We start from the raw sequence: 55008 nt of genomic DNA, 5'->3' as shown, positions 1-55008 counted from the left end.
AGCGCGGCGCTGTTGGCCGTCATCGTCGAGGGTTACGCGTTGGTTAACGCGGAGAAGTTGCGTGGCGATGGCGCGGTCCGGGTGATGGTCATGGCCGCCCAGCTGTACTCGGCGATTGAGGATGGCGCTGGTTCTGCGCGGTGCCTCCGGCAGTCTGCAGAGTTGCAGCGCAAGCTTAACGAAGCCTTCGAGGCCGACCGAAAGAAGAAGTCATGGTGGTGAGGGGCCTGCCTGCTGCTGGCCCCCCGCTCCCTCCTCCTGGTGCTGCCAGAAGCCTTCTGTCGCCTTAGGACTCTCGGGCGGTGGTCCTGGTGCCGCCGGGCTCCCAATGGCTCCTGGCGGCCTTCCGGAGGCGCGTAGGGGGCACTCATCCCTCGGGTGCACGCCGGCCCGTCCGCCCCCCGTCGTGTCCCCTATAAGTGCGTCCCATTGGGACAGACGCCGGGCCCCTCCGCGCCTTGTCCGGCTCTCAGTAATCCGCCTCAAGGCTGCTCGCCTCGTGCTCTTCCAGCCAAGCCTCGTGCTCCTGCTGGAGCGCTTCCGGTGTCGTGCCGAGGAGGGAGGCAGCGCCGGCCCAGACCTCAAAGGCAGACTGGCGGACCACCGCGCGGGTCCGTTCGGTCGCTCGCCGCTCGACCTCCGCTCGTGTCCAGCCCTCGGTTGCGGCGTGGTGCCCGATGGCACGGACCTGCTGCTTGTGCATGGCCTGCGCTAGCCGCCCGAACGACGCCGTTATCTCGGCGAGGTGCTCCTCTTGTTCGACCGCGGAGGCGGGCAGGTCGGGCTTCCCGTCCTCGGCTTCGGGTTCCTCTCGCCCGGCCATCTCTGCGGCAAGCGAGGGGAACATCTCGTTCATCCAGCGGTGGACCGTAGAGCGGCCCCGTGTGTTCTCCAGGTCTTGAACGATGGCCCGGTATGGCTTGAGCCCTCCCGCCTCGTCGACGTTCCGGCCCGCCTCGACGTATCTCCGGAAAGCCGCTCGGTCCGTCTTGCGCCCCAGCGGGAGGCCGTGAGCTCGGTTCCCCACGACTGCCATCCACTCGGCTGTCTCCCGGTCCACTTCGACCGTCTTCGCGAGAAGCGTCCGTAAGCCGGCTCCTTGCGCGGCCGCGACCCGGTGAAACCCGTCGATGACGTAAAGCTGGCCCTCCGGCTCGTCTGTCAGTTTGGCCGCCGTGATCGGCGGGAGAGTTTTCGGGTCCGCCTTCATGTACCCCTGGTACCTGCGGACCGTCTCCCGGTCGGTGCCGGCTCGAGGTTGCATCGCCGGGTCTAGCACGAGGCTGCTCACCGCCACGCTGCGTGGCTTCACTTTGTCTAGGTCCGGTAGTGGCTTCGGCGGGGTCCGCATTGGTGTCGTATGGTCGCTCACGCCGCGACGCTCACGAAGCGGCGTAGCCCGGCGATCACGAAGTTCCGCATCCCGGTCGCGGCTTCCTCGGCCGTCGCCAAGTCCCTCACCCCGACGCTCCTAAACCCGTGGTCCGGAACAGCGAAGTAGCAGCCCCCGGTGTCCCTCCCGATGGCCCACCTGACTCTTTCCGGGTCCGTCGCTTCGATCCACGGCCCGTCCGCCGTGGGGTCTAGAACCTCCTCGACGTGCCACCCGGCTTCCGGGAGGATGCGTCGGACTGCCTCTAGGTCTTCAGGCGTGGTGCCGCCGGTCGGGCTCAGTGGGTGTCGGCTTCTGGTCATGCGGGTTGGTTCCTTGTCACGGACAGGAGTCTCAGTTCTCTCTCATAATCCAAAAAGTGGGACCGGATAGCGGGTTCCATAGTCGCTTATGTGCGTCGGCGGCTCTCGGCCCCTCCCCAGGCGTAGTCCACGGTTGTCACGCCGCCCGACGTCCAGTGGAGTCCTAGCGTGCCGTCTGTCGGGTTCACGACAACGGCCTTCAGAAAAGAGCGGAGGAGGGCGTTCACTTTGGGCCGCTCCAGGGGCCTCGCCGCGATGGCCGCCCGAAACACCGAGAGGCGTGCCTGTAGGCCCGGCCCGGCAGCGGCTCGGCGTTCCTGCGCGGCCTTCAGCTTGGCCTGAGCCCGGTCAAGCTCGGCCTCCAAACGCGTCATGCGGTCCCTCGCGGCGGTGGAGCGAGAAGCGCGCCAGTCGACTTCTGCCTCTGCCCGAAGGTCGCCGACAGCGCCGGCCGCTGCGTCCAGTTGGTCGATCTCGGCTTGTAGCTCCTCGCCCCCTACTGGTGCGGTCCCGACGATCTCTTCGGCTCGATCCTCCAGGGCGCGCTCGACGTGCTCCAAGATGACGCTCTTCCCGTCGCAAAGCTTGGCCCGCGCTCGGACGCAAACCAGGCGAGGCTTCCCGGCGCGTGCCCCGCTGCCCTTCGCCACGCGCGTCATGGTGGACCCACAGGCCGGGCACTCCGCAAGGCCTGCCACGAGGCTGGAGACTAGCGTGGCGCCTGTTCGGTTGCGCGCGGTGTGAGCTCCCAGACGTCGCGCCTGGATGGCCTGGAAGGCCTCCTCAGTGATGACTGCCGGGTAGTAGTTGGGCACTGCGTCAAGCGCGCGACGCTTCCGGGTTCCTTCAGCGTGCTCCATGACATGCGGCAAGAGCGTCCCTGTGACGGTGGGGTTAGCGACGATCTTGGCGACGTACGAGCGCTGCCAGAAGTCTGCCCGTCTCCCTGGGTGTCCAAAGGTCGGCACTCCGTCGTCATTGAGTTGCTGCGCGATGCCGTGGAGCCCGACTCCCTCGGCGGCTAGCCGAAAGATTCGCCTCACGACCTCGGCCCGTTCCTCCCTCACGGCGAAGCGCTCGGTCGCGCGGTCGAGTTCCAGCCAAGCAGGGCAGATGCTCGTCAGCGGCTTCTCGGCAGCCTTCTGGCGCTTGCCGACCCACGCCGCGCGAAGCCTCCGGGCCTTCGTCTCGGACTCCTCGTTGCCCCGGATGAACGTTAGCAGCGCCAGGAGGAGCGACATGGGGTCGTCGTCGAGGGTCCGCTTTGTGTAGGCTCGCTCGTCGTTCAAGGTTACGACTGTGACGCCCTTGTCCACGATGTCGCCCAGCACCCCCAGGGCTTTCCGGGCGGCTTGCCGAGAGATGCGGTCGAGGCTCTCGACCAGTAGTGTTGCTCCGGGCAGAACGTAGCCATCCTCAACCGCCCGGCGGAAGTCGCCTAGGCGCCCGGTCTCGGCGTTCGCTCCTCGGAGGGCCGACAAGCCAAGGTCTTGGAACGTGAGCTCTTGGTCTAGGTCTAGCCCGTGCTTCTCGGCGTACTGCTCAGCTAGGGCTGTCTGGCGCCTGAGGCTGTCCCCCTTGGCTTGCTCCGGGGTAGAGAACCTCAGGTAGCTGTAGGCTTTGGGGGGCATCAGGCGGGCGTCCGTTTCGGTCTGAGCGCCTGGAGACTACCTCAGGTGCCGGGCCTTCGTATACGACAGGATGCTCGTCGGGCCTCCGGGTGCCGGCAAATCCATGCTGGCCGAGCGCCTGCCGGGGCTGCTGCCCGACCTTCTGCCGGAACAGGCGCTGGAGGCCAGCATCGTGCATTCCGTCGCGGGCATGCTGCGCGAAGGCCGCCTGCTACGCCGCCCGCCCTTCCGCCGGCCGCATCATTCGGCGTCGATGCCGGCCCTGGCCGGGGGCGGCCCACGTGCCCGGCCGGGCGAGATCAGCCTGGCGCATCACGGCATCCTGTTCCTGGACGAATGGCCGGAATTCCCGCGCCCCGCCCTGGAAGCCCTGCGCCAGCCGATGGAATCGGGCGAGGCCGTGATCAGCCGCGCCAATGCCCGCACCGTCTGGCCCGCCCGCTTCCAACTGGTCGCGGCGATGAACCCCTGCCGCTGCGGCATGCTGGGCGATGCCTCGCGCGAATGCGCCCGCGCGCCGGGGTGCGGGGCGGAATACCAGTCGCGGCTGTCGGGGCCGTTGCTCGACCGCATGGACCTGGCCGTGGAGGTGCAACCGGTGCCGCCCGCCGACCTCGCCCGCGCGCCGGCCGGGGAGCGCAGCGGGGCGGTGGCTGGGCGGGTCGCCGCCGCGCGGGCGTTCGGCCGGGCGCGCTGGCAGGGGGCGGCGACCAACGCCACCGCCGACCATGATTCCCTGCGCGCGGATTTCGACACCCCCGCCGCCCTGCTGGTCGAACAGGCAGCCGAAAAACTGGGACTCTCCGCCCGAGGCCAGGTGCGGAACATGCGCGTCGCACGCACCATCGCCGACCTGGCCGGGGCCGCGACCGTGGGCCGTGGCCATGTGGCGGAGGCGCTGGCCTATCGGCTGCGGTCGTGGCGGCGGTAGCGGGTTGGTGCGTGATGGGGAAGTTGCGCCATGGAGAGGGCTTCGCCCCCTCCAAACCTCCCCCACCAGGGGCCGCCGCCCCTGGACCGGCAGAGTATTGGTAAAATAAAAAGAGGGGCATGGCGTGCCGTCGATCAATCGCGCCCCTGAGATGCCCCTCTCTTTATTTTACAAAATCGCGTGGGCTCCAAGGGGCCACGGCCCCTTGGTGGGGAGAGTTTGAGAGGGGCAAAGCCTCTCTCAATGCGCCCCCCCTTTCTTCACACCCTTACTTGACCACAGCCCCCATCGGCGCCGCGAAACCCGCCCCCTGATTGATCGCCGGCCCGCCTGCCGCGCGCGACAGGCGCGTCTGCTGGCCCCGGTTCACCACGACGCGGTCGCCGACCTGCAACCCGTCTTCGTTGGTCTGGACCACGGCGATGTCGCCGCCGCGGTCTTCGCGGACGACGAATTCCATGGCCGAGCCTCGGGTCACGCCGCTTTCGATGGCGTTGCCGGCCAGGCCGCCGACAATGGCGCCGCCGATGCCCATCAGCGCCTGCGACCGCCAGTCGCCGCCGATGAAGGACCCCGCGACGCCGCCGGCCGCGGCCCCCGCGACCGCGCCGACGCCCGACTGGGACCCGGCGATCTGGACCGGGCGCTGGCCGACGATGGTGCCATAGGACACATAGCTCGGCTGGCCGATGGCCGAGCGGGAATAGGTTGTCCCGGTATTGGTGGGCGCGCAGGCCGACAGGCCGATACCGGCGACAAGGACGACAACCGCGCTCTGAACCAATGCGCGGAACTTGGGATGACGGGACATGCGAACTTCCTCCGAAGGCGACGGCAGCACCTGACAGGCCGCAGTTTGCCCCGACCGCCCGGCTAATCCAAATGCAAGCCCTCGTGATGGGTCAGGATCGCGTCTCCAGCGCCAGGACCCGGGCGTAGTCCGCCGGGTAGTCGCGGGCGACGATCCGCTCCAACGCGGCCAGCACCTCCGGCTCCCGCTTGGCGCCGGCGACCAGGTGGGTGTAGCCGCGGGATTCGGCTTCGGTGCGGGCTTGCCCGGTGCCTTCGAACAGGTAGGCGATGCGCACGTCGCCATGCGGCGAATCGCGGCGTCCGGCGTGGTACTGCACACAGGCGGCCAGGAAGAGTTGTTCAAAGACAATGGCATCGCCGGCGATGCCCGCCTTTTCCCGCCAGATCGGCAGGTTCGCCGGATGGTCGATGAAGCGAAGGGCGGTCTGCGCGAAGTGGCGCAGGAAGGCCAGATCGGTGCCGCCCAGGATGCCGCAATTCGGCGCGACCAAGCGGCCGCCATGGGGCATCCAGGCCATGAATTCCTCCGGCATCCAGCCGCCGGACTGGCGCAGCGCGTGCTCCATTGCCTCGGGCCGGTAGCAACTGGCGCCCAATTCGCTGCTCTCGGGGTGTTCGGCGAAGACGGGCGCGGCCAGCAGCGTCTCGGCCAGGGGTTTCCAGAGGAAGACGTCATTGTCCAGGTGGGCGAAGGGTCCCGCCTGGGCGGCGCAGGCGTGCAGCTTGGCGATGGCCCACCATTCGGGGTCCCAGCCCGCCAGCGCCTCCAGGGAGGTGGTTACAGTGTCGAACGGCAGGCCCAGGCCATCGACCAACATCGCCGCCCCGCGCCGGTCGGTGACCAGGCAGGTCTCGGCAAAGTGTTCGCGCGCCAGGCGCACCGACAGCACCCAGGACAGCAGATGGTGCCGGGGGGTGCCCCAGCCCGGATGGGTGCCGCCCGCCAGCGGCGCCGTCCATAGCGACCAGACCGCCCTCATCCGCGCAACAACAGCCCGGCGCCGATACCCTGCCAGTCCCCGCCGTAGCCGTAGCCATAGGCGCCGGGTTCGCCGCTGAGCCAGAAGGCGGTTTCGAAATCGGCCTCCGGCACCGGCGGCGGAAAGGCGAAGGGATCGTCCAGCGCCAGCAGCGCCCGTTTCAGCACCACCCGCCCGAGCAGCCGCGGCGCGCTGCCGAGCGGGATCAGCACCTGCGACGAGCGGTCGCCATGCACCGCCACCAGGCGGTCGAAGCTCGGCTGCTGCGCCGCCAGGTTGGCCGGTCCCCGGCGGTCGGCGACCCCCAGCCGCGTATTGGGCAGGAAGGGCGTGCCGGCCAGGTCGAGTTGGCTGCGCGACACCGTCTCACCACTGCGGAAGCGGACGCTCGCCCCAAAGATGATCCCATCGGCCGAACCGCGCAGGTCCAGCGTATAGGCGGCGGGATCGGAGCCGGTGGTCGCGACGGGCACCTCACGCGGGTTGCCCGGAATGCCGGAGCGCACGTCGATGACGCCCATGGTGACGACGGACACGGCGCCGCTGAACCCGACCGGCCGCCACTGGTGCGTGCCGTAGAAGATGCTGAAGTCGCGGGGCGACTGGAAATTATACACAAGCCCGCAGGTGCGCCCGACCGGTTGGCTGACCGTGAGGTTCACGAACATCGGGGCGGACCGCATCGCCTCGCGCGCGATGGCCAGCATCGGCAGCGGCTGCTGGTTGCCGGGGGTGAAGGCGCCGCTGCCGGCCTGGACCAGCACATTGCCCACACCGACCTGCCAGCGGGCGTCCTGGCCGTTGTTGAAGGCCTCGAACGCGGTGTCGAAGCGGGCATTGCCGGGGCGGGGGACGCCGCGCGCCAGCATCTGGCCCAGGGCCTCGATGGTCTCGGCCCCCGCGCGCCAGCGCAGGCGGCCAGGTCCCGTCAGCGAGACCTCCCCCGGCAGGGTCACGGGGATGGAGCCGAGGGTCTGCGGCAGGCCATAGGTGACGATGCCGGTCTGGTAGGGCAGGTCCACGGTGACCAGCAGGCTCGCGTCATTCACGCTGGCCATGGTGACCTGCTGGCGGATCAGCACCTCGATCCCATTGCCCAGGGCGGCGAGCGGCAATTCCTCGCCCGGCACCAGCAGGGATCGGCGGCCGATGGGATCGGCGTGGACGGCTGCCGCGACCTCGATCCGCCCGATGCGCGGCAAGAGGGGCCGGCGCTGGTCGATGGCATCGCCAGGAAAGCGGATCAGCGCGAGCGGCGCGTAGTGGTGATGCGGCCCAAGCGGCGGGGCATCGTCCAGGATGTCGATCGAGGCATCGATGCTGCGCGCGGCAAAGCACCAGTATTCGCCGGGGCGGAAGACGCCGCCCGCGGCCACGAGGTCGAAGAGCACCTCGATCCCGGCTTCCAGCACCACGGCCATGCCGGACGGCGGCACGGGGATCAGCCCATCCGATCCCGGCCCGTCCAGATTGGCCAGGACCGTCCCCGCACTGTTGCGCACCTGGCCGGACTGGTCCCAGCGGCGGATGCGGCTGTTTCGGGCGGTCAGCGTGTCGGCACCGATGCCGCTCGGCAGCAGCGCCGATGGCAGGGGCGCGGTCAGCACGATGCGGCGGCTGTCGTGGTCCACGCTGCGGATCTGGCGCATCAGTCCCGATTGCTGGCCGAGGTCGCGGCGGTCGTCGGTGACCTCGATCCAATCGCCGGCGTTGAAGCGCAGCAGCGCATCGCGGCCGGTGCTGGACAGGGTCAGGACATCGGGGGCGATCACCTCCTCGATCCGCGCGGCGACGGTGGCATTGTCGCGCGACCAGGCGAAGCGGGCGGTGCCGACGGGGCCGCCGGTGATGATCTCGATGCGGTAGAGCTGGTTCTCCAGCCCGCCGTAGCCGCCGCTGGCCGGGATCAGGCAGTGGTTGGTGACCGCCGGTTCGGCGGCCAGTCGCGTGGTCAGCCGCCCGGCCGCGGGCGCCGTGCGCGCGGCCCAGCCGGGGATGGACGCGGGCGGGGTCGCGGCGGTCACATCCTCGCCCACGTTGGCCAGCACGCGGACCTGCCAGGCGAGTTGCTGGCGCGTCGTGGTATCGACGCCGCCGAGCGCCTTTTCCAGCAGCGACGGGTCCTCGACCGCCGTAACCTCCCGCAGCCAGACATCGAGGTAGGCCAGGTGCGGCCCGTCGCCGGCGGGCAGCGCATCGGGCACTGGCCAGAAGGGTTGGGCGGCATAGTTCGTGGTCGTGGTCGCGGTGGGTTCGGCCAGCGGGCCGAGGGTGGTGCCGTTGGCGGGGAAATTCTCGACCAGCAAGCCGTCCAAATACAGGCGGCCCGTGCCGATGGTCAGCCGGCGCGGCGCGGACAGGACGCCGATGCGAAACGCCCAGGGCGTTTCCATCGGCACGCCACTGCGACCGGTCGTGTCCAGCGTCTCCGCGCGTTGCCGGCGGGCCAGGATGGCGGATTGCGCGTTCCAATCGGAATCCAGCGCGACGCGGCCTTGCTGCATGCGCAGGGCGGCATGGCCGCGGCGTGGGTCGTAACGGGTCTGGCTATAGTCTCCGGTCACAAGTGCCTCCCCCCGGCAGCCCTTGCGGGCGCACCAGTCACGTTTCGTAGAAAATCCCGGCCGCGAGGCCGAGCTTCAGATATTCGCCAAGCCGCAGCCGCAGGTTCGCTTCCCGCTGCGTCGCGAACTGGTTGTGGAAGGCGCCCTGCTCGCCCTCATCCGCCGCGCCGGTGCGGATCGCCGCCGGGCAGGCGCGGGACAACTGGGCATAGCCCGGCAGCCCGTATCGCCGCGCGGTGAAGACCGGCTGCAACGAGGCCTCGATGCGCGCGCGGATGGCCAGCGGATCGCCATCGGGGCCGAGGCGTTCGATCTCGGCGGCGATGGCAGCTTCCGGCAGGCAGCGGTAGCGCGCCGGCAGCAAGGTGCCGGGCGGCAACCAGGAAAACCGCACGCAGCCGCTTTGCACGCGCGCGGCGCGGACGCGGGGATTTGCGCCTTCGGCATGCAGGATGCTGTCGGTGATCAGCGTGACTTCGGCGGCGGCGACGCGACCGATCACCGTCACCGCCTCCAGGCTCAGGATGCCGCCGGTGATGGCGGAGATTGCGGGGGAGGTCGCGTCCAGGATCGTGTCGCGCGCTTCCAGCCGCGCGCGGGCCGACAGGATGACGGGGCCGGAGATCACCGCCTGCATGACAATGCGCGCGCGGGTATCGGCGGCCTGCACGGATGGCGCGCCGGGGGTTAGCGGCGTGCCGTCGGGACCGAGGGCGAGGCCAGGCACCAGGGTGGCGTGGCGCAGGGTCAGCAGGCGCAACCCGGTGGCGGTGCCGGCACCGAGGCGCAGCGCGCCGCCGGCCAGCACCAGCCCCTCGACGGTGACACTCGCTTCCTCGCCCGTGCCGGTGACCTCCACGACGAGGTCGCCGGCCAGTTGCAACAGGGGCCGCGCGCCATTGGCGGCGCGCAGGAGGAGCGCGCGACCAGCGGGGACGCGCAGCAGCGGTGTTTCGGCATAGGTGCGACTGTCGCCCACCTCCACCACGCCGCCGCTGCCGGCCAGGGCCGCCAGAGCGGCCGAGATCGTCGGGTGGTCGCCCGGCACGCGCAGCAGCGGCATATCCGGCGGCGGCGAAAACTCGCCGCGCTCATAGGTGCCGCCGCCCATCGGGCCGGCGAAACCGTAGTGGAAGCCGACCCGCAGGCTGCCTGGCGCCTGGGCGTCGCGAAACAGCAGGCGGCCGCTTTCGGGGTCGATGGCGACGACCGCCGTGGGCGCCGCTGCCGCCCAGGCGCCGCCCGTCCGGTCGGACAGGTCGCAGACCACGACATCGGCGGCCGGCACGGGGACGAAGCGCCCGTTGGCGGCCAACCGGTCCAATTGCATTGCCCGCCCCGGGCCGAACCAGGCGGCGGGGTCCCGCGCCATCGCCAGGCGGCCGATCGGCGCGGGCACATCCAGCGGGGTGGCGATCTGGGTGACGGAACCCTCGGCCAGGCGCTGCGAGAACAGCGGCAAATCGGCGCCCAGCGGGTTCATCCGCCAGCGGAACGCATCCAGTGCCACGGGCGTCGCGCCGGGCAGCGGAAAGCCGCCCAGGCGCCAGAGGTGGATCGCGACATGGCCGATATTGTGCCGCCCGCGCCCCAATTCGATCGAGCGCACGTCGATGGTGGATTGGCTGCTGTCAAAAGCACCGCCCAGGCGGTGGAGCGCCAACCCGTCGCGCAGGCCCTGGGTCCAGGGCGCCTGCGGGCGGGGGTGGTTCAGGTATTGGGTGGTGGCCAGGCGCTGGAACATCTCGACGCAGCGGGCGGGCCAGCCGGTCACGTCGGCGGCCATCTGTTCCAGCATCGCCGCGGTGCCCTTGCGGCGGCGATAGGCGATGGTGTTGGCGACCTCCGCCCGCGGGCTGCTGACGGCGGCGGCGGCGCCATGCAGGGCGCGATAGCCGACCAGCGCGCCGATATAGGGCGCGACCCAATCGGCGCAGGTTTCGATGAACTGGTCGTCGTAGAGTTGGTCCAGATCCTCCTCGATCACCGCGATCTGTTCGGCGATGACGCCCAGCAGGTCGGCCAGCGGGCCGCCCTGTTCGGCGTCGCGCATCTGGTGGATCGCCGGCAGCAGGTGCAGCAGCGCGCGGGCATCCCAGGTCATGGCACCACCGCGATGTCGGGGTTGGCTTCCAGCAGCAGCAATTCGGCGCCGCGCAAGGTGCCATCGGCGCCAGGGCCGGCACCGGCGGCGCGCAGGCGGGGATGCGCGATCAAGGCGTTGTCGGGCGGCACGTCGCGGGCAAAATGCTGGGCCTGGGCGCCCAGCACGCCGGGCACCGCGACCACCGCCGCGATGACGGCGCTGAGCGCCATGGGTTCGGCAAAAGCGCGGGCGGAAAAACCGAAGCGGCGGGCCAGGATCGCCGCAACGGCCGCGCGCACCGGCTCCGGTTCCCACTGCGGCACCAGTTGCAGCCGCAGGCGCAGCCGGGCGCGGACCGGGCGCGCGGGACCAAGCGCCAGCAGCAACCCGGGTTCGGCGGCGCGGCCGAGGGCGGCGCGCAGCGCGTCCAGCGTCTCATCGCCCACCGTGGCGCCATCCGGCCCCGCGACGGTGACAAAGATGCGCCGCGCGGCGCCGGCCCAGACGAGATCGGCCCGCGCCTTGGCGATGCCGGCGAACCCGGCGGCGAAATCCGCGACATCGCCGTGCGACACCACACGGCCCAGGGTCAGCACGCTGGCGGGGGCGTTGCGGCGCAGGTCTTCAGGGCCTTCGGGGTTTTGGGCGCCTTCGGCGGGCATCGGGTTTTCGGCCGCCTTCAGCCCGAGCGGCCGGGCTGTCAGCAGGCTGACCGCGCCCGCCGGTGCCAGTCCCGCCAGGCCCGTGCCGCGACGATAGCGCGCGTGGATGTTGTTCTGCCCCGCGGGCAGGCGGGCGCCTTCGCGCCCATCGCCGAAGCGCAGGGTCAGCTTGCCGTCGGCGCCGAGGCTGGTCGAAAAAACCCGGTCGCGGGGGCCTTGGTCCAGCAGGGTCGGGACTTCCTGCCAGCGGATGCCGCCGGCGTCGATGGTCAGGCTGCTGGCGGCACCCCGGCCTTCGCGCGTGCGGGTATAGGTCAGCGGCGCCTGGGCCAGGGTGAAGGATTGCGACCCCCGCCCCGGATAGCCACCGCCGAGGATCTCCGACACCGCCTCCCCATGCGTCGCGCGGGCGATGTTGCCGAGGATGGTGAGGGAGGCGCGGTCGAAGGCGGCGGCCAGGGGCTGGGTCAAGCGCAGCGCGGCATGGGCGGGGTCGGCCGCTTCCTGGCGCAGCAGGGTCACGACCTCGGTGATCTGGGGCGCTTCGGTTCCGGCGATGGCGAAGAGCGGGTCGTCGGACAGGGTCAGCGCGCCCAGAAATCCATCGGCGTCGCGCAGCAGCCAGCGGGCCTGGCCGTTGCCGAGGTCGCGGGGCGCGGCGGCCAAGACCAGGCGCGCGCCCTCGGCCACCGCGCGGGTGCTGCCATCGGCGCCGGTCAGGGTGGCGGAAGCGGGGGCGAGAACCACGGCGGCGCGGCCACGCAGGATCAGCCGGCGCCCTTCCGGCAGGGTCGGCACCGGGCGGTCCAGCACGATCAGGTCGCCCAGCACCGGGTCGATCAGCGGCGCTTCTGCCAGCGGCAGGGGCTCGCTGCCAGCATAGGCCGCGGTGCCGCGATAGGCGGCGGCGTCGAACTGGCTGAGCCCCGCGGCGGTGTCCGGCACCACCTCCGTGGCGCGGCCGGACAGGCCGTAGGCGGCGAGCGCCGTCTCCTTCGCGCGGTTGATGCGGAACAGCGCGCGGGCCGTGGCGGTGGCCAGCACCAGCCAGCCGCCGGCGACGACCGATGGCAGCGCCTGGTCCAGCAGCACGACCCCATCGGTGAAGGCGAAGGCCCAGTCGGTGGCCGTGCCGCCCAGGGCCGTGCGCACCGCGGCGGTCAGTGCCGCCGGGTTGGGGGCGGACGCGCCGAACAGCGCGGTGCGCGCGCGCAGGGCGAAGACGCGCGGCGGGCCGGCGGCATTGGCGGCCCCGGCGTCGATGGTGCCGTCCAGGGTCACGCCCTGGCGGTTCGCCGCCGCATCGGGTTCCACCGACACGACGAAACGCAGCGACCAACCGGCGCCGCCCGCCGTGCGGTTGCGCGTGACGAAGAGCAGCGCATCGCCGGGCCGCAGCGCGACCCCCGCGCCGATCCAGGCGACCCGGTCGCCCGCGCGCGGCAGGAAGGGCACCGTCCGGCGCGGCGCGAAACTGTTCCAGGCGACCCGGGCCTCGATGGGTTCGATGGTTTCGTAGGCCTGGCTGGTCTGGCCGGGGCCGGGGATGCTCTGCACGCGCAGGCCGGGGGACAGGTTGGTGCCCGCCAGCGCCTGTTCCGGCGCGCCGGGCGCGGGTTCCAGGGTCAGCGCGAGGTCGACCGAGGCCGCGACCCCGGCGCCCGGCGCGTAGCCGACGAGGCCGGCCAGGGCGGACAGCGCCTCCGGCTCCGTCGCCGTCGGTAGATATGATTCCTGGATGATGCGTTCCTGGTAGAAGGTCAGGATATCGGCGGTGGCGGCAAAGGCATCCAGCAGCGCGATGGCGGGATCATCGTCTTCCCGCGTGCGCAGCCCGGCGAGGGCCGGGAATTCCGGCGCCGAGAGCCGCGCCAGCATCGCCTGCTTGAAACTGCCATGGGTGCCGGCGCGATAGGCGACGGTGGTCAGCCCCGGCGGGTTGTCGTGGGCGACGGTCCCTGCCCGCCCGGTGCAGCAGGCGCAGCCGGGGGCGTGGCCGGCGATGGGTGCGGCGGTGCCCGGGATGATCATTTGCCGCCCCCCAGGGTCAGGCGCAGCACGCCGTTTTCCGGTCGGTCGCGGTCGTTGTCGAGCCGCGCGATCTCAAGCCGCCCCAAGTCCAACTGCCCGGTTTCCAGCACCCGCCGGTCGGGGCGGCCGAGGCGCTGCAGCCGCGTCACCTCGACCGACATGACCCCCGCCACCGCCTGGGCCGCGGCCAGGATGGCGCTGATGCGGACGGGTTCGGCAAAACTCAGCCGGTCGGGGTCGAACAACTGGCGCGGCCCGAGTGCTGCGAGCAGCCCCTGGCGGACCTGGGCGCGGAAGTATCCAGGGTCGACGCAGACCATCAGGTCCAGTTCCAGCGGCACGAAGCGCGGCGCGTCGATGGCCAGGTCCGTCCCGGCTAGGCGGCAGGGTTCCAGCCCTGCCCGCAGGTCGGCGACCATGGCGGGGTCCGCGGCGCCGCCGAGCGCATCAACGGTGACGAAGGCGGTGCGCCAACTGCCGGTCCAGCGGAAGGTCGCGGCGGCGCGCTGCACGCGCGGTTGGCGGGCGGCCAGGGTGGCGTAATCGGCCTCGGTCACCGCGCGGGCCAGGCTGCGCCAGGCGTGTGGCACGCGGCGGCGTGCGGTTTCCATCGGCTCGGGATCGGTGCCGCCGGTCGCGGCCAGCGGGTTGCGGGCGCCCAGGATGCGGGCGTCGTCGCTGACCACATGGGTCAGCGCATCGGCGCCAAGGTTGCCGGCACTGCCATTGCCCACGCGGTAGGTCGCGACGAAGCGCGTGCCGGCCTGCGGCCGCATGCCCTGGCGGTCGTCGCCGAAACGCAGGCGCAGGCTGCCGTCCTCCTCGGCCTCCGGCACGAATTCGCGGGCGCTGGCGGGGCTGCCCAGCAGGTCGGCGGCGGCGGTCCAGAGGTTAGGGATGCCGGCTTCCTCGGCGGCCAGGGTGATTCGTGGCCGGGCGTCCCCTGGCCGCGCGGCCAGGGCGGCGCGGGCCGAAGGCGCGGGATGGGTGTAGGGCACGGCAAAGGTCAGCCCGGCCTGGCGCAGCAGCGGCAGGTAGCGCGGCGGGACCAGGCTGCCATCGGGGCGGGCCAGGCGGGGCATGGGGACCGGTGGCAGATCCTCGGCCGGCACGGCCAGGCCGTGGTCGGCCAGCACGATATTGCCGCGCGCCAGGCTGACATCGCCGATCGGCACATCCCGTTCCGTGCGGGTGGACAGGCAGAAGGCGAAGGGCAGCGCGTCGTCGGCGGCCCATTCGATCTCGGTGATCTCGGCGTTCAGGATGGCGTCGCGCAGGGGCGAGTTATCGGCCTCGCGGGCCAGGACCTGGGTCAGGCGGACGGGCCAGCGATGCGCGGGGTCGGCGTCCTCCGGCCGGCCGGTGCGGGGGCCGAGGACTTCCTCGAAGACCAGCACATCGCCGGCGGCCAGCCCGGGGAAATGCCCGGCCAGGGTCGCGCGCACCGCACCCGCCGGCAGGCCGCAGGCGGCATCGCCCCAGGTGTGGAACAGCATGCGATCATGCGTGGGGAACAGGCGCTGGGGGTGCAGCGTGCCAAAAACCTCGCCGCCCAGGGCCAGGGCCGCATCGGTCACCGCCGAAGGAATGCGGCCGCTCAGGTTTGGCCGTTCGGTCAGCAGCATCGCGCCCTGGTCCAGCAGGATCGGCACCACGCTGTCATCGGCCAGCGGATCGACGCGGATCTGCACATGGGCGCGGGCGTTGCAGCCCTCGCCCAGCCGGTAATCCACCAGCCGCGCGTGGCGTCGGACGGAAACGCGGCGGCGGGCCGTCGCGAGATGCGCTTCCGTCGCCACCGCATCCTGCCGGTAGGCGAGTTGGTCGGCGACATAGGCCAGGAGTTCGACCAAGGTGACCCCGACATCGGCCGGGTTGCGGTCGGCCCAGGCGGGGGCGATCAGCGACAGCCGGTCCAGCATGACGCGGCGGAAACTGGCGTAGTCGCGCGCCAGGTAATCGATGTCGGGCGGATCGGGCAGCGCTGGCGGTGGTGCATCGGGCGCGATGCAATCGAACTCCGACGGGCATTCGACGCGGAAGGAAAATCCGACGCGCGATAGCGGCGGGTCGATGTTGTCGGGCGGCCGGTCGTCCAGCGGCCCGCGACGCAGCCGCAGCGTATAGGTTGAGAAATCGCCTGCGAGATCGGTGCGCACCACCAGGATGTTCGCGGCATCCGGCAGGGCGGTGAAGAAGCCGGGCATTTCCTCCGGCACCAGCGCCGCGTCGATGGCATCCGCGGACCGCGCCCAGAGCACCCGCACGGGCGCGATGCGCACGCCGCCCTCGATCACCACCTGGTCGGCGGCGAGCCCGGCCGCCGGGCGCAGCAGGTGCAGCAGCAAGGTGCGCTGGCGCGGCGTGCCGGGCGGGGCGGCGTTGTCCAGCACCTCCAGGTGGTCGATGCCGTTCCAGGTGGTGGCCGCCACCAATTCCCGCCGGCGCGGATCGTCGCAGGTGTAGATCACGGCAGCCCCCGGGAGAAATCGGCGGTGGCACGGGTCTGCTCGCTGCGGTCGAGGTAGGCGATGCGCACGCGCAGGGTGGAATCCTCGGCCTCGATCTCCACGGCTTCGACGAGGATGAGGTCGCCGAGCCATTGCTGCAGCGCGCCCTGCACCAGGAATTGTGCGGTCGCGGCGATCTCCGGCGCATTCGGTGAAAAGACGAGTTGCAGGATGCCGCTGCCGAAATCGGGGCGGTTCACCCGCTCACCCGGCTGGGTGAAGAGCACCTGCGCGATCAGCCCGCGCAAGTAGGAGGCGCGATCGGCCTCCGCCGTGCGGGCGCGGGCGTCGAAGCGGAAGGGGAAGGCGACGTGCATGGGCCTACATGCCCGTGACGCGGGTTTGCGCCATGACCGGGATCAGCGGCGTGCCGGTCGGGACGCAGACGGATTGGCTGTCCATCAGCAACACCGGTTGGCCCATCACCTGCACGCGCGTGGCGGCGGTGACGAATTGCGCGGTGACGCAGGGGCCGGTGCCGGCGGCGGGCGGCGGCATGGTGCAACCGGCGACGGTCCAGGGCGCGGCGATGGTGACGACCGGCTGGCCGCTGACGGTGACGCGCGGCTGCGGCGCGGTCGGCTGCGCCTGGCCCGCGTGCGAGCAGATCACGGTCGCGCCCATATGCAGCAGGAAACCGGGCATCGCGTCGTCTCCCTCAGATCACGGTCAAGGCGCCGTTGTTGATGGTCACGGTGGGGCCGATCAGCGTGATGCTGGCGCCCTTGCCGTTCATGATCGTGATGCCCGTGTCGTTGACGACCAGCATCGCCCCGAGCGCCGTCTTGATCATGATGCCGCCGGTCGGCCCTGGCACGTCGTTGATGGTAATGCCGTTCTGCAACGGCGTCTGGAAGGTCAGCCCAGGCACGCCAGGCGGCACGGTCTGCGCCAGCACGGGGACTTCGGCGGCAGACCCCCAAAAGCCGCCGACCCAGATCGGGTAGTCGGGATCGCCCCGTTCGAACTCGACCCAGACGCCAGCGCCGATGGGGGGGACGGTGACGACACCGCTCTGGATACCCACCGCCGGCAGGCAGGGCATCGCCCAGGACGACGGCAGCACCGAGGACACATCCGGCACGATCACCTGGATGCGCCCGATCATCATCGGATCGACATTGTTGAGGCAGGTGCCGCGATATTTGCCGAGATAGGTGCTCATGCCGGCACCACCGGAACGGTCGGCATGATGCCGTTGCGGGCGAGTTCGAAACCCTGCGCGTAGCTGCCGCGCTTGATTTCATGCGTAACGCGCTTGACGAACCACAGCCCGTCGAAGGCCAGCCCCGCGCCGCGCAAGCCGACCAGCTTGCGCGCCCGCAGCACGCGGCCATAGCGCAACACGTTCAGCCGCCCCGTCGCGAAAACACTGTCATTGTGCTGCGCCGCATAGGCGATGCCGGACATCAGCGCCTGGCCTGGCGACAGCCGCGCCGTGTCCTCCAGCCGCGTGATCTTTGGCGGCAGCGGCGGCAGCAGGCCAAGGGGCGGGTTCAGTGGCGTGATGTCGGGGATGGGGATGGGGATCGGCGCCTTGGAGGTCTTTTCGTGGATCATCACGATCGGCATTTCCTTGGCCTCGCGATCCATCCGGAAGCTCAGTTGCTCGACATTGGTATGGGCATCCATGTCGATCGACAGCGCCGGCTGCACCGGACCCACGCGCAATTCCGGCCCCCAATAGGCGACGGCCATGCCCGGCTGCGGCCCGGGATCGACGTGGAAGATGTAGCCCGCCTGGCGCGCCAGGCGCTTCACGTAGTCCAGGTCCTTGCCCTGCTGGCGCGGGATCTGTTCGATCGGCAGGGGCAGGTCCTCGACCAGCCCCGGGATCACCATCGGCACCATCCCGAGCCAGGCGTACTTTGCAAGGATCAGCAGCACCCGCGCGGCGGGCGGCATGGCGGGATAAGGCAGCCCCGAGAAATCGAGGTAGCCCATCACCTGGCTCAAATCCTTGCCCTGGATTTTCAGCGTGGCGGGCGATCCCGGTTCGATCTGGTGCTGGGTGACGACGCCATCCATCAGCACGACCGTGGTGCCGCCGACCGTCGCCGACAGCACCACGCGCAGCAGCGGGATCGAGCCGCCGCCGGCGATCAGGAACAGCGTCGTCAGCGGCGAACGGCGGTCGATTTCGAAGGTGAGGTCGAAGCCGCTTTCCTCCTCGCCCGAGGCTTCGGTCACCTGGACGGAGACCAGCGCGTCGATCACCTCCTTCGGCGCCGGAATGGCGATGCCGGGGCCGATGCGCAGGCCAAGCTGGATGCCGCCGAGGAGCATGGTCAGCCGCCCCCCATGCCGGCGGCGAGGGTGATGCGCAGGCGGCGCCCGGGGGTCGCGGTCAGTTCCTCCGGCGCCAGCGCGCCATTGGCGTCGCAGAGGCGCCAGAATTGTTCGGCATCGCCGATGGTGGCGGCGGCGATGCGGTCCAGCCGGTCGCCCTGCACGACCAGATGTTCGCCGATGGCGGTGAAGGCGGCGGTGGGTGGGATCACCCGGCGCGGCAGGTGGGCCACGGTGGTGCCATCGGGCCGCACGAACTGGCGCAGCGGCAGCCCGTGGTAGCGGCTGTTCGGCGGGAAGGGCGAATGCGTCAGCGCCCCCGCCTGGAACAGCGCCTGGACCGGATCGGTGAAGCCGCTCATGGCAAGCCACTCAGGCCGAGGGCGGCGAGGCCGGGCTGCGATGCGAGCCCCGCGAGGCGTTCCTTGTTCTGCAGATAGCCCATGAACAGGCCGGAGCCGCGATGGGCGAAGCCGAGGTCGTCGACCGTCAGCACACGCATCGCCAGGGTCACCTTGGCGCGAATGGGGTTCAGTGAGGAATCGAAGGCTTCCTCGGTGACGCTGAATTCGGTCAGCCGCACCGGCACGACGCGATTGCGCGACCAGATGAAGAGGCAGAGTGGCGCCTCCATCGGCGCGATTTCCAGATTGCCCTGCGCGGCCTGCGCGGCATTGGACTGCAAGTGGCTGCTTTCGGGATAGGCCAGGATTTCCATCGCCGCGAGATCGGGGAAGAGCCCATGCGCGACGGCCGCGGCGTTGCGGTCGGGGTCGTGCAGGCGGTCCGTGGCGTCCAGTTCCACTTCGACGCGCAGGGTTTCGACGGCCGGGCCGCGCAGGCGCAGTGCCTCGGCGCGTGACTGGCCCTGCGCTTCGGGTGTCTGCGCGGTCAGGGTCCGGGTCAGGTTGTCGGGGTTGTATTGCAGCGCGATCACCCGCCGCACCGCCGCCGTCGCGGGGTCGAGCAGGACCAGCCCGCCCTTGATGACGCGGGGCGAGGCGGTGAGGCCGGTCATGCCTCGATCACCTCGACGCCCGCTTCGCGCAGGATGACGATGATGACCAGCGCGGTCGCGGCACCACAGGCCACGACGAGTGCAGCGGCTTCGCAGACGCCGGAGGCGAAGCAGGCGATGATGAGCGCGAGGGCCGCGACGCTGATCACCGCGATGATCCAGGCCGGCAGGATTTCACGGACCCGCTCTTCGGCGGCCTTGGGGTCGAAGACGCTGCATTTGCAGACCTTCCCGCCTTCCTTCCCCGCGAAGATGTTGCATATGCCGTTCTTGTCGTTCTCTTTGCAGGGGAAGCCCTTGCACTTGTTCCAGGGGCGCGATTCACAGGTGCGCAAGGCCCGCATCAGGGTCACGGGCGCCATTGTCGGTGCCTGCGTGGCGAACCGTTCGGCCTGGGCTTCGAAGGGCGAGTCAGGGGCACCGATGACCAGATTGGCGGGGACAGGGGCCGCGCCCTGCTGCGCGACATGGACGAGTTCATGCGCGAGGAGATGATCGCCCTCCGCCGTGCCGGGGGCGAAGCGGCCCGGGCCAAAGACGATATGCGCGCCAACGGTATAGGCCAGCGCATCGACCGCCGTGGCGGATTCGGCGGCGCGTGAATCGCTGTGGATGCGCACCTGGGAAAACGCCGGGCCGAGGATGCGTTCGGCCAGCGGGCGCGACCGGTCGTCCAGCGCGGTGCCGGGCGCGCGCAGCACGGCATGCACGATCGGCGGCGCGAAGCCTGACGCGGTCGCCCCCGACCGGGTGCTGCGTTGCAGCTTGCGGTCGTCTTTCTTGCCGCAGCCGCAGGCGCGTTGCAGGAGGGCGGGGGTCATGCCTCGTTCACCGTGACGCCGTTGTCGCGCAGGATCGCGATGACCACGGCGGCGGCGGCGGCACCGCAAGCACCGATCAGGGCCGCGGCCTCACACACACCCGTCGCGAAGCACGCGATGATGGCGGCGATGGCGGCGGCACTCAGGATGGCGAGCAGCCAGCCCGGCAGCAGTTCCATCACCCGGTTGGGCGTGGGTGCGTCGCCCGATTGGTCGCGGCAGCGGCAGCCGTAGGTGATGCCGCCCCATTGGCACACGCCGCCGCGCCCGCTGGCCGCGGTGCAGGGGGTGCCGGCGCAGTTGCGGACGGTGCGGCCTTCGCAGGACGCGCGCATCAGCATGGCCGGGGCAGCGGCGCGGGGGGCCGCCTGGACCTGTGTCGCGACTCTTTCGGCCTGCGCTTCGAAGGCACTGTCCGGCGCACCGATCGCGAGGCTGGCCGGGACAGGCGCGGCCCCTTGCTGCGCCACATGCGCGAGTTCATGGGCGAGGAGGTGATCGCCCTCCGCCGTGCCGGGGGCGAAGCGGCCCGGGCCGAACACGATGTGCGGCCCGACGGTATAGGCCAGCGCGCCGACCGCCGTCGCGGAATCCGCCGCGCGTGAATCGGTGTGGATGCGCACCTGGGGAAAATCGGGACCAAGAATGCGTTCCGCCAGCGGACGGCTCCGTTCATCCAATACAGTGCCGGCGTCGCGCAGGACGGCGTGCACGATCGGCGGCGCGAAGCCCGATGTGGCCGCCCCCGCCTGGGCGCGGCGTAGCAGCTTGCGCTCGTCCTTCTTGCCGCAGGCGCAGGCGCGTTGCAGGAGGGCGGCGCTCATCGCCCCACCCTCCGCGCGACATGCGCCGCGAGGGCTGTGGCAAAGCCGGGTTCGCCTGGCCGAGCCGGCAATGCCGCCGTGTCCGGCCCGCGTGGTGCCGTGTCCGCCAGGCGTTGGGCGAGTGCGCGCTCCACTTGCCGCCGCAGGGCCGCCGCATCGACCGGGCCCTCCACGGACAGCGTGCCGATGCGCAAGGTCACCGTCATGGCCATCCCTCCAATTCGCTGCTTGTCAGGGGTTGTTCCAGCTTGGCGTATTCGGCCAGGGCCGCCTGCTTCAGTTGCGCCATCCCGACCGGCGTGCCCGCCGCCATCGCCAGATGCGCGGCGCTGAGCGCCAGGTTGCGGATATGCCCGCCCGCCAGGGTCAGTTGCGCCAGGCGCGGGTAATCCAGGTCCGCGACGGGTGTCGCTGCCGGGAAGGCGCCGCGCCACAGCGCCTCACGCAGCACCGCATCCGGAAAGGGAAAGCCCAGCACGAAGCGCAGCCGGCGCCGGAAGGCGGGGTCGAGGGCGGCACGCTGATTGGTCGTCAGGATGGCGAGGCCGGCATAGGCCTCCATCCGCTGCAACAGGTAGCTGACCTCGATATTGGCGTAGCGGTCGTGGCTGTCCTTGACCTCCGACCGCTTGCCAAACAGCGCATCGGCCTCGTCGAACAGCAGGATCGCGCCGCTGGCCTCGCCGGCATCGAAGATGCGCTTGAGGTTCTTCTCGGTCTCACCAATGAATTTGCTGACCGTCTGCGACAGGTCGATGCGATAGAGGTCGAGGTCCAGGCTGCGCGCCAGCACCTCGGCCGCCATGGTCTTGCCCGTGCCGCTCGGGCCGGCGAAGAGGGCGGCCAGCCCCATCGCCCGGCCCCGTGCGGCAAAGCCCCAGGTGCCGTGCAGCCGCGCGGCTTGCGCGACATGCAGGCGGATTTCCTCCAGCCCCTGGCGCACCGGGGCGGGCACCACGAGGTCGTCCCATTCCGCACGGGGATCCAGGCGCTCGGCCAGCGCGTCCAGGGGCTGGCGCGCAAGGGCGCGTGCCTCCGGCCACAGGCGCCGCGCGGCTTCGGCGGGGGGCAGGATCGCGAGGTTGCCGGCGATCGTCGCGACCGCGGCGCCGTCCAGTGCGAAACGCTCCGCGACGGCGGCGAGTTCGGGTGCCATGCGATCGGCGGCGGGGCCGAGAGCCAGGCGCCATAGCGCCTCGCGCTCCGACGCATCGGCCGGTGGTGGGGTGAGCGGCAGGCGTGGACGTGAGGGCAGCGGCAAGGGCGCTTCCAGCCCCAGTAGCAGGGGGGAGGCCATCTCCTCCGCGAAAAGTGCCAGGCGGCGCGGTGCTGGCCCTTCGGCGACCACCAAAAGCGCGGCGCCGGCCAGGGCCAGTTCGCGTTCGCAAAGCCGCGCGAGGGCGACGCGTTCGGCCGCGGGTTCGGGAATGTCGGCCGCGTCCAGCGCCAGCAGGCGCAGCCTTGCGAGCGAGGCCATGGCCGCCGCCAGCCGTTCGGCGGGGCCGGTGATCTCCACGACGGGCGGGACAGCGCCGCCGGAACTGAGCCAGCGGGCACCGACGAGGGACACAGCCTCGGCCTCGCGCTGGGTCAGCCGGGTCGGTTCCGGGATGGTGCGCAGCAGCCCGGCCAGGCGGGGGTCCTCGGCCTCGACACCCAGCAGGTAGAACAGGATGCGCTGGTCCAGGCGCAGTGCGGCCGTGGTCAGCGGTTCGCCGGGCGTGGGTTCCAGCAGCAGCCAGCGACGCAGCGGGCGGGCGGGGGAAAGGGCGCTCCAATGCGGCGCCTCCAGCACCGCCAGCCCCAGGGCGAAGGTGACGGCGGCGCGGCCGTCCGGATGCTGGGCCGCGACCCGTTGCGCGAGTGCTGCGTCCAACTCAACCCCGGCGGCCAGCAGGATCAGATCGCGTTCGAAGGGTGTCAGCCCAAAAGCCTGTTCCAGCGCGATGGCCGTATCCGGCAGCGGCGCGTCGTGTGGTGCGTCACCGCCATCCAGCCGGGCGCGGAGGCGTTCGAACACGGCCGCCAGGGCGCGTTGCTGAGGTTCGGCCTGGTCGCGGATTGCGTTCATGGCAGCGCCACCTGCTGCGTCGGGTCGAAGCGCGGCGGGCGTTGGCTGCGGTCGACCAGCAGGCTTTCGGCGCCATCGACCCGCAGCCGCACGGGAACCGTGACCCCCGTGGGCAGGCCGGTCGCGCGGAAGACCAGTGCTGAGCCGGTGCCGCCACCCGGCACGGCGCGGCTGCCGACGACGAGCCCCGCGACCTGCCCCGGCCGCAGGGGCGGGCTGGCGGTGACATCCAAGCGCACGACGCCGCCGGGTTCGGCGACCGCGGCGATGGCGCGCAGGCGGGGGGCCAGCAGCAGCGGCAGGGCATTGGTTTCGATCACCCGCGCACCGCGCGTGACGCGCAGCGAGACCATGTAGAGCCCGGCGCGCCAGGCGTTGGGGTCCTCCGGCGATCCGGGCGTGGGCGCGGCGGCGGGTGGGTCCGGCGGCAGGGCGATGCTGACCTCGGCCGCCGTGCCCGGGGCCGGCAGCACTAGCACCTGGCCGGAGACGGGGTCGCGCAGCAGGGCCTGGACCGCATCGCCCTCCAGCGCCGCGCCACGTAGGACCACAGTTTCGCCGAGGCGTGCGGCGGGCTGGCCGATTTCGAACAGCGACGGCACGGCGGTGGCGAGCGAGGCCAGGGCGATGACGCCCTGGTCGCGGCCGGTCGTCGGATCGCCCTCACCCCGCGTCAGCACCGGCAGGGCGGCGCGGACGGGGCGGCGGCGTTCCAGCAACAGGACCGAGACCTGGTAGGCGGCGGAGGGACGGTAGGTGCTCTGGAACGAGGTCCAGAGTTTCGACAGCCCATCCAGCCCGAGTTCATGCGGCGTGACGCGGATCAATTCCGCCTGGTCGGCCAGATCGCTGCCGATCAGCGCCTGCCAGGCAGCGGGGGCGGTGCCGCCGCCGGGTGGGTTGGCCAGGATGGTGCGGATGCGGTCGCGCGCCAGCACGGCGTTTTCGTGCAGCAGTTGCATGGCGTGGCCGAGCAGGATTTCGCCCTGCAATTCGGCCGAGGAATAGGCGCTGAGCAGGTAGCCAAGGGTCAGCCCCATCAGCGGTTCCGCGATCCGCCCGCCACGGCTGTCGCGTTCCGGCAGGTTGCCCCCGGCCCAGGCGGCGTTGGGCGCGATCTGGTGGAGGAAGAGGTTGAGCTGCGTCACCTCGGCCGCGTTGGAATCCGGCCGCACCCGATCGGGCGGCAGGGCGGAAACCAGGATGCTGCCGCCCACCGCCGCCGACAGGCCGCTGCCGGTCAGCCCGGTTTGCAACAGGTCCTGCAAGACCCGGGTGACCGAGGCGATGGCGAAGCCGTTGCTCATCGCGGCGGATCGCGGCGCAGGTAGCGGTCGAGCGACATGAGGGTGCTGGCCCGGGGCGCTGGGGCGACGGGGGCGGGTGGGCTGCGGACCTCGATGCGGCCGATCTCGATGCGGACATCGGGGGGTGGTGCTGCGTCGCGGGTGGCTTGGGCGAAAACGGCGCGGGGACGTGGTGGGCTGGGCTGCGCCAGCAGGGTGCGGGGTGGCGGCGCGGCTTCGGCAAAGGCAGGGCGCGCGGGCGCGGGGATGGCGCCGGGTGGCATCGGTGGCGGGCTGGCCGTGATCGGGATCGGCGGGGCCTGGCGCGGCGCGGGGTCGGCCAGCGCGGCAGCGGGTGCGGTGACGGTCTGCGGTGGTAGGAACGGTGCGGCCACGGGCGTCGCCGCCTGCACGGGAAGCGGCACGGCGACGGGCGGCGGCGTGAGCGCCCCCGGCGCCATGCGGCGCGCGAGGACGGGCGTCGCCATGCTGCTGACCCTGCTGGGGGCGGCCTGTGCCGGGGACAGGTGGGCGGTGACCGCTGGCTGTGCCGGGGCTGGGACACGGGGCGGCATCCGGCGTGGCGCAGACGCTTCCGGCACGGCCGTCGGCGCCATCGCCGCATCCGGCGGGGCGGTTTCTTCCAGTGGAGAAGGCGCCGGGCCGTCCTCAAAAATCCCGCGCGGGCGGACGCGCAGCAGTTGCCCCTGCCCCGTGGCCCGCGCCATCAGCAGGGCGAACAGGTCCGCCATCAGCCGGCCAGGTCCAGATAGGCGCGGCGCCGGGCGGCCGGCAGCGCCAGGATCTCGGCCTCGGCCCAGCCATAGGCGCGGGCCAGGGCGGCGACTTCCGCCAGCAGGCGGGGCGCGGCGGCGGCGATGTCCTGGGCGAGCAAGGCTTCGGCATCGAGCCCGGCCAAGGCCACGGCGCCGCAATCCGGGCAGGTCAGCGACACCGTCACCTCGATCAGTGGATCGCGCGCGCCCAAAACCTCGGTCGCGGCGATGCGCAGGCTGTCGGGCAAGGTTTTGGGCGGGACTGGGGTGTCGCCATGCGTGGCGTCCAGGATGCAGGCCTCGAACAGCGCGCGGGCCGGATCGGGGGCAAGGGCCGCCGCGTGCAGGTCCGCCGCCGTGGGGGCGCGAACCCGTGCGTAAAAACCTTCGGCGGCGATGTGGCAGGGCGCATCGTCGGGCGGCGGGTCGCGCAGCAGGTCGCGCAGGTCCAGCGCCACGTCCAGAGCCGCACCGCAGTCCGGGCAATCGGCCACCGCGTCCAGCACCGGGCCGAAACTGGCGATGCGGATGCCCAGCACGTCGCGCATGCGCATGCCCAGGGGCTGGTCCGGGTGCAGCCCGAACATGGCGGGGTCGGGCCCAGCCTCCCAGGCGGCAATCACCCCCGCGGCGTCCAGGCCACGCGGTGTGGGGCTGGGGTCAGCCCGCATCACCCAGCTGCGGTTCGGACGGTTCGACGACCGCTTCGTCGCGTTCCCAGCCCTCGTTCTCCAGTTTCAGCGACTGGATCGCCACGGCGTTGGCATTGGCATCCAGGTCGGGCAGCGCCTGGTATTCCGACACCCAGGCGCGGAACACCTTGTAGGCCAGGGCCAGTTGCCCGGCCTCGTTATACAATTCGATGATGATGTCCTTGCGGAAATCCTTCAGCGAGGCTTCCGATCCCAGCCCCGCGCCAAAATTCCAGACCTTGGAGGCCCAGGCTTCGAAAGCCGCGTCGTGGGTCACGCCGCGTTCCAGGGTGATCGGTTCGAATTTCGATCGGCCGGGGGATTTGCGGCTGGTGCTGGGGTCGCCGCCCTCGCGGTGTTCCACCACCTCGGTCGTGCGCTTCAGCGCGCTGACCTTGCTGACGCCGGCGACGAAGCGGCCGTCCCACCGAACCCGGAACTTGAAGTTCTTGTATGGGTCGAACCGCGTGGCGTTGACGCTGAACTGGGCCATGCCGGACCCCTCCCCTGGTTTGTCAGACCTGACCCTGGCCGGCCATCTGCTGCAGTTTCACGATGACGAATTCGGCCGGCTTCAGCGGTGCGAAGCCGACGATGATGTTGACGATGCCAAGGTCGATGTCGGCCTGCGTCGTTGTGCTGCTGTCGCAGCGCACGAAATACGCCTCACGCGGGGATCGCCCCTGGAAAGCGCCCTGGCGGAACAGTGTGTTCATGAAGGCGCCGATGTTCAGCCGGATCTGCGCCCAGAGCGGTTCGTCGTTCGGTTCGAACACCACCCATTGCGTGCCGCGATAGAGCGATTCCTCCAGGAACAGCGCCAGCCTGCGGATCGGGACGTATTTCCATTCCGACGCCGCCTGGTCGCTGCCGTTCAAGGTGCGCGCGCCCCAGGCGATCGGGCCGAAGGCAGGGAAGTTGCGCAGGCAATTGAGGCCGAGTGGGTTCAGCACGCCGTTCTCGCCATCGGTCAGTTGCAGGTCCAGCGCCTGCACCCCGCGCAGCACGGCCTCGGTCCCCGCCGGCGCCTTCCAGACGCCGCGCGCGGCATCGGTGCGCGCATAGAGCCCGGCGATCGCGCCGGAATTGGCGAAGGAGCGTTGGCGATTGTTGTCCAGCGGATCGGCCGCCCGGATGCGCGGGAAATAGGCGGCGGCATTGGGGCTGCGCAGCGAGCCATGGGCGGCGAGCCAGGCACGCGCCTCGGCCAGCGTGTCCACGGCGGCGGGCATGTCCATGATGAAGAAGGCGCGGCGTTCGGTGGCATAGGCCAGCGCCTGCGCCAGCAAGCCATCATCCGACTGGTCGGGCAGGACCAGCAGGTTGAACAGGTCGGCATCCTCCAGCGCGAAAAGTCCCCGCCGGTCGGCCCTGCTGCCGATCAGCCCCGTGGGATTGGGCGGATCGCCATCGGCCCCCGGCACCGCCGCGCGCTGCGCCTGGACGGTCGCGCCGATCCCCAGCGCATAGGCCGCGACATTGGGGCTGACCGAGGCCCCGGTCAGGCCCATGGAGGTCGCGGTGACATCCGCCCCCGCATCGGCGAAGACCAGGCGCGCGCCCGGATTGCCCCCGCCCGCCGTGATCAGCAGCCGCCCATCCGAAAGCCGTACGCCGGCGCCGCGCAGCGCGGTGACGCTGGAGGCGCCAAGGGCCGCCTGCACCACATCCACCAGCGCCTGCACGCTGGCCGGCCGCGCGCCGGTCCCCCAAAGTGGCAGGTCCACCGGCCCCACATCCGCCTGGCCCGGCGCCTGCACCGTGACCCGGACGGAGGCCACGGCCGCCATGCTGTTCACATCCTGGATCGTCGTACCCAGCGTGCCGGTCTGGACCGGCCGGATGCGGGCAGCGCCCTCGACCTCCCGCCCGCCATTGGCCGGGCCGAAGCGTAGCGCGACCGCCGCGTTGCGCTGGCTGGCATTGCCGAGCCGCACCGACGATCCCTCCCCCTGTCCCGGCGGCGTGCCGGCGGTCCCGAGCAGCCGGTTGGTCGACACCGTGCAGGTGAAGTTCGCGAATCCCGGCAGGCCGGGGCGCAGCGCGCGCACCCGGGTCTCGATCCGTTGCGCCAGGGTCGCCAGCCGGGTTGCCAGGTCGGGACCGGCCAAGCTCGTCTCACCAGCGTCCAGCACGTCGAATTCGAAGGGGCCGTCGCCATCGATGCTGACCGAGATCCGCCGCCGGTCAGCGTTCAGTTGATCGATGTTCGCCACCGCCAAGGTGCCGCTGATCGCGGTCGCATCGAGATTGGCCACCACTGTGAGCGCCGTCGGCGGCCGTGCGAGGATGACGAGGTTGGAGCCGGCGTTGACCACGCTCGGCGCGTAATTCGGTGCCCGGCTGTTCATGCTGAGGTTGCGGAATTGTTCGACACGGGCGGGTTGCGGCCCCACGCCATTGTCGACCATCTCGGTCACCGTCAGGTTGAACAGGCTGCCCGGGCTGCTGCTGTCGTAGTTCACATCCAGCCGGAGCCCATTGCCCCAGGCCCCATCGGATGCGGCGGTCGCGGTCAGCACCACCGGGTCGCCGCCGGCCAGCCCATTGGCGAGGCCGACCGAGGCGGCCTGCGCACCCTGCGCCACCCGCACGATGATGCCGCGCGCCCCGCCGTTCAGGAAGAATTGCTGCACCGCATAGGACAGCGGCGCATCGGCCGTGAGCCCGCCGAAGCCGCGTTCGAAATCGGCGAAACTGAAGATCGGCACCGGGCGATTGACCGCGCCGCGCGCGGTATAGCCGACAAAGGCGGTGACCGATGTGGCAACACCGGCGATGGCGCGCACGCCGCTCGGCAATTCTTCAATATAGACACCCGGATAGCTGACGGATGTAGCCATCAGACGCCCCCCTTTTCCCCAAGACGACCGGCAGGGCGGATCGCTTTACGGGCGATACCGACCTGGCTGGCGTCAAGCGGCCCGTATTTTAGCGTCAGCCAAGTATCGGGGCTGCGACGGGGCGTTCGTTCTTTTCGCCATCCGCGCGGAGCCTAGGAGCCGTGTAACGGCTGACGCAAGCGGAAAATCCCCGCCGGCCGAGGCCCAGTCGCACAGGATTGTGATGTCGATTTTCCAAAATTTCGACAGTTGCTACCGTGCATCCAAAGTGATCGTCAGGACCTGCGACATGTGGCGCAAAAACGAACGGCGCCGTGAAAGGCTCGGCCGCACGGGCGTGATGCGCGCGTACCGGATCAGCGGATACAACCGGTTCAGGCGGTCGGCCGCGCCAGCAAGGCCGCGTAGTCGGGCGGTGGAAACGGCACGGGTTCGACCCGGCACCGGGCGGGATCACCGGCGATCTGCCGCAGCGAAGCGGCGGCGGCGTCGAGGTCCGGATCGGCCCATTCCATATCCGGGAAGTCATAGGTCGCCTGGGGGTCACGCGCGGGAACCAGGGCGAAGGGCACCGGGTAGACGCCGGGTCCGGTCATGAAATCCATGTTGCCCGACCAGCCGGTCGCGACCACGGGCAGGCCCAGCGCCATGGCTTCCGCCACGGCGAAGCCAAACCCCTCGGCCCGGTGCAGCGAGATCATGGCATCCGCGGCGGCCATCAGCGCCGAGAGGTCGGCGCCGCCCATGTCCCGGTCCAGCACGATGACATTGGGTCGCGCGGCGGCCGCGCGTGCGACGCCCTGCCAGGCTTCGCCGGCATGGGCGGTGCCATGCGTCTTCAGGACCAGCACGCGGTCGGGGCGGTCGCCAAAGGCCCGGGCATGCGCCTCGATCGCCCCCAGCGGATTTTTTCGCGCGACGGAGGAGCCTGCGTCGAACATGCACAGGGTGACGAAGGCATCGGCCGGCAGGCCGAAGCCGGCCCGGTCGATCGGCGATGGCGCCGGCATCGGGACGGGGTGCGGGACGATGGTGACAGGCGGCCCGCCGGGCGCACGCATCGCCGCCGCGCAGAATTCCGACGGAGTCCATATTTCATGGACGAAGCGCCGCCCCGGTTCCCAATCCGCCGGCAGGCGCGGCAGTTCCCAGGCCCAGTAGCCGATGATCCGCTTGCCACGCACGGCGCGCCGGCCAAGGACGTGCAGCGCCCAGGGCAGCATGGGTCCGTTCACATGCAGGACCAGTGTGCCCGGCCCGTCGGCGAGCTCGGCCGGCGGGTGCCAGGCGCCTTGCTTGTGCGGGTGGGTGATGTCGGCGCCATGGGCATCGATGCCGGCGGCGCGCATGGCGCCAAGCATGCGCCGGGCGCCCGAACCGAGCCCGGTAGAGGCGGTCAGGTAGCCCACCACTGTGACGGGGCCGCCGGGGGGCGGCTCGGGGCGGGTCGGACGCGGGGCGACCAGGGCCATGCCACGGAACAGCAGCGCCCGGCGCGGCCCGCGTGGCAGCATTTGCCAGAGCCGATGAAGCGGGTTCATCCGCGCCCGATCCCGATGGCGCGCAGTCCGGCGACGAGGTCGGCCGCCTGGGCATCCCAATCCGCCAGCCGGGCGGCAGCCGCCTGTCCGGCCGCGATGATGTCTTTGCGCGCGTCCGGGTCCATCAGGCGGGAGATCGCATCGGCGAGGGAGGCGGCGTCGACATCGGCCAGGATGCCGCCCTCGCCGTCGATCATCTGTTCGGACAGGCCGCCGACGCGGGTGGCCACGACCGGCACGCCGGCGGCGATGGCCAGCGGCAGGACGCCGGATTGGCTGGCCTCACGATACGGCAGGACGACGATGCCGGCGGAGGCGATCAGGCCGGGCATCTCAGCCTCCGGCACCCAGCGGGCGTCGGCGGTCACGCCCGGCAGGGTGGTGAGCCCGGGGGCGAGGGAGTCGGGATCGCCTTCGCCGACCAGGCGCAGGCGGGCATCGGGGTGGCGCCGCAGGACCAGGGGCCAGGCGTCGCGCAGCAGGTCCAGGCCCTTGTAGGCGCGCATCCGGCCGAAGAAGACGACATCGGCGGTGCGTTCGGCCGGTGCGGCGGGCTGGGTGACATGGGCGCCAAGAAACCCGCGGATCAGCGGCAGGTCGGGCACCTCGGCCGCGACCACCCGGCCCACGGCATCGGACAGCACCACGGCGGCGCCGGCCGCGCGCAATTCCCGCCGCAGCCGCCAGTGCCACAACAGAGCCGGGTCACCCGGATGCGGCAGGGCGTCATGGATGATCGGCACGAAGACCGCGCCGGTTCCGGCGATCGATGGCGCGACGATGGGCGTCCAGACGTGGCTCATCACCGAGATGACCACATCCGCGCGAAAATCCCGCACCTGGCGCCGAAAGGCGCCGATGATGGCGGGAAGCCGAAATGTCGAAGCGATAAAACCGGCGGGGCCGCGAAAGGTCGAAACCTGTTCGCAGGGCACGCCCACGGAGGCAAAGCCTTCCGCCAATTCACCCTGGGCCGAGACCGAGAGCGCCAGCGCCACATCGGGCCGCTTGGCCAAGGCACGGGCCAGGCACAGCGCATGCTGTGCCCCCCCGCCACGACGCCCCCAGTACCAAAGCAGGATGCGCATCGGTGCCGGGCCGCCCGGCGCCTCGGCGCCGGGCCCCATAATCGACCTTAGGCCGACTTCGCCATGATCTCGTCGGCGATGTTGCGCGGCACGGGATCGTAGTGATGGAACTGCATCGAGAAGGACGCGCGCCCCTTGGTCATGCCCCGCAGGTTGGAGATGTAGCCGAACATCTCCTTCAGCGGCACATGCGCCCGGACGATGACCGACGTGCCGGCCATGTCCTGCGACTGGATCACGCCGCGGCGACGGTTGAGGTCACCGACCACGTCACCGACGTGATCCTGCGGCGTGGTCACTTCCACGTCCATGATCGGCTCCAGGATCACCGGGCCGGCCTTCTTCATGCCTTCGCGGAAGCAGGCCTTGGCGGCGATTTCGAACGCCAGGGCGCTCGAGTCGACGTCGTGGTACTTGCCGTCCACCAGGCTGTACTTGAAGTCCACGGTCGGGAAGCCGGCCATGACACCGGTCTCGGCCTGGACCTTGATGCCCTTTTCCACCGCCGGGATGTATTCCTTCGGCACCGAACCGCCGACCACCGAGTTCGAGAACTCGATGCCCGTGTTTCGCTCCTTCGGCTCGAAGATGACCTTCACCTCGGCGTACTGGCCCGAACCGCCCGACTGCTTCTTGTGGGTATAGGTTTCGGTATGCGCCTTGGTGATCGTCTCACGATAGGCGACCTGCGGGGCGCCGATGTTGCAGTCGACGCCGTATTCGCGGCGCAGACGGTCGACGATGATCTCCAGGTGCAACTCGCCCATGCCGGACAGGATGACCTGGCCGGTCTCCTGGTCGGTCTTGACGCGCAGGCTGGGATCCTCGCCGGCCAGCTTGCCCAGGCCGAGGGACATCTTCTCGACGGCGTCCTTGGTCTTCGGCTCCACCGAGATGTCGATGACCGGGACCGGGAAGGCCATGCGCTCCAGCACCACCGGGTCGGAGGCATCGGCCAGGGTGTCGCCCGTGCCAGTGTCCTTCAGGCCCACGAAGGCGGCGATGTCGCCGGCCGTCACTTCCTTGATTTCCTCACGCTTGTCGGCATGCATCTGGAACATGCGGCCGATGCGCTCCTTGTGCTCCTTGGTCGTGTTCAGGACGGTGTCGCCGACCTTCAGCACGCCCGAGTAGACCCGCACGAAGGTCAGGTTGCCGTACTTGTCGTTGATGATCTTGAAGGCGAGGCCGGAGAAGGGCGCATCGACATTGGCCGGGATCACGCGGCGGTCGTCGTTGACCGATTCCTCGACGCCTTCCTCACCGGCGACCTTGATGCCGGGGACGTCGATCGGGCTCGGCAGGTAGTCCAGCACGCCGTCCAGCAGCGGCTGCACGCCCTTGTTCTTGAAGGCGGTGCCGCACATCACGGGGCGGAAGGTGCCATCGATCGTGCCGCGCTTGATGCAGCGCTTCAGCGTCTCGACCGAGACGTCGCCCTTGTCGAAATACTCTTCCATCGCCTCGTTATCGACCGAAAGGGCCGTATCGAGCAGGATCTGGCGGTATTCGGCGGCCTTTTCCTTCAGGTCGTCCGGGATCGGCGCGTCGTGGTAGGCAGCGCCCAGCTCGTCGCCTTCCCAGATGATCGCCTTCATCTCGACCAGGTCGACGACGCCGAGGAAGGTGTCCTCGATGCCGATCGGCAGTTGCAGGGTCACCCAGTTGATGCCGAGCTTTTCCGTCAGGGTCGCCGCGGCCTTGTAGAAATCGGCGCCGGTGCGGTCGAGCTTGTTGATGAAGATCAGGCGGGGAACGTTGTAGCGGTCGGCCAGGCGCCAGTTCGTCTCGGACTGCGGCTGCACGCCGGCCACGCCCTCGATGATGAACACGGCGCCGTCGAGCACGCGCAGCGACCGGTTGACTTCGATGTTGAAGTCGATGTGGCCGGGGGTGTCGATGATGTTGATCCGGTGGTCCTTCCACACGGCGGTCACGGCGGCCGAGGTGATGGTGATCCCCCGCTCGCGCTCCTGCTCCATGTAGTCGGTCGTCGTGTTGCCGTCATGGACTTCGCCGATGCGGTGCGACTTGCCTGTGTAATACAGAATCCGCTCGGTCGTGGTCGTCTTGCCGGCGTCGATGTGCGCCGTGATGCCGATATTGCGGATCAGGTCGAGCGAAATGCGCGCCACGGGGGGCCTCCATGCAAATGCGCGGGCGCGTGGCGGCAACCTGCCGCCGGCCCGGTTCAGAATCTGGTTTGGTCGTTATGACGGGCGCCTTCTGCGCCGTCGGGGGCCGGATTGCAAGTGATCCAGGCCCGGAAAGGGCCGGGAAGACGAACAGTCTAGCCGATCAATCGTCGCGGTGCACGCGTTCCATGCGTTCGTGGCGTTCCTGCGCCTCGATCGACAGGGTGGCGATGGGGCGGGCTTCCAGCCGGCGCAGGCCAATCGGCTCGCCGGTTTCCTCGCAATAGCCGTAGGTGCCGTTCTCGACCCGGTCCAAGGCCTGGTCGATCTTGCTGATCAGCTTGCGGGCCCGGTCGCGGGTGCGGAGTTCAAGGGCGCGGTCGGTTTCGACGCTGGCGCGGTCGGTCAGGTCGGCTTCGACAATGCCGCCCTGGCCCATGGAGGACAGGGTTTCCCCCGCTTCCCTGACCAGGTCGCTGCGCCAGCGCAGCAGCTTCTGGCGGAAATAGGCCAGGTGCTGGCCGCTCATGTATTCTTCATCAGCGGAGGGGCGGTAGTCCGGCGGCAGCGTGATCAGCATCGCGTCGATCCCCGATTTATTTGTTGGCCCCCGCGACCAACACCCCTTTGGGCGCCGGAGCCTTATCGTGCGGCGCGCCCGGTGCCAAGGGGGTTCGATTCGGGAACCAAGGCCCCAAACGGTTGATGCAGCGCGATTTTCATGGATTTGCAGCTTTTGCTGCCGCTTCCCGCGCCAGTTCTATGCGCGCCCGGGTCCGAATCCCTTTCAAAATGACCTCAAGGGCCGGATCGGCGGCCGGTGGGAGGGCCGCCGCGGCGTGCAACGCGGCCGCGGCCGTGCGGTCGCCGCCCAGCAAGGCCCCCTGCAGCCCGCGGAACGCATCCAGTGCCGACCCCGCCTGGTCCTCAAGCGATCGCCGCGGCGTGTCACGCTCCGCGTAGTCCTGTTGCAGCACGACCGCGCGGGCGACGGGGGCCGCCCCGCTCAGGTCGCGGACGCGGTCATCCGGCTCCGGCAGGGCGAAGCCCGACCCGTGGCGGATGCCGCGCCGGGCGGCCGCGGCCAGGGGCGCGTTTGGCCGGACTACACCGCTTGCCAGCATGACCACCCTCCTTGCCTCGGCAGCCCTTGCCGCCGGGCCAGCCGTTTCTTGATCCGGCCCGGCAAGGCTTGCCGGGTTTTCGCCTCCCCCGGCTGGCACGCCTCTCGCCAAGGGTCGTCCGAACCCCCGCTTATCAACCGGGGTTCCGGAGATGCATTTTGCGCAGCAATCCTTTCGCAAGGATCAAGGTCGCAGCACTTGTCCTCGCGTTCCTGCTCGCCTTCGGGGCGGCCGCCACGGCGCAGGTGCGGATCAAGGACATCGCCGACATCGAAGGGGTCCGCGACAACCAGTTGGTCGGCTATGGGCTGGTCGTCGGCCTGCCGGGCACGGGCGACCGGCTGCGTTCGTCGATCTTCACCCGCCAGTCGCTGGTCGGCATGCTGGAACGGCTGGGCGTGAACACGCGCGATTTCGAACGCCAGTTGGATACGCGCAACGTCGCGGCGGTCATGGTGACCACCAATCTGCCCGCCTTCTCCCGGCCGGGCAGCCGGATCGATGTCGCGATCTCCTCGCTCGGCGATGCGACGAACCTGACGGGCGGCACCTTGCTCGTCACCCCGCTGCTGGGGGCGGATGGGGAGGTCTATGCCGTCGCCCAGGGTGCCGTCGCCACGGGCGCCATCGCCGCGCGCGGGGCGGGTGCCAGCGTCATGCGCGGGGTGCCGACCTCGGCCCGCATCTCCTCGGGCGCCATCGTGGAGCGCGAGGTGCCCTTCACTCTGCCGAACCAGCAGGCGCTGCGCCTGGCCTTGCGCAACCCGGACCTGACGACCGCGCGGCGCATCGCCGCGGCGATCAACCGGGTGTCGGGCGGCCATGTCGCGACCGCGACCGATCCGCGCACCGTGACGCTGGCCCTTGGCGGGCGGGATCCGGTCAGTTTCCTGGGCGATATCGAACAGTTGCGCGTGCTGCCCGACCAGGCGGCGCGGGTGGTGATCGAGGAAGCCTCCGGCACCATCGTCATGGGCGCCAATGTGCGGATCAGCACGGTCGCCATCGCCCAGGGCAACCTGACCATCCGCATCACCGAAACGCCGCAGGTCAGCCAGCCCAATGCCCTGGGCGCCGGGCAGACGGTCGTGACGCCGCAGACCCAGATCGAAGTGGACGACCAGCGCGAACGGCGCATGGGAATCCTGCCCGGCTCGGTCACGTTGCAGGACCTGGTGCGCGGGCTGAACAGCCTGGGCGTCGGCCCGCGGGACCTGATCACCATCCTGCAAACCATCAAGGCCGCCGGCGCGCTGCAGGCCGATCTGGAGGTGAGGTAATGACCAGCCCCATCAGCACCATCCGCCCGGGTGCCGCAGCCCCCGCCCCGGCGATCGTTGCCCGGACGGCCCAGGCGTTCGAGGCGCAGACGCTCGGCGCCCTGCTGCAACCGATCTTCGCGACGGCGGAGGCAGCGACATCCAGTTTCGGCGGCGGCTCGGCCGAGGCCGCCTGGCGCCCGATGCTCGTCGATGCGATCGCGACCCGCATGGCCGCCGCGGGCGGGATCGGGCTTGCCGCGTCGGTCCAGGCGGAAATGCTGCGCATGCAGGCGGCGAACCAGGGCACCACACCCACCACCGAAGGAACCCCGCCATGATGCAGTCCCTGCTGAGCTGCGGCATACGCTTGGCCGAAGCGCTGCGTGCCGAGAACGAAGCCCTGGCCGCGATGGACCTGGCGCAGGCGGCGACGATGACAGATGCCAAGATGGCGGCGACGGATGCCTTCGCCGCGGCCTGGAATTCGGCCAGGCACGCTGGCCCCCAGGCCGCATCGACCCCCGCCCAGGCGGCGGCGGCGGCCCTTGCCGACAGGCTTGCGCATCTGTCGGCGGAGAACCGCCGCCTGCTGGAACACGCGATCGCCTTGCAGGCGCGGGTGATCGAGACGATCGCCGGGGCGGCGATGCCGCGCGGGGCGCCACCGACCTATGGCCAGTCCGGCGCGCGGGCCACGATGCGCGCGACATCGCCGGTGGCGCTGTCGTCACGAGTCTGAAGGAGGGGCCTGAAGGGCCGCGCCCTTCCGGCGGCGCGGCCGATGGGCCATACAACGCGGTGAATGACAGACGCAGCGACAGATGCCGCCTGGGCAGCGCTCAGCGCGAGGGCGTGGGGCGAGGATGACCTGGCCGCCTTGCCGGACCATCCCCTGTCGCGGCTTTTCGCGCCCGTCCTCGACGCGCCCAACCGTCTGCGCGCCTGCATGGTGGTGGGCCGGCTGGCGCAATCGCTCGATGGGCGGATCGCGACCGCGAATGGCGCGTCGCAATGGATCGGCGGGGCCGAGGACATCCTGCATACGCATCGGCTGCGCGCGCTGTGCCATGTCGTGCTGGTGGGCGCCGGCACGATCGCGGCGGATGATCCGCAACTGACCACGCGGCTGGTGCCGGGGCCGCATCCGCTGCGGGTCGTGCTGGACCCGGCGCGCCGGCTCGGCGCCGCGTATCGCGTTTTCCAGGAAGGTCCGCCGAGCATGCTGGTCACGACCACGGCCGGCCCCGATACCCATGGCCAGGCCGAGGTGCTGCGCGTGCCGCCCGACGTCAGGACAGGCTGCGATCTCGCCGCCCTGCTGGCGGTGCTGGCCGGGCGCGGGCTGACGCGGGTTTTTGTGGAAGGCGGCGGCGTGACCGTGTCGCGTTTCCTCATGGCAGGGCTGCTGGACCGGCTGCATGTCACGATCGCGCCGCTGATCCTGGGTTCGGGCCGGGCGTCGTTTGTCCTGCCGGAGGTGCAGTGCATCGCCGACGGGCTGCGCTGCCCCTGGGCGGTCTATCCGCTTGGCTGCGACATCCTGGTGGACATGCAGTTGGACGGCGCCCGCCCAAGGCAGCCGGCGGCATGATGGCGCGGGCCTTCTGGACCGTCGCGCCCGGCCAGGGCGTGCTGCGCGACGAAGTCCTGCCCCCGCGCGCGCCCGACCAGGCGCTGGTGCGGTGCCTGGCGACGGCGATTTCGCGCGGGACTGAACGGCTGGTCTTCACCGGCCGCGTGCCGGAATCGCAATGGGCGGCGATGGCCTGCCCGATGATGCAGGGCGCCTTCCCCTTCCCCGTCAAATACGGCTACGCGGCCGTGGGGCTGGTCGAGGATGGGCCGGAAGCACTGCTTGGCCGGCGCGTCTTCGTGCTGCACCCGCACCAGGACCGTTTCCTGGCACCGGCCGGCATGTGCGCGCTGGTGCCCGATGGCGTGCCCGATGCCCGCGCGACCTTGGCGGCCAATATGGAAACCGCGCTGAACATCGTCTGGGACGCGCGGCCGGTGCCGGGGGAACGGGTGCTGGTCATCGGCGCCGGGGTCGTCGGCCTGCTGGCGGCCTATCTGTTGTCGCGATTTCCCGGCATCGACCTGGTGTTATGCGACAGCGATCCGGGCCGTGCCGCCCTGGCGGCGTCGCTCGGCCTGCGCTTCTGCCTGCCGGATGCGGCGACGCAGGCGCATGAGTTGATCGTGCATGCCAGCGCCAACCCCGAGGGGTTGCGCCTGGCGCTGCGGTCCGCGGCGTTTGAGGCGCGTATCCTCGAAGCCTCCTGGTTCGGCGACACCGTCTGCAACCTGCCGCTGGGCGAGGCGTTCCATTCGCGCCGCCTGTCCCTGATCAGCACCCAGGTCGGCGCGGTCAGCCCGGTGATGCGCGGCCGGCGCAGCTATGCCGAACGGCTGGGCCTGGCGCTGTCGCTGCTTGACGACCCGCGGCTGGATGCGTTGATCGGTACGCCGACCGCCTTTGCCGATCTGCCCGCCCGCATGGCGGGGCTGCTGGGGCTGGACGGCGGCCCCGCCGGTGCCCCCTGCCCCGTCGTCACCTACGCCTGAAGGAATTCGCGCATGTTCAGCCTGACCGTCGCCGACCACGTGATGATCGCCCATTCCTTTCGCGGCGAGGAATTCGGCCCGGCGCAGCGCGTGCATGGCGCGACCTTCGTGGTGGAGGCGGAATTCCGCGCGCCGGCCCTGGATGCCGCCAACCTGCTGGTCGATATCGCGGCGGCCCGGGTGGAATTGCGAAAGATCCTGGACGGGTTCGACTACAACAACCTCGACACGCTGCCGGTGTTTGCCGGAAAAAACACGACGACGGAGTTCCTCTGCCTGCATGTGCATGGCGAGCTATGCGCGGCGCTGAAGGATGGGCGGCTTGGCGATGGTGGCAAGAAGGTGGAGGCGGTGAAGGTGCTGCTGCGCGAAAGCCCGCTCGCCTGGGCGGCCTATGAGGCGGCCGTCGGCTGATGACCCCTGTCGCGCTGCCCCCCATTGCGTTGCTGGTGCCCGGGAGCATCGACACGATCAGCGGCGGCTACGGCTACGACCGCCGCCTGATCGCGGGGCTGCGCGAGGCGGGGCGGCCGGTGACGGTGGTCGAATTGCCAGGGCGCCACCCGCTGCCGGATGCCGTGGCCGAGGCCGCGGCGCGCGCGGCGCTGGAGACGATCCCGCATACCTCGCGCATCGTCGTGGATGGGCTGTGCCTGCCCGCCTTCGCCGGGCTTGAAGGCAGTCTGCGGGCGCGGCGGGCGGTCGGGCTGATCCATCACCCGACGTCGCTGGAAACCGGGCTGTCGGCGGCGGACCGCGCCGAGTTGCTGGCGCGGGAGTCCGCCCTTTTCCCCGCCATGGCGCATCTGGTCGCGACGTCGCGGCTGACCGCCGAACGGCTGGCGCCGGATTTTGCCGTGGACGCCGGCCGCATCGCCGTTGTCGAACCGGGCACCGACCCCGCCCCCCGCAGCGGCGGCAGCGGCGGGCCGGGCTGTGTGATCCTGTCGGTCGGCACGCTGCTGCCGCGCAAGGGGCATGACGTGCTGTTGCACGCACTCGGCCGCCTCATCGACCTCGATTGGTCGCTGACCATCGTCGGCGCCAACCGCGACCCCGCCCATGCCGAGGCGCTGCGAGGCCTGGCGCGCGACCTCGGCATCGCCGATCGCGTGGTGTTCGGGGGGGAAATGGCCGGCGACGCGCTGGAAGCGCTTTACGCGCGGTCGGACCTGTTTGCCCTGGCGACGCATTGGGAAGGCTATGGCATGGCGGCGGCCGAGGCGCTGGCGCGCGGCCTGCCGCTGGCGATCACCGCGGGCGGGGCGATCGGCGACCTCGCCAGCCCCGGCACCGCGATCGTGGCGGCACCCGGCGATGCCGTCAGCCTGTCGCGCGGCATGCGCCGGCCGATGTACGACCGCGCGATCCGCGCCCAGATGGCCGATGCCGCCTGGGCCGCCGGCCAATTGCTGCCACGGTGGCACGACCAGGCGGCCCGCTTCGCCGCCATCCTGGATGATCCCGCATGACCGAGGCGTTTGACGGCGACTGGCTGGACCAGCGCGAGCCCTTCGATGCCATGGCCCGCGACATCGACCTGGCGGTGCGGCTGGCCGACGCGCTGCCCGCGCGCCCGCGCATCCTGGACCTCGGCGCCGGCACCGGCAGCCTGTTCCGCTGGCTGGCGCCGCTGATCGGGCGCGCCCAGGCCTGGACGCTGGTCGATGCGGATATCCGGCTGATCGAGCGTGCCTTCGACACCATCGCCGACCGGGCCGACGAGATCGGGCTGACCGTCACCATGCCGGGCCGGCGCACCATGCTGGTGCATGCCCCCGGCGGCGCCTGGCGGATCGAGGGGCTGATCGCCGACCTGAATGGCGCGCCGGGCAACTTGCCGCTGGTGAACGCCGATGCGGTGGTGAATTCGGCGCTCTGCGACCTTGTGTCGGAGGATTGGGTGCAGCGGATGGCGGCGGGCCTCGCTGTGCGGCGTATCCCCTTCTACGCGGCGCTGAATGTCAGCGGGCGCGACGTGTTCACGCCGCCGCACCGGGCCGATGCCCTGGTCGCCCGAGGTTTTCGGCGCGACCAGTTGCGCGACAAGGGGTTTAGCGGGCGGGCGCTGGGGCCGGCGGCGCCGGCGGCCATCGCCGCGGCCTTTGCCGCGCGGGGTTTTGCGGTGGCCACGGCGCCGTCCGACTGGCGCATTCCGCGCCAGGCATCGGCCATGGCCGCCGATCTTGCGACCGGGCACACCGATGCCGCCATGCAGCAGGAACACCGCCACCGCGCCGCGATCGGCGCGTGGGAGGCCGCGCGCCTGCGCCAGGCGATGGAGGGGCGCCTGTCCGTCCGCGTCGGCCATCGCGACGTGCTGGCCCTGCCTGGTTGACGGGGCCCGCTTGACGTCGATGCACGACTGCCGCCCCATCCCCCGCCACGCGCGATAGGACACGACCATGCCGTTGCTCGGCTGCATCGCCGATGATTTCACCGGGGCCACCGACCTGGCCGCCATGCTGGTGCAGAACGGCATGACCGCCGTGCAGGTCATCGGCGTCCCGGACGGCCCGCTGCCGGAGGCCGATGCGATCGTCGTCGCGCTGAAATCCCGCACCGCGCCGGTCGGCGAGGCGGTGGCGCAATCCCTGGCCGCGCTGGACGCCCTGCTGGCCGGTGGCGCCACCCAGATCCTGCAGAAGGTGTGCAGCACCTTCGACAGCACGGCGGAGGGCAACATCGGCCCCGTCGCCGATGCCCTGATGAAGCGGCTTGGCGCTTCCATCGCCTTGGTCTGCCCCGCCTTCCCGACGAATGGGCGGACCGTCTACCAGGGGCATCTGTTCGTGGGCGACCACCTGCTGAACGAAAGCGGGATGCAGAACCACCCGCTGACGCCGATGACCGATGCCAACCTGGTGCGCGTCATGGCGGCGCAGACGCCGCATGGCGTGGGGCTGATCCCCTTCGCGACGGTGGAGCAGGGTGCCAGTGCCATCCGCCGCGACATCACCGCGCTGACCGAACGCGACCGGCGCTATGCCATCGTCGATGCGGTGACCGATGCGCATCTGATGGCGATGGGTGAGGCCGCGGCGCGGCATCCGCTGCTGATCGGCGGGTCGGGCATCGCCATGGGCCTGCCGGAGAATTTTCGCGGGTCGAAGCACCTGCCACCGCGCCGCGACGCGGCATCCCTGCCCGAGGCGCGCGGTTTTTGTGCCGTCGTGGCGGGGTCCTGTTCGCGCGCCACGCTGGCGCAGATCGGCTTCGCGCGGGACCAGGTGCCGACCCTGGAACTGGACGCGCTGGCGACGCCGGATGCCGAAGCGCTGGCGCAACAGGCCATCGCCTGGAGTGCAGGCAAACTCGAACAGGGCCGCCCCATCGTCATCGCGGCCTCGGCCCCCCCTGAAAAAGTCGCGGCCTTGCAGGCGAGCCTTGGGCGCGACGCCGCCGGCGCGCTGGTGGAGGATGCCATGGCGCGCATCGCCCAAGCGCTGGTCGCGGCCGGCGTCGGCCGGCTGGTGGTCGCGGGCGGCGAAACCTCGGGCGCCGTGGTGCAGGCGCTGGGCGTGCGCGCCTTGCGCATCGGCCGCACCATCGACCCCGGCGTGCCCTGGACCTTTGCCGAACCGACCGGGCTGCACCTGGCGCTCAAGAGCGGCAATTTCGGCGGGCGCGACTTCTTCCTCAAGGCCTTCGCGTGATGACCGAGGCGCGGATCCGCGATGATCTGTGCCGCTTCGGCGCCAGCCTGTTCGCGCGCGGCTATTCGGTGGGGAGTGCGGGCAATATCTCCGTGCGGCTGGATGATGGCTACCTGATGACGCCGACGAACAGCAGCCTGGGCAGCCTGGACCCCGCGCGGCTGTCGAAACTGGCGCCGGACTGGTCGCATGTGTCGGGCGACAAGCCGACCAAGGAAGTCTTCCTGCATCGCGCGGTGCTGAATGCGCGCCCTTCGGCCGGGGCCGTCGTGCACCTGCATTCGACCTATGCGACCGCCATCGCCTGCCTGGCGAGCCCGGGCGATGCCGCGCCCATTCCGCCGCTGACACCCTATTTCGTCATGCGCGTCGGGCGCAGCCTGCCGGTGGTGCCGTATTGGCGGCCGGGCGATGCCGCGATGGAACCGGCGGTGCATGCGGCGGCGCTTGGCGCGCGTGCCTTGTTGTTGGCGAACCACGGCCCGGTGGTGTCCGGTGCGACCTTGACCGACGCCGTCTATGCGGCGGAGGAGCTTGAGGAATCCGCGCGCCTGGCGCTTCTGCTGCGCGACCTGCCGGCGCGTTCGCTGACGCCGGCGCAGGTGGATGACCTGCTTTCGACCTTCGGCTGATACCCTTCATGGAAAGACCAGACCACGCATGACCGACCGCACCGCCCCCGCCGATCATTCCATTCCGCCGCTGCTTGCGTCCCGCTGGTCGCCCCGTGCCTATGAAGACCGCGCGCCGGATGACGCGACCCTGGCCCGGGTGCTTGAGGGCGCGCGTTGGGCCGCGTCCTGCTTCAACGACCAGCCCTGGTCCTTCCTGGTGACGCGGCGTGGCGGGGATGGACATGCCGCCATGCTCGGCTGCCTGGGTGCCTTCAACCAGGCCTGGGCCGGCCGCGCGCCGGTGCTGATCATCTCCTTCGCGCGCAAGAGCTTCGCCCATAATGGCGAGCCCAATCGCCATGCCTGGTACGATGTCGGCCAGGCCACGGCGAACATGGCGCTGGCCGCGGCGGCGGAGGGCATGCAGTTGCACCAGATGGCCGGCTTCGACGCGGCCGCTGCCCGCACGGCCTTCCAGGTGCCCGACACGCATGACGCCGTGGCCGCCATTACCATGGGCTGGGCCGGCGATCCCGCCATCCTGTCGGAGTCCCAGGCCGCGAAGGAGGTCGCACCCCGGACGCGCCACGCGATCGGCGCCTTTACCCACCTGGGTGCCTGGGGCGGCACAGGCCGGGTCTGACCTACAGCGACGCGCCGGGGTCCAGGCGGATGACGTAGGAGCGCCAGTCGGCGCGTTCGGCGATGCGTTCGTAGAGTGCGATCGCATCGCCATCCGCCTCCGGCACGATCCAGCGCAGGTGCGACCAGCCGCGGCTGCGGCCAAGGGCGACGGTCGCGGCGATCAGCGCCCGCGCGATGCCGCGGCCGCGCTGGTCGGGGGTGACGAACAGGTCGTCCAGCGCGCCGCAGGCGCGGCAAAACACCGCCTCGGTCAATTCGAAGATGATGGCGAAGCCGATCGGCGCCGCGCCGTCCCAGGCGACCAGCACCTGGGTGCGTGGGTCGGCGTCCAGCATGGCGGCGATGGCCGGCCCGCTGGCCGGGGCCTCCCCCGCCAGGTGCCGCGCCATATCGGCCGCGTAGGCGCCCAGCAGAGGCGCCAGCAGCGCCCTGTGGCCTGCAGGCAGGGGGCGGATGTCGGGCATGGCGCGATGCCTTCCACAAAGCGAAAGGGCGCCACCCGCCTGCGCGGGTGACGCCCTTCGGTTCAGGCCGGGCGCAAGGGCGCCCGCCCCAGGATCAGGTCGTCGGTTCGGCGGTGTCCACCACCGGCATGACGACGGCGGCGGCGGCCTTCTTCGCGGCGCGCGTGGCGGCGGCCTTCTTCGCGGCCTCGCTGCGGGCGGGCGACGGGGCCTTCTTGGCGGGCGGCGCGACGGGCTTGGGGGCCGCGGCCTTCCGCGGAGCGGCCTTCTTGGCGACGGCCTTCTTCGGGGCTGCAGCCTTCTTCGGCGCGGCCTTCTTCGGGGCTGCGGTCTTCTTGGCGGCGGCCTTCTTCGGTGCGGCCTTCTTCGGGGCTGCCGTCTTCTTGGCGGCGGCCTTCTTCGGCGCGGCCTTCTTCACGGTCGCCTTCTTCGCGGCGGCCTTCTTCGGCGCGGCCTTCTTCGGGGCAGCGGCCTTCTTGGCGGCGGCCTTCTTCGGCGCGGCCTTCTTCACGGTCGCCTTCTTGGCGGCGGCCTTCTTCGGGGCAGCGGCTTTCTTCGGTGCTGCCTTCTTCGCGGCGGCGGCCTTCTTCGGGGCGGCCTTCTTGGCAGCGGCTTTCTTCGGCGCTGCCTTCTTCGGCGCGGCGGCCTTCTTCGGGGCGGCCTTCTTCACGGCCGGCTTGCGGGCCGTCGCGGCCTTGCGCGCGCCGCCACCGCGACGGGTGGTCGCCATCGCCATGGCCTGTGCCCGGGGGGTCTCTTCGGTCTCGATGATCTCAACGGTCGTGTCGGTCACTGGTAATCTCTCCTTGCCTGGTGCTGACGTGGGTGGCGCGTTCGGCATAAGACCGGCGCGTCGCGTGGGGTTGCGGTCGGGACGGGCATGACGCGACATTTTCCGAGCCCGAAGCGGCACGGGCAAAACGCGTCAAGCCTGAGGGCGCCAACGGCCCGATGCGGTCCAGCGACATGCTGGCCCGATCGTGCCGGTGTTGTTCGGTCAGGATTGAGCGGCGAGCGGTCACCACCCCATCCCAGATCCGGCTTGCGGTCCCCGGCATTCGGTCCATCGACCGTCCTTCCCTGCTGCGGCGCCATGATCTTCTGCGGTTTTGACACCACGCCGGGGCATCCGCTTTTTTCGCCTTGCCCGGCCCGTCGCCGTTTTTTCCGGGACACCGAGTGCGATCGAAGCTTCTTCACCGACGCGTCATTTCCGAATCGCAGTTAGCTTCGGTGCGCGCATCAGCACGCTATCTGCACGCACGATGGTGTTGTCAACGAATTCCACATCACGACGCGCGCATTTTTGCGCGCGCGTCGCGTCTGCATCATCGACTTAACGGCCAGGTCTTGATGGAAAGCCTGATGACCGCGCGTTGATTGCCGCGCGGCGCATCGGCAACCGCGCGTCAGCCCCGCGCGTTGATCGGCACGATGCTGCGTTGCGCTGGGCCGACATAGTGCGACAGCGGCCGGATCAGACGGTTGTCCGCACCCTGTTCGAAGACATGCGCGGCCCAGCCGGTGATGCGCGAACACACGAAGATCGGCGTGAACAGCGGGATGTCGAAACCCATCAGGTAGTAGGCGGGGCCTGCCGGGAAATCGAGGTTCGGGTGGATGTTCTTGGCTTCGAGCATCACCCGGGCGAGCACCCGCGACGTCTCCATCCAGCGCCGGTCGCCGACGACCTCTGCCATCTTCTCGGCGTATTTGGTCATCGTCGGGACGCGGCTGTCGCCGGTCTTGTAGACGCGGTGGCCGAAGCCCATCACCAGCGCCTTGTGGTCGAAGCGGCTGCGCAGCCATTCATCCGCGGCGTTCGGGCCGGGGATTTCCTTCAGCATGTGCATCACGGCCTCGTTCGCGCCGCCGTGCAGCGGGCCCTTCAGGGCCGCGATGCCAGCCGCGATCGCGCCATGGATGTCCGCGCCCGTGCTCGTCACCGTCCGCGCCACGAAGGTCGAGGCGTTGAAGGTATGCTCGGCGTAGAGGATCATCGACACGTCGAAGGACTTGATCACCTCCGGCGCCGGGACCTTGCCGAAGACCACGTGGAAGAAGTTCTCGCTGAAGGGCAGCGAGGGGTCCGGCGCGATCGGCTCAAGCCCCTTCGACAGCCGGTTCGCGGCGGCGACGGCGGTCGGCAACTTGGCCAGCAGCCGCATCGCCTTGCGCCGTTGCGCGGCGTCGGAGACATCCGCGGCCTCCGGATCCTCCATGCCCATGAAGGACACGGCGGTCCGCACCGCGTCCATCGGATGCGCATTGGCCGGGAATTCCCGGATCACCCGCAGCAGTGCCGGAGAGAGCGCGCGATTGGCACGCTCCTCCGCCTGGAAGGCGGCGAGCTGCGCCGCGGTCGGCAATTCGCCGTGCCAGAGCAGGTAGGCGACCTGTTCGAAGTCGGCTTCCTCGCACAGATCCTGCACGGCATAGCCGCCGTAGGTCAGGCTGTTGGTCTCCGGCATGACCTTGGAGACGGCGGAGACGTCGGCATAGACGCCGACCAGGCCCTTGCGGATTTCGGGGGTTTCATCGGTCATGGCGCGGTCCTCTCAAAAGATGCCGGGCTTGCCGTCGAGCAGCCCGCCCTTCGGCAGCGCCACGTTCAATGCGCCCAGTTCACCCGCCGGGAGTTTCGCCAGGTTCTGCACCGCTTCCAGGAAGCGGTCGGCTTCCTTGGCCGCGATGATCCCATCGGTCAGCAGTCGGAACTTGCCGATGTAGTCCTCCCGCCCAAACGGCCGCGCGCCATTCGGATGCGCGTTGGCGACGCCGAGTTCATCGACCAGCACCTGCCCATCCTTCAGGGTGATCTCCACGCGGCCGCCGAAGGAGAGTTCCTGGGGGTCACGCGAGTGATAGCGGCGGGTCCATTCCGGATCCTCCGTCGTCTCGATCTTGTGCCAGAGCCGCACGGTGTCGGCGCGACCGGCACGCTTCGGCGCATAGCTGTCGACGTGGTGCCAACGGCCGTCCTGCAGGGCGACGGCAAAAATGTACATGATGGAGTGGTCCAGGGTCTCGCGGCTGGCCTTGGGGTCCATCTTCTGCGGATCGTTGGCGCCGGTGCCGATCACGTAATGGGTGTGATGGCTGGTGTGGATGACGATCTTCTCGATCGCATCCGTGTCGGGAATGCTCTCCCGCATGCGGAAGGCCAGGTCGATCAGCGCCTGGGACTGGTATTCCGCCGAGTGTTCCTTGGTGAAGCTGGACAGGATGGCGCGCTTGGCCTCGCCGGCTTCCGGCAGGGGCACGCTGTAGTAGGTCGGATCGTAGACGGTGTTGCGACCCTTGCTGTCGGCCTGCGTGCGGCCCGAGAGCACCCAGGCGATCACGCTGTCCTCGCCCTCATATATAGGTGAAGGCGCGCCTTCGCCGCGCATCGCGCGGTCGGCGGCTTCGATGGCGAGCTTGCCGGCATGCGCCGGGGCAAACGCCTTCCAGCTGCTGATCTCACCCTTGCGGCTCTGGCGGAAGGAGATGGTGGTGTGCAGCGCCTGCTGCACGGCCTGGAAGATCACCTCCTGCTTCAGCCCCAGCAGCGTGCCGATGCCGGCCGCGGCAGAGGGCCCGAGGTGCGCGATATGGTCTACGCGATGTTCGTGCAGGCAGATGGCGCGCACCAGGTCGATCTGGATCTCGTAGCCCGTCGCCAGGCCGCGGATCAGATCCTTGCCGGATTTGCCCATGGTCTGCGCGACCGCGAGGATCGGCGGGATGTTGTCGCCGGGATGCGAATAATCCGCAGCCAGGAAGGTGTCGTGCATGTCGAGTTCGCGCACGGCGGTGCCATTCGCCCAGGCGGCCCATTCGGGGCTGAAGGTCTTTCCGGCGGGCATGCCGAAGATCGTGGCGCCACCCTTGCGTGGATGACCCAGGCTCATCGCCCGCGCCGAGACGACGGGGCGGCGGTTGATCGCGGCGATGGCGACCGAGGCGTTGTCGATGATCCGGTTGATGATCATCGCGGCGACGTCCTTCTCAACCGGCACGCGGTCGGTGGCGACGCCGGCGATCTTCCAGGCGAGTTGATCCTCGCGCTTCAGCAGGGCCTTGGACGGGTGAACTTTCACATCATGCAGCTTCATCGCGTTGCCTCCGGTGGATGGCGGGTTTTCTGCGCCCGTGTTGCACGATCGTCCATTCCGAATGGCACGTCACCGCGATAGGATTTCTGTATCGCAGGGCAGGAACGCGCATGGATTTCCGTCTGGTCCGACGCCTTGGGCATTTTTTGGCCGTGGCGGAGGAAGGGCATTTTGGTCGCGCCGCCGCGCGCCTGGGTATTTCGCAGCCGCCGCTGACGGCGCAGATCCAGGCGCTGGAACGCGAATTGGGCGTGCGGCTGCTGGAGCGCACGGGCAAGGGCGCGCATCCGACGAGGGAGGGCGAGGCGCTGTTGCCGCTCGCGCGCCGCATCGCCGAAAGCGCCGGCGCGCTGGAGGATCTGGCGCGCGACCTGCGCGCCGGGCGCCACACCCCCGTCTCGCTCGCATGCGTGACCTCGGCCCTGTTCGATTATCTGCCGCCGCTGGTGCGCGCGCTGCAGGCGACGCGGCCAGATTCGGCGGTGGCGGTGCGCGAGTTGGACACCGCCGATGCGGTGGAGGCGCTGCGGCGCGGCGAGGTGGACCTGGCGCTGGTGCGGCTGGATCGCGACCGCCACCCGATCCATCTGCGGCCCCTGGGGCAGGATGTGCTGGCGGTGGCGCTGCCGCTCGGCCATCCGCTGCTGGCGATCGACGGTCCGCTGCCGCTGGCGCTGCTGGCCGATGCGCCGATGCTGATGCTGCCGCGCGCGATCAGCCCGGCCTATTCCGACGCGATGGTCGCCGCCTGCCGCGACGCCGGATTTGCGCCACGCGTGGTGCGGGAAGTGGGGTCCGCCATGGCGCAGCTGGGCTTCGTCGCGGCGGGCCTGGGCGTCGCGCTGGTTTCGGCCGGCATGGCGCGGCTGCGCCCGCCTGGTGTCGGTTTTCGCCCGCTGGCCGGGCCGATCCACGCCGTCGGCGTGGCCCTGGCCTGGAATGCGGAGCGGGAGAGCGAGGTCGTCCGCTTCGCCATTTCGCTCGCGGATGAGATTTTTGGGCCGGAGGCTTCTGACCTGGCCGCGGTTGGCGAAGCCATCGCCGCGAAGTAATCTGCGCCCATCGCCCCAAACCATCCGGATACGCGCATGACCCCCCCCTTCGACCTGATTCTGCGAGGCACGCTGGTGCTGCCGGACGCGCTTTTGCCGGGTGGCTATGTCGCCATTCGCGGCCAGACCATCGCCGCCATCGGCCAGGGCGAGCCGCCGCCGGCGCTGAAGACGGTGGACCATGGCACGAAGCTGATCCTGCCCGGGCTGGTCGATGGCCACATGCACACTGGCAGCGCACTGGGCTGGCCGGGGATCGAGGGCGCCACCATGACGGCCGCCGCCGGCGGCGTGACCACCGTCTGCGACATGCCCTACGACGTGCCGCGCGCGACCACCGACGCCAGCATCTTCCGTGAGAAGGTGGAACAGGTCGAACGCCTGTCGCATGTGGACATGGCGCTCTACGCGACGATCAAGAAGACCGGCGGCGTCGGCGCCATTCCGGAACTGGCGGCGGCCGGGGCGTCGTCGTTCAAACTCTCCACCTATGAATACGATGCGGTGCGGTTCCCGCGCATCGACCACCCGACGATGGTCGAGGCCTTCCGCGAGATCGCCAAGACCGGGCTGATGGTCGCGGTGCACAATGAGGACGAGGAACTCGTCGTTCGGCTGACCGCCGAGGCGCGTGCCGCCGGCCGCACCGACCCGATCATGCATTGCCGCACCCGCCCGCCGCTGGCCGAGACCATGGCCGACCTGGAGATCTTCGAGATCGGGTTGGAGGTGGGCGCGCATGTGCACATCGCCCATTCGTCCGTCGCCCGCGGCTTCGACATCGCCGAGATGTTCCGCCACCAGGGCGGCCTGGCGAGCGGCGAGGCCTGCATCCAATACCTCTGCATGACCGAGGAGGACATGGTCCGGCTTGAGGGCTTCGGGAAATGCAACCCTCCGTTCCGCACCGCCGAGGAGGTGGAACGCATGTGGGCGGCGCTGGCGGCGGGCAAGATCGCCTATGTCTCGACCGACCACGCGCCCTGGCCGCGCCAGAAGAAGATTTACGAAGGCGACATTTTTGCGGTTGGCGCCGGGCTGACGGGGATGCAGTCCTTCGCACCGCTGATGTTCACCTTGCTGGCCGATCGTGGCCTGCCGCCGAGCCTGATGGCCCGGCTGTGCAGCGAACGCCCTGCCCGCTTCCATGGGCTCTTCCCGAAAAAGGGCGCCATCGCGATCGGATCGGACGCCGATTTCTGCGTGCTGGAGGAAGGCCAGTTCGTCTACGACGCGGCCAATATCCGCGACCGCGAGGATGCCCGATGGTCGCCCTGGCATGGCGTGCCGATGCGCGCCCGCGTCGCCGCCACTTGGCTGCGCGGCCAGCAGATCTGGGACGGCGAGCAGGTCCTGGCCAAGCCCGGCACCGGCAGCTTCGTGCCGCGCCAGCACCGGCTGTCGGCGCTGGATGACGCGGCCCCGGGCGGAGCGGCGCATTCATGAGCCGTATCCTTCGCGTCGCCGGCGCGCAGATGGGCCCGACCCAGCGCGCCGATAGCCGTCCCGCGACCCTGGCGCGGCTGGAGGCGCTGCTGGACAGCGCCGCCAGCCAGGGCGCGCGGTTCGTGGTCTTCCCCGAACTCGCCTTCACCACCTTCTTCCCGCGCTGGCTGTATGAGAATGACGCGGCGTTGCTGGAAAACTACGAACGCGGAATGCCGAACCCGGCCGTGCAGCCGCTGTTCGACCGGGCGAAGGCGCTGGGGGTCGGGTTTTCCATCGGCTATGCGGAACTGACCGAGGATGGCCGGCGCTTCAACACCGCCGTGCTGGTCGGGCCAGATGGCAAGATCATGCTGAAGTATCGCAAGGTACATCTGCCCGGTTCGGTCGAACCCAGGCCAGAAAATCGCTACCAGCAGTTGGAAAAGCGGTATTTCGAATATGGCGACATGGGCTTCCCGGTCGCGCGTGGGCCGGCGGAATGGGGCGGGCCGGTGCTCGGCAGCCTGATCTGCAATGACCGCCGCTGGCCGGAAGGCTGGCGCTGCCTGGGGCTGCAAGGCGTGGAACTGGTGGCCATCGGCTACAACTCCGCCGCCTACGACCCTAATGGCGGCGACGGCGAGGACGCCGAGCGGCGGACCTTCCACTCCACCCTGGCGGTGCAGGCCAATGCCTATTTCAACGCGACCTGGGCCGTCAGCGTCGCCAAGGCGGGGGTCGAGGATGGCGCCGGCCTGATCGGCGGCAGCGTGATCGTCAGCCCGAACGGGATCGTGGTGGCGGAAGCCAAGACGCTGGGCGACGAGGTCATCGTGGCCGACTGCGATTTTGACGCCTGCCTGCAAGGGCGCGGCCCGGGCAAGATCTTCGACTTCGGCTTCCATCGCCGCCCGGACCAATACCGCCGCATCGTCGAACAGACCGGCATGGAGCCGCCCGTATGAGCCGCAAACTCGTCCTCGCCGCCGCGCAGCTTGGCCCGATCCAGAAGGCCGAGGGGCGCGATGTCGCGGTCGGCCGCATGGTGCGGCTGATGGAAACCGCGCACCGCCGTGGCGCCGAAGTGGTGGTGTTTCCCGAACTCGCGCTGACCACCTTCTTCCCGCGCTGGTACGAGGAAGACCTGACCAACGCCGACCACTGGTACGAACACAGCCTGCCATCCAACGCGACCGCCTCGCTGTTCGAGGCCGCGCGCAAATTCAACATCGGCTTCCACCTGGGCTACGCGGAAAAGACGCCGGATGGGCGGCGCTTCAACACCGCCGTCTATGTGCATCCGACGGGCGAGGTCGTGCTGAAGTACCGCAAGATACACCTGCCCGGTCACAGCGAATACGATCCGCAGCGCACGGTGCAGCACCTGGAAAAGCGCTACTTCGAAGTGGGCAACCTGGGCTTTCCCGTGGTGCGCGCGCCGATCGGCGATGTCGGGCCGGTCAACATCGGCATGATGATCTGCAACGACCGCCGTTGGCCGGAAGCCTGGCGTTCGCTTGGCATGCAGCAGGTCGAACTCGTCATGCTCGGCTACAACACACCAAGCCTGAACATGGAAAACCGCGGCTTCGAGGCGCATCACCTGCGCGTCTTCCACAGCCACCTGTCGATCCAGGCCGGCTGCTACCAGAACGCCTGCTTCGCCGCCGGCGTCGCCAAGGCAGGCACCGAAGATGGCCATGAACTCTTCGGCCATTCGATCATCGTGAACCCGTCCGGCGAAATCATGGCCCAGGCCACATCATGGGACGACGAACTGATCGTCGCCGAATGCGACCTGGACATGTGCACCCTGGGCCGCACCACGATCTTCAACTTCGCCAACCACCGCCGCCCGGAAGCCTACGGCCGCATCCTGGCCAGCGCCGGCAGCGAAGCCCCGGCGGCGTGGACGCCGAAGGGGTAGTGGAAGGGATTGGGGAGGGTGGCGCTTTGAAAGGGGCTTTGCCCCTCTCAAACTCTCCCCACCAAGGGGCCGTGGCCCCTTGGAACCCACGACGTTTGGTAAAATGAAGAGAGGGGCGTCGAGGGCGCTTCATCGGCCGTGGCGGACCATGCCCCTCTCTTCAGTTTACCAATGACTCCGCCGGTCCAGGGGCGGCGGCCCCTGGCGGGGGTGGTGTGGAGGGGGCGGAGCCCCTTCCACGGCGCAACCTCCCCAACCCCTCCCTACCCCACCACCGGCCGACGTCCGCGCCAGGGGCTCGCGGTCTCGTAGGCTTGGCCCGCGCGCAGGACGGTCGCGTCTTCGAAGGGGCGGCCGATGAGTTGTGCGCCGACGGGCATGCCGCCTTCGCCCAAGCCGGAGCAGACGGTCAGTGCGGGTTGGCCGGTCAGGTTGAAGGGGATGGTGAAGTTCGGTGCTTCGAAGGAGGCCCATTTGCCGACTTGTTCGATGGGCTTGGCTTCGCTGGGCTGGGCGGCGGTCAGCAGCAGGTCGCAGCCGCGCATGGTGGCGGCCACCGCATCGCAGAGTTCCCGCCGGCGGCGTTGCGCGTTTAGGTAGTCGGCGGCGGTGATTGTGGCGGCAAGGGCCAGGCGGTCGCGCAGGATTTCGCCGTAGTCGCGCAGTTTGGTGCGCATCCAGGGCTCGTGCACGGCAAAAGCATCGGCGGCCAGGATCAGCCAGCCGGCGGCGTTGAAATCGGCCAGCGGCGGCAGAGTGACCTCCTGGATTTCGGCACCCAGGCTGCGCAGTGTCTCGGCGACATGGGCGATGCCTGTGGCAGTCGCGGGGCTGACCGCGAAATCATCCTCGTGGAAGTGGCGAATGACGCCGATCCGCAGGCCTTTGACGCCGTTGTTCAGCCCGGACAGCAGATCGGGCTTGGGGCGGTTGGCGGAGGATGGGTCGGTCGGGTCGTGCCCGGTCATCGCATCCAGCAGCAGCGCGCAGTCTTCGACCGTCCAGGCCAGGGGGCCGGTGGTGTCCAGGCTCTGCGACAGCGGCAGCACGCCGGTGCGCGAACACAGCCCGTAGGTCGGCTTGATCCCGGCGATGCCGCAGAGCGCTGCCGGCCCGCGGATCGACCCGCCGGTGTCCGACCCCGTGCCGCCGAGGATCGAGCCGGAGGCAACGGCGGCGCCGGTGCCTGACGATGACCCTCCGGTGAACCGCGACACGTCCCACGGGTTGCGCGCGGGCGGCCAGGGCAGGTCGAAGGACGGCCCGCCCCAGGCGAATTCATGCGTGGCGAGCTTGCCCAGCGTGACCGCGCCGGCGTCGCTCCACATCCGCACCACGGCGGCATCGGCGGTGGGCACATGGTCGATCAGCACGCGCGAATGGCCCGTCGTGGGCACGCCGGCGGTTTCGTAGATGTCCTTATGCGCGATCGGGATGCCGTCGAGCGGCCCGCGCAGCGTGCCGGCCATCTGCCGCGCCTCGGCCGCCTGGGCCTGAGCGAGCGCGATCTCCGGCGTAAAGCGGATGAAGGCGTGCAGGATGGGGTTTTCGGCCTCGGCCTTGGCGAGACAGGTCTTGGTCAGTTCGACTGGCGAGATCTTTTTGGCGGCGATCTGCTGCGCCGCTTGCGCGATGGTGTGCATCAGCCGGCTGCCCGCGGGGCGAAGGTGGTCGCCATTTCGACCGAGACCTCACGCGGCGGTCGAACACGGGCGGCGGCGGCCACGAGGTGATGGGATGCGGCGCGGATGGCCTCGCGCTCGGCCTCCGTCAGGTCGATCCCGGCCCGTGCCATCAGGGCATCGAACTGCGGCTTGTCGAGGGGTTCGGCCATGGGTCGCGTCTCTCAGTTCTGGGATGGGACGACGGCCGCCAGGGCCTGTGCCGCCGCGGCCTGGATGGGTTCGATGACCGGCAGACCGCAGGCGTCTTCCAGGAAGGCGCGATGGGCGGCCATGCCGGCGCAGCCCATGACGATGGCCTCGGCGCCCATGCCCGCCAGGGCGCGGGCGGCGTCGCGCAGGCCGATGCGCGGGGCGTCGGGGTCCAGCAGCGATGCCATGGACAGGTTCAGCGGCACGATGCCGGCGCAGCGCGCCTCCATCCCCATCGCCTGCAGCACGCGGCGCTGGCGGGCGCGGCTGGCATCGACGAAGGCGATCAGCCCGAAGCGGTCGGCCCGTGCCGCGGCGGCGGCCACCCCGCAACGCAGGGGGCCGAAGACCGGGCGTGGCGTGGTCGATCGCAGCAGGTCGATGCCGGGGTCGCTGACGCAGGCGATGATGATCGCATCCGCGTCCTGCCCGGCCACCAGGCGTTCCAGGGGTTGTGCGACGCCGAACCAATCGTCCCACGACACGATGGCCGGCGGCCCACCTGGCAGGCTGATCGTATCGAAGACCACGCCTGGGCGGGCAAAGGGCGCGACGGCCGTGGCGATGCCGGCGGTGCAGCCCGCGTCGCTATTCGGATTGATGACCAGAATTCTGCGATCCATGCGTGGATCGTCGGTCGGCCACCCGCGCAGCGCAAGGTGTTGGCCCATTCATTGTGCGTCATGCCTTGAACAGAGGCGTCCGAAGGCCGATGATGCGCTGCACAAAGAAAAAAAGTTCGGGGCGATCCTGCCCCTGAGGAAAGCAGACATGCGTTGGGAACCCGACCGGACTCCGCCCGCCATTGGCTACACCCCCCCGTCCTCTTTCTGGACGGCTGTACGCCGCGGCGCGATGAACCGCTGTCCCGTCTGCGGCGAAGGCCGCGTGTTCAACGGCTACCTGACCCTGGTCACCGAGTGTTCGCATTGCCACGCGCCGATCGGCCGGCTGCGGGCCGATGATGCGCCGCCGTATTTCACGATCCTGCTGGCCGGGCATGTGCTGGTGCC

Annotated in this window: 53 protein-coding genes and 1 pseudogene (2 of these 54 running past the window's edge); 18 read left to right on the top strand and 36 right to left on the bottom strand. The window is 70.2% G+C overall.

Annotation, left to right across the window (positions count from 1 at the left end; translation table 11 throughout):
* Nucleotides 1–222: the 3' portion of a hypothetical protein gene (locus ACQW02_RS05175; protein WP_431284204.1), read on the top strand. 45 nt of this gene lie to the left of the window's left edge; only the last 222 of its 267 coding nucleotides appear in the window; its start codon lies beyond the left edge, outside the window; its stop codon occupies nucleotides 220–222.
* A gap of 247 nt (nucleotides 223–469) precedes the next feature.
* Here the strand turns inward: ACQW02_RS05175 and ACQW02_RS05170 are convergent, their stop codons facing one another.
* The 3 genes from ACQW02_RS05170 to ACQW02_RS05160 all read right to left on the bottom strand — a co-directional run bounded on the left by ACQW02_RS05170 (nucleotide 470) and on the right by ACQW02_RS05160 (nucleotide 3326).
* Nucleotides 470–1372, bottom strand: a complete 903-nt coding sequence (locus ACQW02_RS05170) for a ParB N-terminal domain-containing protein (RefSeq protein WP_431284203.1) — start codon at nucleotides 1370–1372, stop codon at nucleotides 470–472.
* Nucleotides 1369–1695 carry a hypothetical protein gene (locus ACQW02_RS05165; protein ID WP_431284202.1) on the bottom strand — a complete coding sequence of 109 codons (327 nt, stop codon included), beginning with the start codon at nucleotides 1693–1695 and terminating at the stop codon, nucleotides 1369–1371. Before ACQW02_RS05165 ends, ACQW02_RS05170 begins: the two co-directional genes overlap by 4 nt.
* A gap of 86 nt (nucleotides 1696–1781) precedes the next feature.
* The gene (locus ACQW02_RS05160) at nucleotides 1782–3326 is read right to left on the bottom strand and encodes a recombinase family protein (RefSeq protein ID WP_431284201.1); all 1545 of its coding nucleotides are present in this window, start codon (nucleotides 3324–3326) and stop codon (nucleotides 1782–1784) included.
* Nucleotides 3327–3396: 70 nt separating this feature from the next.
* On the opposite strand from ACQW02_RS05160, the pseudogene ACQW02_RS05155 reads away from it, so the two are divergent.
* A pseudogene (locus ACQW02_RS05155) lies at nucleotides 3397–4257 on the top strand (ATP-binding protein); the annotation flags it as partial.
* 268 nt (nucleotides 4258–4525) lie between these two features.
* Here ACQW02_RS05155 and ACQW02_RS05150 read toward each other — a convergent pair.
* The 26 genes from ACQW02_RS05150 to ACQW02_RS05025 all read right to left on the bottom strand — a co-directional run bounded on the left by ACQW02_RS05150 (nucleotide 4526) and on the right by ACQW02_RS05025 (nucleotide 34411).
* Nucleotides 4526–5068 carry a glycine zipper 2TM domain-containing protein gene (locus tag ACQW02_RS05150; protein ID WP_431284200.1) on the bottom strand — a complete coding sequence of 181 codons (543 nt, stop codon included), beginning with the start codon at nucleotides 5066–5068 and terminating at the stop codon, nucleotides 4526–4528.
* A gap of 91 nt (nucleotides 5069–5159) precedes the next feature.
* Nucleotides 5160–6050, bottom strand: coding sequence for a DUF6734 family protein (locus ACQW02_RS05145; RefSeq protein ID WP_431284199.1), 891 nt, complete (start codon nucleotides 6048–6050; stop codon nucleotides 5160–5162).
* Nucleotides 6047–8614, bottom strand: a complete 2568-nt coding sequence (locus ACQW02_RS05140; RefSeq protein ID WP_431284198.1) for a DUF6519 domain-containing protein — start codon at nucleotides 8612–8614, stop codon at nucleotides 6047–6049. The genes ACQW02_RS05145 and ACQW02_RS05140 overlap by 4 nt, the downstream gene beginning before the upstream one ends.
* Nucleotides 8615–8651: 37 nt before the next feature.
* Nucleotides 8652–10718 (bottom strand): hypothetical protein, encoded by a 2067-nt coding sequence (locus ACQW02_RS05135; protein WP_431284197.1) that lies wholly within the window; start codon nucleotides 10716–10718, stop codon nucleotides 8652–8654.
* Complete coding sequence (locus ACQW02_RS05130) at nucleotides 10715–13393, bottom strand: putative baseplate assembly protein (RefSeq protein ID WP_431284196.1); 2679 nt, start codon at nucleotides 13391–13393, stop codon at nucleotides 10715–10717. The genes ACQW02_RS05135 and ACQW02_RS05130 overlap by 4 nt, the downstream gene beginning before the upstream one ends.
* Nucleotides 13390–15864: a putative baseplate assembly protein gene (locus ACQW02_RS05125; protein WP_431284195.1), complete on the bottom strand. Its 2475-nt coding sequence runs from the start codon at nucleotides 15862–15864 to the stop codon at nucleotides 13390–13392. The genes ACQW02_RS05130 and ACQW02_RS05125 overlap by 4 nt, the downstream gene beginning before the upstream one ends.
* On the bottom strand, nucleotides 15861–16220 hold the full coding sequence (locus ACQW02_RS05120; protein WP_431284194.1) for a GPW/gp25 family protein: 360 nt from the start codon (nucleotides 16218–16220) through the stop codon (nucleotides 15861–15863). Before ACQW02_RS05120 ends, ACQW02_RS05125 begins: the two co-directional genes overlap by 4 nt.
* Nucleotides 16221–16224: 4 nt before the next feature.
* Nucleotides 16225–16548, bottom strand: coding sequence for a hypothetical protein (locus ACQW02_RS05115; protein WP_431284193.1), 324 nt, complete (start codon nucleotides 16546–16548; stop codon nucleotides 16225–16227).
* 13 nt (nucleotides 16549–16561) lie between these two features.
* Nucleotides 16562–17068: a phage baseplate assembly protein V gene (locus ACQW02_RS05110; protein ID WP_431284192.1), complete on the bottom strand. Its 507-nt coding sequence runs from the start codon at nucleotides 17066–17068 to the stop codon at nucleotides 16562–16564.
* Entirely contained in the window at nucleotides 17065–18189 is a 1125-nt protein-coding gene (locus ACQW02_RS05105; RefSeq protein WP_431284191.1) for a hypothetical protein, read from the bottom strand. The genes ACQW02_RS05110 and ACQW02_RS05105 overlap by 4 nt, the downstream gene beginning before the upstream one ends.
* 2 nt (nucleotides 18190–18191) lie before the next feature.
* Nucleotides 18192–18554 (bottom strand): hypothetical protein, encoded by a 363-nt coding sequence (locus tag ACQW02_RS05100; protein ID WP_431284190.1) that lies wholly within the window; start codon nucleotides 18552–18554, stop codon nucleotides 18192–18194.
* On the bottom strand, nucleotides 18551–19210 hold the full coding sequence (locus ACQW02_RS05095; RefSeq protein WP_431284189.1) for a hypothetical protein: 660 nt from the start codon (nucleotides 19208–19210) through the stop codon (nucleotides 18551–18553). Before ACQW02_RS05095 ends, ACQW02_RS05100 begins: the two co-directional genes overlap by 4 nt.
* Nucleotides 19207–20031 carry a DUF4157 domain-containing protein gene (locus ACQW02_RS05090; RefSeq protein WP_431284188.1) on the bottom strand — a complete coding sequence of 275 codons (825 nt, stop codon included), beginning with the start codon at nucleotides 20029–20031 and terminating at the stop codon, nucleotides 19207–19209. The genes ACQW02_RS05095 and ACQW02_RS05090 overlap by 4 nt, the downstream gene beginning before the upstream one ends.
* Nucleotides 20028–20855, bottom strand: coding sequence for a DUF4157 domain-containing protein (locus ACQW02_RS05085; RefSeq protein WP_431284187.1), 828 nt, complete (start codon nucleotides 20853–20855; stop codon nucleotides 20028–20030). Before ACQW02_RS05085 ends, ACQW02_RS05090 begins: the two co-directional genes overlap by 4 nt.
* A complete protein-coding gene (locus tag ACQW02_RS05080) occupies nucleotides 20852–21061 on the bottom strand; it encodes a hypothetical protein (RefSeq protein WP_431284186.1) in 210 nt (69 codons plus the stop codon). Before ACQW02_RS05080 ends, ACQW02_RS05085 begins: the two co-directional genes overlap by 4 nt.
* A complete protein-coding gene (locus ACQW02_RS05075; protein ID WP_431284185.1) occupies nucleotides 21058–22926 on the bottom strand; it encodes an ATP-binding protein in 1869 nt (622 codons plus the stop codon). Before ACQW02_RS05075 ends, ACQW02_RS05080 begins: the two co-directional genes overlap by 4 nt.
* Nucleotides 22923–24233 (bottom strand): DUF4255 domain-containing protein, encoded by a 1311-nt coding sequence (locus ACQW02_RS05070; protein ID WP_431284184.1) that lies wholly within the window; start codon nucleotides 24231–24233, stop codon nucleotides 22923–22925. Before ACQW02_RS05070 ends, ACQW02_RS05075 begins: the two co-directional genes overlap by 4 nt.
* Nucleotides 24230–24964 (bottom strand): hypothetical protein, encoded by a 735-nt coding sequence (locus tag ACQW02_RS05065; protein WP_431284183.1) that lies wholly within the window; start codon nucleotides 24962–24964, stop codon nucleotides 24230–24232. Before ACQW02_RS05065 ends, ACQW02_RS05070 begins: the two co-directional genes overlap by 4 nt.
* The gene (locus ACQW02_RS05060; protein ID WP_431284182.1) at nucleotides 24964–25659 is read right to left on the bottom strand and encodes a hypothetical protein; all 696 of its coding nucleotides are present in this window, start codon (nucleotides 25657–25659) and stop codon (nucleotides 24964–24966) included. Before ACQW02_RS05060 ends, ACQW02_RS05065 begins: the two co-directional genes overlap by 1 nt.
* Nucleotides 25649–26173, bottom strand: a complete 525-nt coding sequence (locus ACQW02_RS05055) for a phage tail protein (protein ID WP_431284181.1) — start codon at nucleotides 26171–26173, stop codon at nucleotides 25649–25651. The genes ACQW02_RS05060 and ACQW02_RS05055 overlap by 11 nt, the downstream gene beginning before the upstream one ends.
* Nucleotides 26174–26195: 22 nt before the next feature.
* Nucleotides 26196–28523 carry a phage tail sheath family protein gene (locus ACQW02_RS05050; RefSeq protein WP_431284180.1) on the bottom strand — a complete coding sequence of 776 codons (2328 nt, stop codon included), beginning with the start codon at nucleotides 28521–28523 and terminating at the stop codon, nucleotides 26196–26198.
* Between the two features lie 374 nt (nucleotides 28524–28897).
* Nucleotides 28898–30064 (bottom strand): glycosyltransferase family 4 protein, encoded by a 1167-nt coding sequence (locus ACQW02_RS05045; protein ID WP_431284179.1) that lies wholly within the window; start codon nucleotides 30062–30064, stop codon nucleotides 28898–28900.
* On the bottom strand, nucleotides 30061–31152 hold the full coding sequence (locus ACQW02_RS05040; RefSeq protein WP_431284178.1) for a glycosyltransferase family 4 protein: 1092 nt from the start codon (nucleotides 31150–31152) through the stop codon (nucleotides 30061–30063). Before ACQW02_RS05040 ends, ACQW02_RS05045 begins: the two co-directional genes overlap by 4 nt.
* A 47-nt stretch (nucleotides 31153–31199) precedes the next feature.
* On the bottom strand, nucleotides 31200–33287 hold the full coding sequence (gene fusA / locus ACQW02_RS05035) for an elongation factor G (protein WP_431284177.1): 2088 nt from the start codon (nucleotides 33285–33287) through the stop codon (nucleotides 31200–31202).
* A 163-nt stretch (nucleotides 33288–33450) separates the two neighbouring features.
* A complete protein-coding gene (dksA, locus tag ACQW02_RS05030) occupies nucleotides 33451–33864 on the bottom strand; it encodes an RNA polymerase-binding protein DksA (RefSeq protein WP_431285862.1) in 414 nt (137 codons plus the stop codon).
* 142 nt (nucleotides 33865–34006) lie between these two features.
* The gene (locus ACQW02_RS05025; protein ID WP_431284176.1) at nucleotides 34007–34411 is read right to left on the bottom strand and encodes a flagellar assembly protein FliX; all 405 of its coding nucleotides are present in this window, start codon (nucleotides 34409–34411) and stop codon (nucleotides 34007–34009) included.
* A 158-nt stretch (nucleotides 34412–34569) separates the two neighbouring features.
* Here ACQW02_RS05025 and ACQW02_RS05020 point away from each other — a divergent pair, with 158 nt between their 5' ends.
* From ACQW02_RS05020 to ACQW02_RS04970, 11 genes are all read left to right on the top strand, one after another.
* On the top strand, nucleotides 34570–35691 hold the full coding sequence (locus ACQW02_RS05020) for a flagellar basal body P-ring protein FlgI (RefSeq protein WP_431284175.1): 1122 nt from the start codon (nucleotides 34570–34572) through the stop codon (nucleotides 35689–35691).
* On the top strand, nucleotides 35691–36011 hold the full coding sequence (locus ACQW02_RS05015; protein ID WP_431284174.1) for a rod-binding protein: 321 nt from the start codon (nucleotides 35691–35693) through the stop codon (nucleotides 36009–36011). Before ACQW02_RS05020 ends, ACQW02_RS05015 begins: the two co-directional genes overlap by 1 nt.
* The gene (locus ACQW02_RS05010; RefSeq protein WP_431284173.1) at nucleotides 36008–36412 is read left to right on the top strand and encodes a hypothetical protein; all 405 of its coding nucleotides are present in this window, start codon (nucleotides 36008–36010) and stop codon (nucleotides 36410–36412) included. Before ACQW02_RS05015 ends, ACQW02_RS05010 begins: the two co-directional genes overlap by 4 nt.
* Before the next feature lie 138 nt (nucleotides 36413–36550).
* Nucleotides 36551–37264, top strand: a complete 714-nt coding sequence (locus tag ACQW02_RS05005; RefSeq protein ID WP_431284172.1) for a RibD family protein — start codon at nucleotides 36551–36553, stop codon at nucleotides 37262–37264.
* Nucleotides 37261–38238: a zinc-dependent alcohol dehydrogenase gene (locus ACQW02_RS05000; RefSeq protein ID WP_431284171.1), complete on the top strand. Its 978-nt coding sequence runs from the start codon at nucleotides 37261–37263 to the stop codon at nucleotides 38236–38238. The genes ACQW02_RS05005 and ACQW02_RS05000 overlap by 4 nt, the downstream gene beginning before the upstream one ends.
* A 12-nt stretch (nucleotides 38239–38250) precedes the next feature.
* Nucleotides 38251–38652, top strand: coding sequence for a 6-pyruvoyl trahydropterin synthase family protein (locus ACQW02_RS04995; protein WP_431284170.1), 402 nt, complete (start codon nucleotides 38251–38253; stop codon nucleotides 38650–38652).
* Complete coding sequence (locus ACQW02_RS04990; RefSeq protein ID WP_431284169.1) at nucleotides 38652–39710, top strand: glycosyltransferase family 4 protein; 1059 nt, start codon at nucleotides 38652–38654, stop codon at nucleotides 39708–39710. The genes ACQW02_RS04995 and ACQW02_RS04990 overlap by 1 nt, the downstream gene beginning before the upstream one ends.
* Complete coding sequence (locus tag ACQW02_RS04985; protein ID WP_431284168.1) at nucleotides 39707–40576, top strand: class I SAM-dependent methyltransferase; 870 nt, start codon at nucleotides 39707–39709, stop codon at nucleotides 40574–40576. Before ACQW02_RS04990 ends, ACQW02_RS04985 begins: the two co-directional genes overlap by 4 nt.
* A 67-nt stretch (nucleotides 40577–40643) precedes the next feature.
* The gene (otnK, locus tag ACQW02_RS04980) at nucleotides 40644–41894 is read left to right on the top strand and encodes a 3-oxo-tetronate kinase (protein ID WP_431284167.1); all 1251 of its coding nucleotides are present in this window, start codon (nucleotides 40644–40646) and stop codon (nucleotides 41892–41894) included.
* Complete coding sequence (locus ACQW02_RS04975) at nucleotides 41894–42526, top strand: aldolase (RefSeq protein WP_431284166.1); 633 nt, start codon at nucleotides 41894–41896, stop codon at nucleotides 42524–42526. The genes otnK and ACQW02_RS04975 overlap by 1 nt, the downstream gene beginning before the upstream one ends.
* A gap of 28 nt (nucleotides 42527–42554) precedes the next feature.
* On the top strand, nucleotides 42555–43151 hold the full coding sequence (locus ACQW02_RS04970; protein ID WP_431284165.1) for a nitroreductase family protein: 597 nt from the start codon (nucleotides 42555–42557) through the stop codon (nucleotides 43149–43151).
* Between the two features lies 1 nt (nucleotide 43152).
* Here the strand turns inward: ACQW02_RS04970 and ACQW02_RS04965 are convergent, their stop codons facing one another.
* The 4 genes from ACQW02_RS04965 to ACQW02_RS04950 form a co-directional block, all read right to left on the bottom strand.
* The gene (locus ACQW02_RS04965; protein ID WP_431284164.1) at nucleotides 43153–43617 is read right to left on the bottom strand and encodes a GNAT family N-acetyltransferase; all 465 of its coding nucleotides are present in this window, start codon (nucleotides 43615–43617) and stop codon (nucleotides 43153–43155) included.
* A 94-nt stretch (nucleotides 43618–43711) separates the two neighbouring features.
* Entirely contained in the window at nucleotides 43712–44410 is a 699-nt protein-coding gene (locus tag ACQW02_RS04960; protein ID WP_431284163.1) for a hypothetical protein, read from the bottom strand.
* Between the two features lie 616 nt (nucleotides 44411–45026).
* On the bottom strand, nucleotides 45027–46163 hold the full coding sequence (locus ACQW02_RS04955) for a bifunctional 2-methylcitrate synthase/citrate synthase (protein WP_431284162.1): 1137 nt from the start codon (nucleotides 46161–46163) through the stop codon (nucleotides 45027–45029).
* Nucleotides 46164–46175: 12 nt separating this feature from the next.
* Nucleotides 46176–47714, bottom strand: coding sequence for an MmgE/PrpD family protein (locus ACQW02_RS04950; protein WP_431284161.1), 1539 nt, complete (start codon nucleotides 47712–47714; stop codon nucleotides 46176–46178).
* Between the two features lie 110 nt (nucleotides 47715–47824).
* On the opposite strand from ACQW02_RS04950, the gene ACQW02_RS04945 reads away from it, so the two are divergent.
* The 4 genes from ACQW02_RS04945 to ACQW02_RS04930 are packed head-to-tail and all read left to right on the top strand — an operon-like array spanning nucleotide 47825 to nucleotide 52121.
* A complete protein-coding gene (locus ACQW02_RS04945; protein ID WP_431284160.1) occupies nucleotides 47825–48766 on the top strand; it encodes a LysR family transcriptional regulator in 942 nt (313 codons plus the stop codon).
* Nucleotides 48767–48802: 36 nt separating this feature from the next.
* Nucleotides 48803–50212, top strand: a complete 1410-nt coding sequence (locus ACQW02_RS04940) for a dihydroorotase (protein ID WP_431284159.1) — start codon at nucleotides 48803–48805, stop codon at nucleotides 50210–50212.
* Nucleotides 50209–51159 carry an N-carbamoyl-D-amino-acid hydrolase gene (locus ACQW02_RS04935; protein ID WP_431284158.1) on the top strand — a complete coding sequence of 317 codons (951 nt, stop codon included), beginning with the start codon at nucleotides 50209–50211 and terminating at the stop codon, nucleotides 51157–51159. The genes ACQW02_RS04940 and ACQW02_RS04935 overlap by 4 nt, the downstream gene beginning before the upstream one ends.
* Nucleotides 51156–52121 (top strand): N-carbamoyl-D-amino-acid hydrolase, encoded by a 966-nt coding sequence (locus ACQW02_RS04930; protein ID WP_431284157.1) that lies wholly within the window; start codon nucleotides 51156–51158, stop codon nucleotides 52119–52121. The genes ACQW02_RS04935 and ACQW02_RS04930 overlap by 4 nt, the downstream gene beginning before the upstream one ends.
* A gap of 263 nt (nucleotides 52122–52384) precedes the next feature.
* On the opposite strand, the gene ACQW02_RS04925 is transcribed toward ACQW02_RS04930, so the two are convergent.
* The 3 genes from ACQW02_RS04925 to ACQW02_RS04915 are packed head-to-tail and all read right to left on the bottom strand — an operon-like array spanning nucleotide 52385 to nucleotide 54618.
* A complete protein-coding gene (locus ACQW02_RS04925) occupies nucleotides 52385–53764 on the bottom strand; it encodes an amidase (protein ID WP_431284156.1) in 1380 nt (459 codons plus the stop codon).
* Nucleotides 53764–53955, bottom strand: a complete 192-nt coding sequence (locus ACQW02_RS04920) for a hypothetical protein (protein WP_431284155.1) — start codon at nucleotides 53953–53955, stop codon at nucleotides 53764–53766. Before ACQW02_RS04920 ends, ACQW02_RS04925 begins: the two co-directional genes overlap by 1 nt.
* 12 nt (nucleotides 53956–53967) lie before the next feature.
* Nucleotides 53968–54618 (bottom strand): aspartate/glutamate racemase family protein, encoded by a 651-nt coding sequence (locus tag ACQW02_RS04915; protein WP_431284154.1) that lies wholly within the window; start codon nucleotides 54616–54618, stop codon nucleotides 53968–53970.
* Nucleotides 54619–54766: 148 nt separating this feature from the next.
* On the opposite strand from ACQW02_RS04915, the gene ACQW02_RS04910 reads away from it, so the two are divergent.
* Nucleotides 54767–55008, top strand: the 5' portion of a protein-coding gene (locus tag ACQW02_RS04910; protein ID WP_431284153.1) for a DUF983 domain-containing protein. Its footprint extends 220 nt past the window's final position; only the first 242 of its 462 coding nucleotides appear in the window; its start codon is at nucleotides 54767–54769; its stop codon lies beyond the right edge, outside the window.

The organism is Humitalea sp. 24SJ18S-53 (assembly GCF_050632385.1).
GTDB lineage: Bacteria > Pseudomonadota > Alphaproteobacteria > Acetobacterales > Acetobacteraceae > Humitalea.
The sequence above is the reverse complement of the archived record's forward strand: the minus strand, read 5'-3'. Positions and strand labels throughout refer to the sequence as shown.

What these genes read in the sequence shown, in the direction of transcription:
- ACQW02_RS05165 (WP_431284202.1), bottom strand. Translation starts at nt 1,695, where the DNA reads ATGACCAGAAGCCGACACCCACTGAGCCCGACCGGCGGCACCACGCCT.
- ACQW02_RS05160 (WP_431284201.1), bottom strand. Translation starts at nt 3,326, where the DNA reads ATGCCCCCCAAAGCCTACAGCTACCTGAGGTTCTCTACCCCGGAGCAA.
- ACQW02_RS05150 (WP_431284200.1), bottom strand. Translation starts at nt 5,068, where the DNA reads ATGTCCCGTCATCCCAAGTTCCGCGCATTGGTTCAGAGCGCGGTTGTC.
- ACQW02_RS05145 (WP_431284199.1), bottom strand. Translation starts at nt 6,050, where the DNA reads ATGAGGGCGGTCTGGTCGCTATGGACGGCGCCGCTGGCGGGCGGCACC.
- ACQW02_RS05135 (WP_431284197.1), bottom strand. Translation starts at nt 10,718, where the DNA reads ATGACCTGGGATGCCCGCGCGCTGCTGCACCTGCTGCCGGCGATCCAC.
- ACQW02_RS05130 (WP_431284196.1), bottom strand. Translation starts at nt 13,393, where the DNA reads ATGATCATCCCGGGCACCGCCGCACCCATCGCCGGCCACGCCCCCGGC.
- ACQW02_RS05120 (WP_431284194.1), bottom strand. Translation starts at nt 16,220, where the DNA reads ATGCACGTCGCCTTCCCCTTCCGCTTCGACGCCCGCGCCCGCACGGCG.
- ACQW02_RS05115 (WP_431284193.1), bottom strand. Translation starts at nt 16,548, where the DNA reads ATGCCCGGTTTCCTGCTGCATATGGGCGCGACCGTGATCTGCTCGCAC.
- ACQW02_RS05110 (WP_431284192.1), bottom strand. Translation starts at nt 17,068, where the DNA reads ATGAGCACCTATCTCGGCAAATATCGCGGCACCTGCCTCAACAATGTC.
- ACQW02_RS05105 (WP_431284191.1), bottom strand. Translation starts at nt 18,189, where the DNA reads ATGCTCCTCGGCGGCATCCAGCTTGGCCTGCGCATCGGCCCCGGCATC.
- ACQW02_RS05100 (WP_431284190.1), bottom strand. Translation starts at nt 18,554, where the DNA reads ATGAGCGGCTTCACCGATCCGGTCCAGGCGCTGTTCCAGGCGGGGGCG.
- ACQW02_RS05095 (WP_431284189.1), bottom strand. Translation starts at nt 19,210, where the DNA reads ATGACCGGCCTCACCGCCTCGCCCCGCGTCATCAAGGGCGGGCTGGTC.
- ACQW02_RS05090 (WP_431284188.1), bottom strand. Translation starts at nt 20,031, where the DNA reads ATGACCCCCGCCCTCCTGCAACGCGCCTGCGGCTGCGGCAAGAAAGAC.
- ACQW02_RS05085 (WP_431284187.1), bottom strand. Translation starts at nt 20,855, where the DNA reads ATGAGCGCCGCCCTCCTGCAACGCGCCTGCGCCTGCGGCAAGAAGGAC.
- ACQW02_RS05080 (WP_431284186.1), bottom strand. Translation starts at nt 21,061, where the DNA reads ATGACGGTGACCTTGCGCATCGGCACGCTGTCCGTGGAGGGCCCGGTC.
- ACQW02_RS05075 (WP_431284185.1), bottom strand. Translation starts at nt 22,926, where the DNA reads ATGAACGCAATCCGCGACCAGGCCGAACCTCAGCAACGCGCCCTGGCG.
- ACQW02_RS05070 (WP_431284184.1), bottom strand. Translation starts at nt 24,233, where the DNA reads ATGAGCAACGGCTTCGCCATCGCCTCGGTCACCCGGGTCTTGCAGGAC.
- ACQW02_RS05065 (WP_431284183.1), bottom strand. Translation starts at nt 24,964, where the DNA reads ATGGCGGACCTGTTCGCCCTGCTGATGGCGCGGGCCACGGGGCAGGGG.
- ACQW02_RS05060 (WP_431284182.1), bottom strand. Translation starts at nt 25,659, where the DNA reads ATGCGGGCTGACCCCAGCCCCACACCGCGTGGCCTGGACGCCGCGGGG.
- ACQW02_RS05055 (WP_431284181.1), bottom strand. Translation starts at nt 26,173, where the DNA reads ATGGCCCAGTTCAGCGTCAACGCCACGCGGTTCGACCCATACAAGAAC.
- ACQW02_RS05050 (WP_431284180.1), bottom strand. Translation starts at nt 28,523, where the DNA reads ATGGCTACATCCGTCAGCTATCCGGGTGTCTATATTGAAGAATTGCCG.
- ACQW02_RS05045 (WP_431284179.1), bottom strand. Translation starts at nt 30,064, where the DNA reads ATGAACCCGCTTCATCGGCTCTGGCAAATGCTGCCACGCGGGCCGCGC.
- ACQW02_RS05040 (WP_431284178.1), bottom strand. Translation starts at nt 31,152, where the DNA reads ATGCGCATCCTGCTTTGGTACTGGGGGCGTCGTGGCGGGGGGGCACAG.
- ACQW02_RS05025 (WP_431284176.1), bottom strand. Translation starts at nt 34,411, where the DNA reads ATGCTGGCAAGCGGTGTAGTCCGGCCAAACGCGCCCCTGGCCGCGGCC.
- ACQW02_RS05015 (WP_431284174.1), top strand. Translation starts at nt 35,691, where the DNA reads ATGACCAGCCCCATCAGCACCATCCGCCCGGGTGCCGCAGCCCCCGCC.
- ACQW02_RS05010 (WP_431284173.1), top strand. Translation starts at nt 36,008, where the DNA reads ATGATGCAGTCCCTGCTGAGCTGCGGCATACGCTTGGCCGAAGCGCTG.
- ACQW02_RS05000 (WP_431284171.1), top strand. Translation starts at nt 37,261, where the DNA reads ATGATGGCGCGGGCCTTCTGGACCGTCGCGCCCGGCCAGGGCGTGCTG.
- ACQW02_RS04995 (WP_431284170.1), top strand. Translation starts at nt 38,251, where the DNA reads ATGTTCAGCCTGACCGTCGCCGACCACGTGATGATCGCCCATTCCTTT.
- ACQW02_RS04990 (WP_431284169.1), top strand. Translation starts at nt 38,652, where the DNA reads ATGACCCCTGTCGCGCTGCCCCCCATTGCGTTGCTGGTGCCCGGGAGC.
- ACQW02_RS04985 (WP_431284168.1), top strand. Translation starts at nt 39,707, where the DNA reads ATGACCGAGGCGTTTGACGGCGACTGGCTGGACCAGCGCGAGCCCTTC.
- otnK (WP_431284167.1), top strand. Translation starts at nt 40,644, where the DNA reads ATGCCGTTGCTCGGCTGCATCGCCGATGATTTCACCGGGGCCACCGAC.
- ACQW02_RS04975 (WP_431284166.1), top strand. Translation starts at nt 41,894, where the DNA reads ATGACCGAGGCGCGGATCCGCGATGATCTGTGCCGCTTCGGCGCCAGC.
- ACQW02_RS04970 (WP_431284165.1), top strand. Translation starts at nt 42,555, where the DNA reads ATGACCGACCGCACCGCCCCCGCCGATCATTCCATTCCGCCGCTGCTT.
- ACQW02_RS04965 (WP_431284164.1), bottom strand. Translation starts at nt 43,617, where the DNA reads ATGCCCGACATCCGCCCCCTGCCTGCAGGCCACAGGGCGCTGCTGGCG.
- ACQW02_RS04955 (WP_431284162.1), bottom strand. Translation starts at nt 46,163, where the DNA reads ATGACCGATGAAACCCCCGAAATCCGCAAGGGCCTGGTCGGCGTCTAT.
- ACQW02_RS04950 (WP_431284161.1), bottom strand. Translation starts at nt 47,714, where the DNA reads ATGAAGCTGCATGATGTGAAAGTTCACCCGTCCAAGGCCCTGCTGAAG.
- ACQW02_RS04945 (WP_431284160.1), top strand. Translation starts at nt 47,825, where the DNA reads ATGGATTTCCGTCTGGTCCGACGCCTTGGGCATTTTTTGGCCGTGGCG.
- ACQW02_RS04940 (WP_431284159.1), top strand. Translation starts at nt 48,803, where the DNA reads ATGACCCCCCCCTTCGACCTGATTCTGCGAGGCACGCTGGTGCTGCCG.
- ACQW02_RS04935 (WP_431284158.1), top strand. Translation starts at nt 50,209, where the DNA reads ATGAGCCGTATCCTTCGCGTCGCCGGCGCGCAGATGGGCCCGACCCAG.
- ACQW02_RS04930 (WP_431284157.1), top strand. Translation starts at nt 51,156, where the DNA reads ATGAGCCGCAAACTCGTCCTCGCCGCCGCGCAGCTTGGCCCGATCCAG.
- ACQW02_RS04925 (WP_431284156.1), bottom strand. Translation starts at nt 53,764, where the DNA reads ATGCACACCATCGCGCAAGCGGCGCAGCAGATCGCCGCCAAAAAGATC.
- ACQW02_RS04920 (WP_431284155.1), bottom strand. Translation starts at nt 53,955, where the DNA reads ATGGCCGAACCCCTCGACAAGCCGCAGTTCGATGCCCTGATGGCACGG.
- ACQW02_RS04915 (WP_431284154.1), bottom strand. Translation starts at nt 54,618, where the DNA reads ATGGATCGCAGAATTCTGGTCATCAATCCGAATAGCGACGCGGGCTGC.